The organism is Exiguobacterium aestuarii, from assembly GCF_020171655.1.
Classification (GTDB): domain Bacteria; phylum Bacillota; class Bacilli; order Exiguobacteriales; family Exiguobacteriaceae; genus Exiguobacterium; species Exiguobacterium aestuarii_A.
Genome location: NZ_JAIVAC010000003.1, coordinates 1 through 57671, shown reverse-complemented (window position 1 = coordinate 57671; position 57671 = coordinate 1). Strand labels below are relative to the sequence as shown.

Here is a 57671-nt window from a genome sequence, read left to right as displayed (position 1 = left end):
AAAAAGTTTGAAAATGTATTTCTTTCATTTTAGGAATAAATACGTTATAGTTAATAAAGTTGACTATGAGGAAACATTGAGAAAACGTCTGTAGATCTGTCAAACTGAACTCAGACGTTTTTTGTATGAACAAAGGAGAATATAATTTGACAAAATTCCAAGATTTACAATTAAGTGAAGCGTTAGTAAAAGGTGTACACAAAATGGGCTTCGAGGAAGCTACACCGATCCAAGCTGAGACAATTCCTGTCGCACTCACAGGAGTGGACGTATTAGGACAAGCACAAACAGGTACAGGGAAAACAGCAGCTTTCGGTATTCCGACAATTGAGCGAATCGATTCAAAGGCACGTCAAGTCCAAGCACTCGTTCTTGCACCGACACGTGAACTTGCGATTCAAGTTGCAGAAGAATTAAACAAAATCGGAGAAACAAAGCGCGTATACGCACTTCCTGTTTACGGTGGTCAGCAAATCGACCGTCAAATCCGTGGTTTGAAAAAGAACCCACAAATCGTCGTTGCAACACCAGGACGTCTCATGGACCACATGAAACGTAAAACAATCAAACTTGATGACATTCAAACGGTCATCTTGGATGAAGCAGACGAAATGCTCAACATGGGCTTCGTTGAAGATATCGAAACGATTTTGGCAGGTCTTCCTGAAGAGCGCCAAACGCTTCTTTTCTCAGCGACGATGCCACCACAAATCAAAAAGATTGCAGAGCGTTTCATGAAGTCGCCGACAATCATCAAAGTCAAAGCGAAAGAAATGACAGTTGAGAACATCAACCAACAGTTCATCGAATTGCGCGAAGGTCAAAAATTCGATACGCTTTGCCGTTTGATCGACATCGACTCACCAGAACTCAGCATCATCTTCGCTCGTACGAAGAAACGTGTTGATGAAGTGACAGAAGCACTTATCAAGCGCGGATATACAGCAGATGGTCTTCACGGAGACTTGACGCAATCAAAACGTGACCAAGTGATTCGTCGTTTCAAAAACGGAACGATCGATATCTTAGTAGCGACTGACGTTGCTGCACGTGGACTTGATATTTCAGGTGTCACGCACGTTTACAACTTCGATGTACCACAAGACCCAGAGAGCTACGTACACCGTATTGGTCGTACAGGTCGCGCTGGTAAAACAGGTACTGCCCTCACATTCATCACACCACGTGAGTTTGGACAAGTAAAAGCAATCGAACGTGTAACGAACAAACGCATGAACCGTCGTCACGTACCGACAATCGCGGAAGTACTTGAAGGAAACCAAAAGCAAGCAGCTGAAGAGTTGATTGAACGCGTTCAAGCGGGCGACTTCAAAGCGTACACGCAACTTGCGACTGAACTTCTTGAAGAGTATGAAGCAGTTGAAATTCTCGCTGCAGCCCTTCGTGGATTGACGAAAGAGCCAGATTCAACACCTGTTGAAATCTCGTACGCTGAACCAGTTCGTGTCAAACGTCAAGGTGGCCGTGGTGGCGATCGCGGTGGATACCGTGGTCGTAACGACCGTCGTGGCGGTGGCGGTGGCCGTGGTGGCGATCGTCGTGGTGGACGCGGTGGCGAACGTCGTGATGGACGCAGTGGAGATCGTAAAGGATCATACCGTGGTGACGATCGTCGTCGCTCGGATGACCGTGGCCCACGCCGTCCGCGTGACTAATCATCGTGAAATGCTGCATTTCCTTAAGTGGATTTGCGGCTTTTTTTATTGTGTCGTGCTACACTAGTTGAGTAGAGATAGAAGGATGAGGTGTCAACGGATGGTGGAATTAAGTTTCGGTCTCCTTGTGCTATTTGGTTGTGTGCTCGCACTCAAACCAATCGTGTCAAAGACAGACCGTCCTAACTTTCGTTATATCCCCGTGGCGACATTGTTATTTGGAGCGATGATTTTTTTAGTGTTAGCCATTGGAGTAGGCGGAAAGATGGGCATTGCATATGGCGTAATGAGTATCGCCTATTTTATTGCTTGTTTCGGTGCCTATATGTATGTACACACGCGAACGAGCTGATTGTAGCTCGTTTTCGCATTTAACGAAGAGGTGATGAGTTATGGATGCGGTAGAAGTGATGGTCCATCCTGAAGAAGTGATGGTGACGTATGAACCAATCCTTGGAGCGGCGACGTTTCAAGTGGAAGGCTATATGGTACATGGGCGATTCCGAGGCGAATCGTTGACACCATTTTTTTATGATGATGACGTTCCGCTCGAGTATCAGTTAGACATCGCCCAACGGATGGAGCAATTGGCAGCAGCACAACTTCGAGACGCCAAGCCATTCGTCACGTTCAGATGTCGGTCGGAATGGATTCTTGAAGAAGGAGGAGAAGCTTTTTTAGCTCCGCTTCGCGAATTGAATTTCCCGTTACATCGTATTTATGTGACGCTTCAGGGGACGGATCTGGTTGATGTTCCTCGCCTATCGCGTGTCATTCAATACTACCGTTCATATGGACTAAAAATTGCCCTAGACTTCGCAGAGTCGACGAGTATCGAGGACATTATGACACTCGCGCCAGAATTGTTGCTTGTCGATCTCGGTACGATGGTAGAGAAAAAGACGTTGTCGGTCACCTATCCGAATATGCTTCAAACGATGGAATATATCGCTTCGAAGCTCGGTGCACCGCTACTGTACAAATCCATCAACCATATCGGACAGCTTCGTTATGCTTGGCAACACGGCGGTCGCTATTATATGGGTGGTTTGCTTGGTCTAGAAGACGAGCTTCCACAACGAGAAATCAAAGGAATGGGTGTCTTGGCGCAAGAAGTGCCTTCTTTCTTTTTACATGATCAGAAACGATTAAATCGTTTATACGAACTTGAGTTTGAGTTACATCGTCGAATCGGAGAACTCGTTCAATCTGGCAAATGGTCGAAAGATAAGAAAGACGAGTGGATTCAATACATCGCACCGAAGCTCGAGGAAGTGTTTGTCCGTTACTATTTGACGGATAAGACAGGTTTTCAGACGAGTGCAAACGTCTACTGTGTGAACGGAGAATGGCGTGTCGATAATACGTATCGGGGTTACAACTGGAGTTTCCGACCATATTTCATTCAAACGATGGCGGCCATGGACGTTCGGGGACGTGGCTATTTATCTGGAGACTATCGTGATTTCAGTTCAAACGAAGTGACTCGTACGTTCAGTTATCCGTTACCCGACGGCATGTTCTTATTCGCCGACATATCCGAAGAATATCTGTACCAGAATCGATTATTAGACTGAAAGGAAGAGTTATAATGTTAGATTATGATTACGATGCGTTACGTGAAATCGGTCGAATCGTCGCACTTGCACGAGATGAGATGGCGAAAGCCGTCAAACCGGGCATGACGACAAAAGAATTGGATGCGATTGGGCAACGTATTTTAGAAGAAGAGGGTGCGGCTTCTGCACCGATTACGATGTATGAGTTCCCAGGATACACATGTATCTCACTCAATGACGTCGCCGCCCATGGTATTCCTGGGGAAGAGGTCATTCAAGAAGGCGATATCGTCAACGTTGACGTCTCGGCTGTGAAGGATGGCTATTATGCCGATACAGGTCGTACGGTCATTGCAGGGGAAGCAAAATCACCTCAACATGAACGATTGGTCGAAGTGTCGTTGACGTCGCTCGAAGCGGGTCTTAGCAAAGTCAAAGCGGGCGTGAAAGTCAATCAGATCGGGAAAGCGATTTATGCCGACGCGAGAAAGAATGGATTCACGGTCATCCGTAACTTAGCCGGACACGGTCTCGGTCGAACGTTGCACGGGGAGCCGGAGACGATTTCGAACTACTACAGTCGCGAAGAGAATCAGCTCTTAAAGGCTGGGCAAGTGATTGCGGTCGAAACATTCATCTCGACGAAAGACGAAATCGTCTATCAGTCGGAAGAAGACGGATGGACACTCTTCACACCGAACAAGAGCCTCGTCTCACAGTTCGAGCATACGGTCATCGTCACAGAAGATGGATATGAAGTGTTAACGGGATCGTTCCGTTAATGTAAAGAAGGTGTGGTTCAGATGAACCGCACCTTCTTTATGTTTGCAAGAAAATCACTTCTTCGCGTAGCTGTTCAATTACATCCCAGTCTGGCTGTACCGAATCCGGTAGCGTCAACTTCCCGTTCTCCACCTCAAGCGGTGTATCGAGCAAATCTTGTTCGAAGTAAGCGCTCGTCCCCGACATATCCGCCGGAAAGCTCGCGCCGCTGAGCGAAGCGAATAAAAGCGTGTGATACCTTCCAATTCCGGATTCATACATCCCACCGACCCAGTACGGTGTTCCGTGTTTCCGAATGTGCAACGCCTCACTGAAACCACCGACACGTGCAGGCTTAATATTGACGATTTTACCCGCGCCGAGTTTCGTCATCGTCTCCACATCGTCGTAAGACGTAATCGACTCATCGAGGCAGATTGGTGTCTTGAGTTTTTGTTGAAGAGTCGCCGATTTAACGAACTGTCGGCTCGGATACGGTTGTTCAATCATCAATAACCGATGGGCGTCGATTTGTTCGAACCATTCTATCGGTTGATCGGACGCGCTTCCGTTTAAGTCAATCATGAGTGGGGCATCTGGGAAGACGGTTCGGATTTCGCGTAGTGCCGGGAGTAATTCATTAGGGGAGGCTTTTAATTTGATTCGCTCGAAACCATCAGCTAGCGCTGCTTCAATCGAGTTCATCGTCTGATGGAGTAGCCCAATCCCAATCGTTCTACCGCAGGAGACGGTATCCCCGGCCTTCATATACGACTTAAGTGACATGTTCGCGCGTGCTGCTTCAATCTCCCATAATGCACTTTCCCACATCGCTTTCGCCATTCGTTGACCGATAACCGATGAGACGAGGGTCGGAAACACGTCCGTCGTGACTGTCATGCCCTTTAATAGATGAAGAATCAATTTTGATGTATCAATCATGGACTGGGTCGTTTCTTCCGTGTACCAAGGTGTCTCAAAGGCGACACCTTCGCCATATCCGACGACACCATCTACGGTTTCAAGTCGAAGGATGAGTGTTCGTCTCACCGACAAAACGGCGTGCGCCGTTACGATGGGGTGTTTAAATGTTAAAGGGACAATCGAAAGGTCAGCACGTTTGATCATGGCAATAGCTCCTTTAAGCGATGACGCATTAATTTTCCGTTCGCGTTTCGGGGTAGGTCCTCTACGTAATGAATCGCAAGCGGATGTTTATACTTGGCTAACTGGGAATCGAGGATTTCCTGCATCTCCGTCGGGTCATATGATCCGACGACGAAGGCGAGCGGGACTTCTCCCCAGGTCGGGTGTGCTTGTTTCGTAACCCCAACGTCTCGGACACCGGCACATCGTAACATCGCAGCCTCGATTTCAGCAGGATACACGTTTTCGCCACCAGAAATAATGAGGTCGCTTCGGCGATCGTGTACATATAAATACCCGTCTTTCATCGTTCCGAGATCACCTGTTTTCCAGTAACCGTCTTGTGTCCAAGCATCTGATTCAGGTTGCTCGAAGTACCCACTTGTCACGGTCGGTCCTTTTACCTCAATCTCCCCGTCCTGACTGATCCGGATCACGGTCGGTGCGATGGCTCGACCACTCGAACCGATATGTGAGAGCGCTTCGCTTGGAAGTAGCGTGGCGACTTGAGAACACGTTTCGGTCATACCGTATGTTTGAGCGACCGGTAACTGTCGTCGCTCTGCTTCTTCTAGTAACGGGCGAGGCACCGGCCCACCTCCGACGAGCAACGTGCGAAGACAGTGTTTTTCTAGCCCGGCATCAAGCAGTCGCTGTAGCATGATGGAGACGAGTGACAACTGGGTAATGCCTTCAGTTTCAATTAAATGAAGAGTTCGGTCGACATCAAAGCGTGGCTCGACATAAAGTGTCGAACCGATGATTGCACTCCGATACACTTGAGAAAGTCCGCTCATGTGAAAGAGTGGCGTCACCGTAAGCATGCGGTCGGATGGGTGATAGTCTAGATGCGCTTCGGCAGCACGTGCGCTTGCGAGATGATTCCCATACGTCTGTTGTACAGCCTTGGCCCGCCCCGTCGTACCGGACGTAAACATGAGAGACATGGTGTCATTTTCTTTCCACTCATGTGTCGCAGTGAAACATGAAAGCGCCCGACGTGTCACTAAAAGTTGTGTGACCGGCAAATCGCCCTCGTCATCGACGAGAAGCAAATCGACTCTTGCTGTGTTTAACTGAGTGCGCACTTCCTCTTCGGTCAATCGTGTGTTGATTGGAACGAGTACTTTGCCGAGCAGGTGCACCGCATGGATGGCGATGATATAGTCTTTGCTGTTTTTAGCGAATATGCCAATCTTTTCGGCAGTTGCTGCCTGTTCATGGATGTATTGGGCAAGTTGCAGGCTCTCGGTACGTAACGCTTCCCACGTCAGTCTTTCGTCACGTGTCACGAGTGCAATCTGTGATGCCGGATGTTGATCAATCCATTCATACATGTCTGTAACCTCCAAAAAAAGAGTAGCGGAATCGCTACTCTCTCAACAAAATTAAGGGAAACGTGGGAATTGACCGAAGTCAGGGTCACGTTTTTCTTTGAACGCATCTCGTCCTTCTTTCGCTTCATCGGTTGTGTAGTAGAGAAGCGTTGCATCTCCAGCGAGTTGCTGAAGTCCGGCAAGACCGTCTGTGTCCGCGTTCATTGCTGCTTTCAAGAAGCGAAGTGCAGTTGGTGAGTGTTGTAAGATTTCTTGGCACCACTTGACTGTTTCTGCTTCGAGTTGATCGAGAGGGACGACTGTGTTGACGAGTCCCATTTCGAGTGCTTCTTGTGCATCATACTGGCGGCAAAGGTACCAGATTTCACGAGCTTTCTTATGACCGATGATGCGTGCTAAGTAACCAGAGCCGTATCCTGCATCGAACGAACCGACTTTAGGACCCGTTTGTCCGAAGCGAGCGTTGTCCGCTGCGATTGTTAAGTCACATACGACATGAAGGACATGTCCTCCGCCGATTGCAAAACCTGCGACCATGGCAATGACCGGTTTTGGAATGACTCGAATGAGGCGTTGAAGGTCGAGGACGTTCAAGCGTGGGATTTCATCTTCCCCGACGTATCCGCCATGCCCACGAACTTTTTGGTCTCCACCTGAACAGAATGCCTTTTCGCCTTCACCCGTCAAGATGATGACGCCGACTTCTTTATCGTCGCGTGCGCGTGCGAATGCATCAATCAATTCATTGACCGTCAATGGACGGAACGCGTTGCGTACCTCTGGACGGTTGATGGTGATTTTAGCAATCCCATTCCATGTTTCATATTTAATGTCTTCATACGTACGGACCGATGTCCAGTTCGCTACTGATTCCATTTTAAATACCCCCTAAAATCAATTTCTTTATTATTGTACCAAACTCTGGTGCATTCTCGATATGAGGAGCATGCCCCGCATCTGAAATTTCGTAGATTTTAATATCAGACCGTTCTTTCTGCATGTCTCGTGCAATCGCTTTGAACTTAGAATCTTCTGCCCCGACAATCAGGTCGGTGCGAGGGAGGTGCTGGAGTGCATCCCACAGCGACGGCATGTGACCTGTACCGATGGCCCGCAAACTGTTCGCAAGAGCGATGGGATGTTGTGCGAGTCGGTCCTTCCTGAGTGATTGTTTCATCTCTTCAGTTTGTCGCCAAAGCGGAAGGTTCTCCCATCGCTTGACGAAAGCGGCGAGTCCTTCGGTTTCGATGAATCGGGCAAGCTCTTCGTCTTGACGTCGACGAGCTGTCCGCTCTCTAGAAGAGCGGAGCCCGGGTGTTGTGCTGATTCCGATGACATGTTCGACGCGCTGATCGCACGCGGCGAGTGTCAGCCCGATTCGACCACCTAGTGAATAACCGACGACTGTCCAAGGATGGTCGTCTAGATCGAGTAGGCGTGATAGGTCCTTCACTTGTTGACTCATCGTCGAACGATTGACGGGAGGGTGTTCCGTTGTGCCGTGTTGCAACAATGAAGGCGACACGAGTCGAACGGGTAAGGTGGGGAACGAATCAACCCAATGAGCATTTCCCGTGAACCCGTGTAAGAATAATACCGGTTTTCCTTCCCCTCTAATGCGTACTTCATAGTCCACATCTCTCAAACAGATGGTCATGCCTCGTTCTCCGTGATGAGACGAGCGCAGACAGACTGCGTCCATCCTCGGTGAGTTGTTACATTCTGCTCACGATCCGATGGGAACTCAATCAAATGGATGCCGTCTTCAATCGCTTCTTGAATCTCCTGTGGCTGCTCAATCAGACGATAGGATAATCCGTAAGTCTCGGCAAATCCACGAATATTCAAATCAAGCGGTGTCCCAAACAAATCTTCAAAAAGCTGGGCATCGACAGACGCTTGCGGTAAAAAGGAGAAGATTCCTCCACCATTATTATTCGAAATCACCACTGAAAACTTCCCGGGATGTCGCTTCAACAGTTGTAAAGCGTTACTGTCATGATAGAATGCCAAATCACCGATTAACAAAGCAGCATGCGACGTGTCAAAACAGCTCCCGAGTGCGCTCGAAAGAACTCCGTCAATTCCGTTGGCGCCCCTGTTGGCGAAAACTTGCACGCTCTTTCCGGCTGATAATGTCGTATCGACATCACGGATCGGCATACTGTTACTGACGAAAAGACGTTCGATTGACGTATCGAGTAATCGTTTCGTCAATTCGGCTTCTCCCTGGAGTGAAGGCTTCGCCGTTTCCGTGACATCCTCGAAGAAACGTAGGCGTTCAACGTAACGTGGATCATTCGTTGATTCAATGAGTGGTAAAAAGTCGAGTGAGTCTCCGTAACAGATGGTCGCACGGCTACTTGGGTCACGATAAGAGCCCGGCTCTTCAATCACAACTAGTTCCGTCGCAGTCATCCACTGATTGAGCCGTTTTGAAACGGGCGCGGCACCGAATCGAATGAACACATCCGGTAACCAGTCGGCTTTATGTTCACTTGCGAGCCATGTGTCGTAGTTCGTCAAGACACCGTCGAAACGACGCATGCCGCTTAGTGGATCGGCAAAAATCGGGATGTGATGCTCGATCGCCGATTTGTAAATGGCTTTTTGCCATAACATTGGTGTGTAAGGGCCGACAACGAATGCGAGTTGCTTTTGACTCGTACGTTCCAAAAAGATTTCCCGGTCGGTATTTGTCGGGCGAACGCTCTGTCTTTCCGGTATAGCAGGTTCACCTCTCAGCATCAGCTTCAACTCTTCAAGGTCTGGTAGCAACGGTTCCCGGAATGGGACATTCAAGTGAACGGGTCCCATGGGTGACTGCATGGCGAGGTTCGTGAACCGGGTGACTGTCTGCTGCATGAACGACAGCGTTGCTTCTTCAGGTACGGGTAAGTCGAGACTCGTCTTTACTTGTTCACCGTATAATCGAACTTGATTGATTGCTTGTGGTGCCCCGACGTTCCGTAGTTCATGTGGTCGATCGGTAGTCAAGACGATGAGCGGCAATTGCGAAATAAACGCCTCTGTCACTGCCGAGTAGTAATTTGTCGCAGCCGTCCCGCTCGTACAGATGAGTGCGACAGGACGAATGGTGTCCGTCGAGCGAGTCAGTCCGAGGGCATAAAATGCGGCGGAGCGCTCGTCGACGATGATGTGATGGCGGATTTGCGGATGCAAATAAGCCGCCATCGCGAGTGGGGTCGAACGAGAACCTGGACTAATGACCACGTCGGTCACGCCGGATTCAACAAGTCGATTCACCATGGATGCTACCCAGTCGGTCAACATCTTATTCATGTAGGGTGCCTCCTTAATCGTGCGAATCAAACTGTAAAGCTTGTTTGATTGGACTCATTTTCATTTCGGTTTCTTCAAGCTCTTGCTCGAGAACCGAGTCTTTGACAATCCCGCCTCCTGCGTAAAGTGCGACGAACTGTTGCTGGACGAGTGCTGAGCGGATGGCAACGACAAACTCACCATCCCCTTCGTTGTCGACCCAGCCAAATGGTGAACCGTACCATCCGCGGTCGAACCGCTCGATTTCACGAAGCAATCGGACCGATGTCCGCTTCGGTGAGCCTCCGAGGGCTGGGGTTGGATGGAGTGCTTCCGCTAACGACAACAAGGAAGCGTTTGTTTCGAGTGTCGCTTGGATCGGAGTGTGCAGGTGGAACACCGATCGATTCGCAAGAATTTGCGGTATCTCACTCGTGTGAATCGGTGCGGTGTAAGGTGCCAAAGCTTGCTTAATATCTTTCACGACGATTTGATGTTCTTCACGATTTTTCGCATCGTGTAACAATTGTTCCTTCGCGAGGTCGCTTTCAATTTCAGTCTGAGGGCGCTTGATTGTTCCGGCGATAGCAGCTGTATTCAGTCGCATCCCTTCTTTTTGAATCAAGCGTTCAGGTGTCGCTCCGAAGAAGCCGATGTCACGTTTAGGTTGGTATAAGTAGATGTAACTCGACTCTTGATGGTCCGCCAAATGCTTCAAACTCTTAGCGAAAGGGAAAGCGTCATCGGAACGTTGATAAATTTCTTCTCGCGCGATGACGATTTTTTCGACTCGCTCTTCCTCGATCAACTGCTTGGCTTGCTGAAAACTTGATTTGTAATGTTCCACACCGTCTTTTACTTTCGAATAGGACGGTGTTGATTCTTCGGCCGGGCGTAGTGAGCTGAATTGCGCCAATTGATCGGCTAATTGAATTAAATACTGTTCGACCGATTGTTTCGAAGAGACAAGGGTCGCGACTGTCAATGTGTGTCGGTCTTTATAACGGCGGTATAAAAATTTTGGAACGACGAGCGATGCCTCCCCGAAGGCATCCCACATACTCTTTTGTGGACGCATGAACGTATCGAACGAAAAGCCAGCAAACGCATGAACGGTCGCATCGACATCTCGCCGATGAAGACTCCAATCGTACTGGAGTCGCTGAAATCGTTCGGGTCCAGAGGCACTCAAGACGAGCGCGTCTCCGCAACCGAGCATTTCAAGTGTGCGGTCCGGTGTCATGAAGTAATAGTGGGACGTATCCGTGTTCTGGATGATTTGAAACGCATCGAACGCCGAAATTTCCCATGTGTAGGATGCGAGCACAGGTCGTTGCCAAGCTCGTGCCCGTTTGTGGGCTTGCTCGATTCGTTGTTTTATATGTGTTTGAGTATCTGGCATGAAAGAAAAGCCTCCTCAATCCGATAGAATTCTCACTCTTTAGTGTATCATGAGTTCGCAATCCACTTGCCTATGAAATGCTTGAGAAATTGTAAGGAACGTGAGAGAGATGGCTAGCGTTGACAGATTTTTTCATCGAGACGTAAACTAACGAAGGGAGGGAACGAAATGAAACAGAAATCAAAAGGGGCATATTGGCGAATGATTCGCCCACATACCCTGACAGCAAGCTTTATTCCGGTCTTGCTCGGGACGTTCATCGTCCTCGATCAAACCGAACTGAAGTGGGGACTCTTTCTTGCGATGTTAGTCGCGTCAGTCCTCATTCAAATCGCAACGAACTTATTTAACGAGTATTATGACTATAAGCGAGGGTTAGACCATGAAGGATCGATCGGGATTGGTGGGTCCATCGTGCGCGACGGGTTTACGCCAAATCAAATCCTATCAATCGCCCTTGGCATGTATGCTGTCTCGGCGATACTCGGACTTTATATCGCAGCGTCAACGAGTTGGCACCTGCTTTGGGTCGGTGCGTTATCCATGCTCGTTGGATACTTGTACACGGGAGGCCCGTTACCGATTGCGTATACGCCGTTCGGTGAGATTGTTGCCGGTCTCTTCATGGGATATGTCATCATTGGAATCGCTGGCTATATTCAAATCAATACGGTGACGACGGAATTGTTGCTCGTGTCGTTCCCGATGGCCTTGTTGATTGGGGCAATCTTACTTGCGAACAATATTCGAGACTTAGATAACGATAAAGAGAACGGGCGAAAAACAATCGCGTGTCTAGTCGGTCATCGACGTGCCGTATATGTGCTCGCGGCATTCTTTATCGCCGCATTAGTCGGCATCATCGTTGCCGTCGTGTATTATGGAGTCACACCATGGGTCTTGCTATCACTATTCACCGTGCCGGTCATGGTTCGAGCGATTCAACGCTTTTGGCAAAAGGCTGAACCGGCCGAATTGATGCCTGCGATGGCGATGACGGCGAAGGTGAATACGTTGTTCGGGGCATGGATGGTCGTCGGACTCATTGTTTCAAGATTTGTGATGTGAGAAAAGGGGAGGCGTTAACGTGTCAGTCGTAAAAGAAATGCTTGAATTTAACAAACGTTTCGTAGAGGAAAAACAGTACGAGCCGTTCGTATCTGATAAATTTCCGGATAAGAAAATTGTGATTTTGACGTGTATGGATACACGTCTGACGGAATTGTTACCTCAAGCGCTAGGACTTAAGAACGGAGACGCTAAAATCATCAAAAATGCGGGGGCTGTCTTGTCGCATCCATTTGGTTCAGCCATGCGTTCGATTTTAGTCGCGCTTTATGCGCTAGGCGCGGAGGAAGTTGTCGTGGTCGGTCATTACGATTGTGGAATGGCAGCAATCGAGCCGTCTGTCGTGATTGAAGAGATGGAACGTCGAGGAATCGATCCTCAGACGTTGAAGACGTTGAAATCGTCAGGGATGGATTTGGAGCAATGGCTACATGGATTTGATTCGGTCGAAGAGAATGTCGTTCATTCAATCAACTTAATCAACAATCATCCATTATTACCACCAGGCACGAATGTCCACGGGTTCGTGATTGACCCGGCGACAGGACGTCTTGACCCAGTAGAGGCATAAGGAAGGAGCGCGTTCAACTCGAACGTGCTCCTTTTTGTATTAGCCATACGTATTCGTCGGGATGTCTTCGTAGTCATCCTCTTCTTGTTTTTGTTTCGCTTTCTTTTTGTTCTTCTTGAAGTCACGTTCATATTCTTGTTCACTTGGCGTTTTAAAGAAACGCATCCACGTCGCGTTAATTTCAGACCCGATGAGGATAATCATTCCCGTCAATTGTAACCAAAGCAACGTGACGATGATTCCACCGAGCGAGCCATAGGTGGAGTCGTAACTTCCGAAGTTTGAGACGTACAAACTGAACCCGAAAGATACAAGCTGCCAACCGATGACACCGAATATGGCTCCTGGAATCGTACTTTTCCAGAATACATGTTGCTGCGGTGAAACTTTATAAAAAATCGAAAGCGTCAAAATCAAGACGACCGTCGTTAAGACGTAGCGGAACACATTAATCATCATCTCTTCTGCCCCGGTAATGTTGACGGGTAAATATTCGGTGACGAACGAGATGATTTGCGATCCGAACACGTTCGAAAGAATGAGGAGCAACATCCCGATTCCGAGTAAAATCGTCAGACCAAGCGCTAATCCTTTTTTGACGAAGAAATTCCGTTCGTTGTCCTCGCCATACGCATGCAGTGAAGTCGTGATGAGTCGATCGACACCTTTTGCGGCAGACCAAATGGCTAAAATCGCACCGAGTGATAAGAGACCGCCTCGAGGCTCCCCGATTGCGTCAAAGATACCCGTCAAGAATCCGGAAGCAGCGGATCCTGGAGCCAAATCGTTCAATTGATTTTGGAATGAATCTTGTGAGACATCAAAAAATGATAAGAGTGCCAAAATGAAGATGATGCCGGGGAAAATCGATAAAAACCAAAAGAATGCGAGCGTGGCCCCGTAATCTTGTACATCATGCTCTTTAAAACGACGGAATAACTCTTTGCCAAACCCGAACCAATTCTTTTTTTCCTTTACTTCTGTCATTGCCATCATAAAACCCTCCTGACTCGGTCAATATAAAAATGTTTCCCGAATTCAGTCGAGGATACACATGATTAATCCTCAGATAACGTCAAATCGTAAAAACGTGACTCATGCGAGGCGAGCTTTTCAGCGAGCGATGGAGGACGGACCGGAAGATGGGGTAACGCCGATCGCTTAATCCACATCGGGGTATAGGATCCGTTTGTCTGTTCTTCCTGGAACTCTTCACCCGTCCCGGTACCGAATTCGCCACCCGTCATCTTCGCCCAATAGTAAGGGTTTAGCTCGTTATTAAAGGCAACATAGGCGGCAACCCCTTCTAATTCGACGTGAACGCCGAGTTCTTCAAACGCTTCACGAACGGCTGTTTCTTCAGTCGTATGCCCATATTCTACTCCGCCTCCAGGGAATACATAATACAAGACGTTCTCTTTTTCGCGGCGAATCAAAGCCACTTCATCTTGGTCATTCATGAGAATGATTGCACTTCTTAATTTCGTTCGAACCACTGAAATCGTTCCTTTCATTCCTATAATTTTGCACAAAACGCATCGACGATTCGCCGATGCGTTCAACTCATTTTTGCGTAGGTTGTTCTAATGAATCATACATGTCTTGCGTCAATCCGTTCTCGTGTGACGCGATGACTTTTCCTGCGACACGCATCCCGAGACGAAGCGCATCTTCGATTGGATGCTGTTTCATCAGTTCTGAGATGACAGCGGAGAAGAATGAGTCACCGGCCCCAGTAGAGTCGGCCACTTTTACTTTCGTTGTCGGGACGTGACCTTGTTCATTCGTACGAAGGTCGACATAAACAGCCCCGAGCTCACTCATCGTAACGATTGTGAGGGGTGCACCTTTCATGGCGAGTACTTCGGCGACGCGTAGTGCGTCATCCACCGTGACGATTGACATATCGGACAAGATTTCCGCTTCTTCGCGGCTACAGATGAATCCAGTGAAGCCTTGAAGTAAATGGCGGTTCCGTTCAATGACAGAAAGGTGGCCACACACACCGTATAGTGGCAAGTCCATCTCACGGCAAAGTTCAATCGTTTCGTTTAAGACGTTAACAGACAAGTCTAAGTCGATTGCGACCGCATCGCTCTCTTTAAAGACTGTGTCGATTCGACGTAAAATCGCTTCTTCCATCCGTGCTTCGTCAGGTTGTTTCGAAATCGATGTTTGGAGGTCGCCATTGTTATCCATGACGGCGAGCCACATTCCCATTCCGTTATCGTCGAGCATATCGACACCATCGACATTGACCTGTAAACCACGTAACTCCTCGAGGACGCCGACCCCGATTTGGTCGTTCGTGACAGTTGAGACGAAGCGAACGTCATTACCGAGTACACCTAAGTTTTGAGCAACGTTCCGACCTGTTCCGCCATTAGAGAAAGTGATGTCGCCGACATTTTTCGCATCTTTATGAAGCGGTGCGAAAGATGTTCCTTTAATATCGACAAACACTTTGCCGATGACTGCAATCGTATTCATATCATGTACCACCTTTAGCCAATCTTTCGATCTGTTTCAGTCTATTTAGACACATTGTTTCAATTATAACGAAATCGACATATCGTTTCAATCATCGATTCGATTTTGTCGAATCGGTTACTCCCATGAAGAGGTGAGAAGACGAAGTCCATTCAAGATGACCAGAATAGTAGAACCCTCGTGTCCGACGACCGCGAACGGCATGATGAGCAGTTCGAAAATGTTTGTGGCAATAAGGACGAGAATGACACCGAGCGCAAAGACGACGTTTTGTAGGACGATTCGGTTCAGCTTGCGTGATTGGCGAATGGCGTCGCTCAAACGCATGAGGTCATTTTTCATCAAGACGACATCGGCTGTTTCAAGAGCAGCATCGGTTCCTTCACCCATCGCGATTCCGACATCAGCGGTCGCAAGGGCAGGTGCGTCATTGATGCCGTCGCCTATCATTCCAATTGAACCGTACTCTTCACGTAACGCTTTGATTTGTGAAACTTTTTCTTCTGGTAAACATTCGGCAATATAACGTGTCAATCCAGCTTCATTTGCGATGGCACGAGCAGTCGCTTCATTATCTCCCGTAATCATGATTGTCGCGATTCCGAGGTCATTCAGACGCTTGATTGCTACTTTAGCCTCGGACCGCAATGTGTCTCGTAGGGCATAGGCGCCGATTGTACGGGAGTCATCACTAATAAACACGAGTGTGTGACCGGCTTCTTTCAGTCGTTCCACATCTTCTTTGAAGAAGTCACCACTTCGGTCAGCGAACTTCTGTTTACCGACGCGATATGTCGTCCCGTCAATTGTCGCCTCGATTCCAGAACCGGTGATGTCTTTAAAGTGCGTCATCTCGCCGGTATGTTTTCCGGTATAAGAGACAAGTGCCTCTGCGAGCGGATGCATCGAATGCTCTTCAATCAAACTAACGATTCGGTTGACCTCGATTTCCTGTAAATCAGGTGAGGTAAGCGCTTCTTGGACGACTGGTTTCCCGATCGTGAGCGTTCCGGTTTTATCAAATGCGATCGCTTTCAACCGTCCCATGTTCTCGATATGAGCACCACCTTTGAACAGGATCCCGTGTTTCGCGGATGAGGCGATGGCTGCTAGGGCAGCAGGCGTGATGGCGGCAACAAGGGCACAAGGGGAAGCGACGACAAGTAAAATCATTCCGCGATAAATGCTCGTTTCGAGAGACCATGACGTGAAGAAGGGGCCGAGCAGGATGATGGCTGCGACGGATAGAAGAACAACTTGTACATATCGCCCTTCGTAGCGGTCGATGAACTGCGCAGAAGGTGACTTTTCTTCCTGCGCTTGCTGGACCATTTGAATGATTTTTTGGAACAACGTCTCGGTCGCAAGCTTAGTCACTTCAATCGTCAAGACACCGTTTAAGTTGACGCTTGAGCCGAACACGTCATCTCCGACTTGTCGGTCAACCGGGACAGACTCTCCTGTGATGGCGGCTTCTTCGACAGATGCGCTTCCTTTCATGATTCGCCCGTCAACAGGGATGCGTTCGCCTGGACGGACATAAATCTGGTCTCCAACTTTCAAATCATCAATATGGACAACTTCAAGTGCGTCAGAATCGGTTAAACGAGTTGCTTGTTCAGGTTGTAGCTCCATCAACGATTCAAGTGCGCGTTCATTTTTATTCATTGTGTAAGTTTCGAGGGCACCTGATAGAGCAAAAATAAAGATTAAAATCGCACCTTCCATCCAATAGCCGATGGATGCGGCGCCGATGGCAGCGATAATCATGAGTAGTTCCACGTTCAAAGACTTTGTTTCAATCGTGTCCGTGATTCCCTCTTTCGCTTTTGCATATCCTCCGATGAAAAAGGCAGATAAGTAAAGCGTGACATGAATCCAAGGAGCTCCTTCTTGTGTTTCGGCGATATAAGCGAGTACAATCAATACACCGCTAATGAGCGCCATAATCAATTCGATATGTTCGTACCAGCTAGCCCGTTTGAAAACGTGGCTTTTTTCGTGTGTAACCGATTGGACGTTCATAGAATCCCTTCTTTCTAATTGAGAATAAATCTCGATTAAATGATAATGATTGATGATGATTATCATCTTCAATTGGCTTAATATAAGGTTTTAGTCTTTAATTGACTCAATCCCTTTATTTATAATAATTATTATTTAGGTTCATTCTAACACGCTCATCAGTGACTCACAAATAAAAAGATTAAGGAGTTTTTGTGTCATGCAAAATATATTTCAACGCCCATGGACAGTGGCGTTTTTGGCGATTTTTAATACGTTGTTATGGGGGAGTGCGTTCCCGTTCATCAAACTGAGCTATGAGAAGTTGGATATTCAGTCGAACGAATATGGTCAACAGTTGTTGTTCGCAGGCGAGCGCTTCTTACTCGCCGGGGTTCTTCTGCTCATCATCAGTCAGACGGTATTGAAACGTTCGATTCGATTGACGCCTAAGAAGTTTAGAGCGTATGCGCATCTCGGTTCTTTTTTAACGTTTCTTCAATATTTGTTCTTTTATATCGGACTCTCAATTTCGACTGGAGTACAAGGGTCAATCATTGCCGGGTCGACATCGTTCTTCCAAATGGCACTCGCTCATATCCGCTATGATGATGACAAATTGAATCGTTTGAAAGGACTTGCTTTGACGTTTGGCTTTTCTGGAATCGTGATCGCGAACTGGCCGGCAACTGGTACGGAGGTCGGTTTTGGGTTAGGCGAAGTTTTGTTGATTTTGGCGATGGTAAGTGGTGCGTTCGGGAATTTGATTGCGAAGGATTATTCGAAAGAATATGATGTTGCCCCGATGACAGCTTGGGCGATGGTGATTGGTTCGATTGGATTGCTCATCATCGGCTACTTGTTAGACCCAAGTTGGATCTCGATGCCATACACCGGACAGACGATTGCGTTCCTCTTCTATTTAGCGATGTTGTCAGCGATTGGCTTTACACTCTGGAATACGTTGATGAAACATAATCCAGTCAGTCGGATTTCACTTTATATCTTCCTAGTTCCCTTATTTGGTGTCATGTTGTCAGGTATTTTACTCGGTGAGACGATTCCGTGGAACGCGATTGTCGGACTCATTTTCGTTATCGTAGGGATTTATTTGTCTACTTATTTTCAAGGGAAGCGCGTGAAAAAACGAAGCGTGAGTCATTGAAAAAAGAGACGGAGTTGACGGAATTAAAATCCCATGACAAAATAAATTAAAAATTCTGAATTTTAAGCTCGGAAATCGGTCTTCGTTTGTAAAGACTTGCGTACGCAATCATTCAAAGGAAGGAGGAAAAACAATGACTAGAAATCGAATCGTCCGTAATATCCTCATCTCGCGTCAACCGAAAGATGAGTACGTCAAGTACGTGATGAAGTGCGTGAGTCAGAGTTTAAAAGAACGTCACGGTCCTGTGGCGACCCGCGCGACGAGACAAGGGGATGACATTCAGACGAGATGGCAGTTCGAAGACCGTGTCGTAGAGGTGACGTTGAAATCGGAAGTCCTCGCCTCGCTGGACACGGAGCCGTTCGCACTAGATGAAGTGTTCATCCAGGCGTTGCAGTTAAACGATGAAGAGATGGATCGAGTTGTAGAATGAAAGAGGCAGATGGTTCATGGGAACCATCTGCCTCTTTTTATATATTGATTGGTTTGGATGTTGACGTGAAGAGTCGCAATGCGAGAATGCCTAAAATCAGCGTATACATGAAGAAGTAAACCTCTTTCGGAAGCGACAACCAATAGGCGCCGATCATCGGTCCTGAAATCGAGCCGATACTGAATGAGATGCTATACAGCATGTTGCCAGTCGGGAGGAGGGAGCGAGGGAGCACCTCTGTCATGTGTGCTAGACCAAGTGAATACGTCGACCCTAACCCTGCGCCGGCAAGAGCGAACAGCACGAGTAGACCGACATAGTGATCGACGACAAGATTCGCTAAAGCGAAGACGAGTGTACCGAACGCCAGAACGATTTGCAAAATTCGTTTCTTCCCATACAAGTCAGCGAGTCGACCGAGAGGGAGTTGGACGACGATCGACATGACGATGAACGTCGTAATCAGTGTACTCGTCTCTGTCAGGCTCATCCCGTTACGCGACGTAAAGATTGGGAAGTTGGCATTCAAGCTCGCTTCCAGGAATCCGTATGTAAACGCAGGGAGAAGCGTGTATCCCGCACCGACTAGAATCAACCGGATGCGTCCCTTCGAATCCGTCTTCACTTTCTCGATTTCAGGGAACTCATTCTCGACTTTAAAGACGAGCATCAATGAGGCAAGACAGAAAAAGACGATAATCAAAAACGGTAACCAAAACCATAGATCGACAAGTGGTGCAAGTAAAGGTCCGACGGCGAAACCTAGACTGAACGACATCCCATAATACGCCATCGCGCGACCGAGACTGCGCTTATCCGTAGAAGATGTCACCCACACTTGTGAACCATAGTGGAGGGCAGAGTCACCGAATCCGATGAAGAAGCGCATCATCGCCCACACGAGTAAAGACGGCCAGATGGGCAAAGCGAAAGTCGCGAATGCGGTTAACACAATGCCTAAGACGATTGTTGGACGAAATCCGTACTTTCGGACGAAGCGCTCAAGGAGCGGTGCAGAAACGATTACCCCGACATAGAGCATCGTTGCATTCAATCCGTTCACCCAAGCAGGTGCTCCGTCACGTTCAATCAACGTGGACAGAAGGGGAATGAGCGCACCTTGAATCAAGCCGGATATAAAGACAATCAATAGTAAAATCATAAAACGAAAGCGGAGCATGGATTCACCTCATGAAGTCAAAGTAAAAAGCCGAGAAAGTTCTCAGCTTTTCGTGTCGTCAATCGGTTGTGGAGAGTGATTCAAGTGAAGCAATTCATCATCCCAACTGCCTTGACTAAACATTTCATCATGCTCTACTTTGTCTGAAACGAATGCGGCTGTCAATAAGATGCTGAGCACACCACCAAAAATAATAATGGCCATTACAGTGATCATGAATACATAAATCGCTGTCATCTATATACACCTCGATTCAGTTAATATACAGAACATTTCCCGAATCGAAATAATTAAAACGAAGTAGCTTTACGAGATTGGAAATCGACCTTCGGATAATAAGCTTGCTTGACGAGTGCGTTTGGTCCAAGGCATTTCACAGCGGGACAATGACAAGAAAGCGTAGCGTTCAATTGACTGTTCGTCCATGTATCGTACGCTTCTTGGAAGGACGTGTCGTATACCGTACCGAGTGTACCGAGCTCGTCACCAAAATCCGTCACAATAATCTGACCATCAAAGATGTTCGTGTTAAGGCGTGAACGGCCGTCCGGATCGTTTCGGACCGTCACGTTTTTCGATTCATGAAGTCGTTTCAATAAAGCGCGATCTTCCGGCAAATCAGAACATGCGTAGAATGGTAACGTGCCGAACAACATCCAGACGTTCTCGTCACGGACATCGAGCAAGTCGTGAATGGCTTGTCGTGTATCCGCGAGCGATGCCGATTCGAGGGCGCTAGCCCAGTCTGCGGGGTACATTGGGTGAACCTCATGCCTTTGGCAACCGAGCGATACAATTTCTTCATGGATTTCTTTCAAATGAGGAATCGTTCGTTTGTTAATCATCGTTTCTGCCGACACAATGACGCCTTCGGCCGTGAGCGCGCGTGCGTTATCTTTCATCGTTTGGAGCATTTTTAACCGGGCCTCTTCACTCGGTTTCCGGTCCATCATCGCGAATCCACCTTCAAGGAAATCGGCATCGGTGCCCCAGTTATGCGAAATGTGCAAAACGTCCAAGTAAGGGGTAATAAGATGATAGCGAGATAACGGTAACGTCAAGTTCGAGTTGATTTGCGTACGTGCTCCACGTTCTTTTGCATAACGTAACAGCGGGACGACATAGTTGCGAACCGATTTCATCGATAACATCGGCTCGCCACCTGTGATGGAGAAAGCGCGTAAATGTTCGATTTCATCTAACCGTTGAATCAACAGCTCGAGCGGCACTTCCGGTTCTTCCGTTTGGTCGAGCATATAACCGACCGCACAGTGCTCGCAGCGCATGTTACACAATTTTGTTGTGGTTACTTCGACGTTGGATAAGACGAGTCGACCATGTTCGACTTGGTCGAGATAGGCTTCCCAAGGGTCGAAGGTTGGGGAGATGTTTTGCATGTGGATTCCACCTTTTCATCAAGTTACACGAAATAGTATGCTATAATAGCAACTCTTTGTCACGAACCAAAGGAGCGATTACAAGATGGGTAAATCACGTACAGATACCGCCGGAAAGATGAACGTCCTAAAATCGAGAACGGAATTGCTATGTCTATCGGTCAATACGCTAGATGAGCATACGACACCTGAAGATTTACATCGCCTGTTAGCCGACATTGATTCGTTGCGCGCCAAAGTTGTGCGTTACGCCAAAGACCTAGAACAATCGTCTCGAAAGGATGAATCAGATTGAAATTAATTACAGGAGATTTTAAAGATGTCACAGTCGAACGACTTGGCATCAATGGAGAAGGCATTGCGACAATCAATCGCATGGTTATCTTCATTCCGAACTTATTGCCGGGAGAACGAGCAAAAGTTGAAATCACGCGTGTCGAAAAAAACTACGCGGAGGCACGTGTCGTCAAACGCGATAATGACTCAAAAGATCGCGTTAAAGCACCTTGTCCGATTTACGATGAGTGTGGTGGATGTCAAATCCAACATATGAGTTCACGTCTGCAGATGGAGTATAAGGAAGAAATCGTTCGAAATGCTTTCCGTCAAAAGACAAAACTCAACGTGGACAAATCGGATATCCGTCCGACAATCGGTATGGATGATCCGTGGTATTACCGCAATAAATCACAGTTCCCGCTCGGTACACGCCGTGGGGAAATCGTGTCCGGTCTTTACAAGCCGAATTCGAACCATCTCGTACCAATCGAGCACTGTATGGTTCAACAACGTGACACGACAAACATCAACAATGCGATTGTCCGTATTTTAAACGAACTCGACATTCCCGTCTACGATGCACGTCGTGACACAGGTTATGCTCGGACGGTCGTCGTTCGCTCAGGTTACAAAACGAATGATGTACAAGTCGTTTTGGTCGTCGGACATGAAGATGTTCCGGATTTAGATGAATTAAGTGACCGAATCATGGAATTGCCAAACGTCGTCTCATTCCATATCAACATCAACGCGAATCGTTCAGGTGTGATTTTTGGTTATCGGACGGTTCATATCGCAGGACAAGAGAAGATGGATGAACAACTTGATGATGTGCATTATCATCTATCACCACGTGCATTCTTCCAATTGAATCCGGCACAAACTGAAAAAATGTATCGTGAAGTCGTTGAAGCGGCAGGGCTAACAGGTGAAGAACGTGTCATCGATGCCTATGCAGGTGTCGGTTCAATCGGTCTTTGGTTGGCACCTTATGCAAAAGAAATTCGCGGGATGGAAGTCGTACCGGAAGCGGTCGAAGATGCGAATGATCATATGCGTGAAAATGGCTATAACCATGTCACGTATGTCGAAGGACGTGCCGAGCACTGGATCCCACGTTGGGTGAAAGATGGCTGGATTCCAGATGTCGTGGTCGTCGATCCGCCACGAACAGGGATGGATCATCAATTAATCAACTCGATTATTTCATCGAAGACGAAACGAATCGTTTACGTATCATGTAACCCGCAAACGCTCGCGCGAGATGCCGATCAGTTGATGAAAGCGGGATACAAGGTCAATTACGTGCAACCGTATGATATGTTCCCGCAGACGTCTCACGTTGAATCGGTCGTCGTGTTCGAGAAAAAGAAAAAGAAAAAATATTGACGAGTCCGTGAAAACACTTGATGAGTAAGCGTTTTCACGTTATAGTTCAGATGTCAGACTTCTTCTCAAATTTAGAAGTGGAGGAACATCCAATGATTTCACAAGAACGCGTACAAGAACTCGTGCATAAAGCCATTGAAGCGCGCAAACGCGCCTATACACCGTATTCAAAATTTAACGTCGGAGCCGTCGTCATCGATGCATCTGGTAAAGAGATTACGGGATGTAACGTAGAGAACGCTTCGTACGGACTTTCGATGTGTGCCGAACGGACAGCCATCTTTAAAGCTGTCTCGGAAGGTAGTGACTCGATTGAGACGGTCGTTGTTGTCGGCGATACAGAAGGTCCGATTTCACCGTGTGGAGCGTGCCGTCAAGTCATCGCCGAATTCGCAGGAGAGGATTTTACCTTAATCCTTGCGAACTTGAACGGTGACACAAAAGTGATGACAAAAGAAGAAATGTTGCCTTACGGATTTTCACCGAAGGACTTAACGTAACAAGCTGCGGACGATTGTCCGCAGCTTGTTTATTCGTCTTTATATTTCTTTTCACTCGCCGATTCATTTTTGGAGTGACGTTTGTTCTTCTCATCCTTCACCCGTTCATTCAATTCCTCGACGGGAATCGGGTCGACGGTTTGCATGCCGTCCTCGTCAAAAATACTCTCTTTGTCCGTATCGACAGCGTCCGGGTTATCAAACGGACGTTTCGACGTAGGTCGTTTCTTTTCCATCCAATCGCCTCCTTCTCACTACAGATTCCACTCCTTGAAAAGTTGTAAACGTTTTCGGTTTGGGTTTTAAGATGATCAAATGGTGGAATGAAGATTTCATAGTGAAGGAGGGGACAGGATGGATCGTAAAGTATTGATGGGGATTGTACTCGGTGTCGCAGGCGCAGCACTCGTTGCACCTAAAGTGGCGGCACTGCTTTCGCAACGTGAGGAAGAAGACACGTGGCAGAAGATGGACGAGCGGGAGAGCGTCGATGCGGATCAGGATGAAGCGGAGCAAGGTCTCACGCAACTTGATTCGAGTCACCGTGCCGAATGGCAAGCGAACGGATACCCGCAGACGCATGCAGAGCGAGAGCGACTCGAACAAGAGTCGGTCGATCAATATAAAGGGAAAGACATTTAAAAGGCAGCCGCGAGGCTGCCTTTTTACATATCGAACGCTTCTTCTGGTAAGAGAGGTAAGCCGACCGTAACCGTCGTCCCTTGCCCAACTTCTGAGCTGAAGTGAAGCGATCCTTCATGTCGTTCGATAATATGCTTCGCGATGGCGAGCCCGAGACCGGTGCCGCCATCTTTTCGTGTCCGTGATTTATTGACACGATAGAAACGCTCCGTCAATTTATCCAGATCTTCTTTCGGGATACCTCGACCTTCATCGCGTATTTCTGTGATCGCATAGTTTGTCTCGGCGAATGTCTTCACATAAATCGTTTTGCCCGCCTCGGTGTAGCGGAGTGCATTATCGAGAAGGTTACCGATGACTTGTTCGAGTCGGTCATGGTCGCCAAGAATGATCAAGTCGAAGTCTAAATCGGATTCGATTGTCACTCCTTTTGCCCGGGCAATCGGTTCGAGTCGATAAAGGACATCTTCAAGCACTTGCGAATACACGACGGGTTCTTTTGTCATCGGATACGAATCGCGCTCTAGCTGTGCGAGGTCGAGTAAGTCCGTGACGAGACGTTGAAGACGATTCGTCTCGTTTTCGATGATGTCGTAATATTGCGCCCGTGTTTTTTCATCCAACGTGTCATCTTGAAGCATCTCCGTGTACCCACGAATGTAGGAAAGTGGGGTACGGAGTTCGTGACTGACGTTCGCGAGAAACTCTTTTCGCTGTTCTTCGACGAGTCCGAGTGACTCCGCCATCGAGTTGAGGGTATCCGCCAACTCGCCGATCTCATCATCATACACGATTGGGATGCGGTGTGAGAAATCGCCTTGCGCATACACTTGTGAGGCACGCTTCATCTGGATGAGCGGCTGAATGATCGTATCGATGATCTGTTTACCGAATAGGAGCAAGTTCACAATCATGAGGACGAGTAAGAACGTGATCATGAGCCGAATCGGTTGGAACGGTTCGCTGATTTTACTGAGTTCCATATAGAGGATGAGCGCATTATCGAGTTCCCCGTCACGTATGAGCGGGAAAGCGGTCATTAATATATCGACGTCCTCGGTCGGATGCTTTCGCGTAACAGAAATGGCATACCCGTCTTGGAGACGTTCGAGGTCTTGTTGCCGTAGGAACGTCTTACCGGAGCCGAGTGTATCTTCTCGAACAGAGGAAAGGAACACTTTCGTTTCGGTCAGTTCGTTCGTATACGTCATACTGTCAGCGAACGCGTCAGAGAAACCGTCGGCCTTATAGATTGTGACGAGTTTCTCTCCGCGGTTGATGAGCAGTTCTTCTTGCGTTTGGATATAGAATTTGTCGTACAAATAGAACGTCATGATCAGAAACACGAACGCTGAGAAGAGGCTGGCTGTCCAGATGGTAATCCAAATCCGCTTCCGGATCGTGTATCGCTTCATCCGTTTGCCTCAAATTTATATCCGATGCCCCAAACAGTTTGAATGTAACCGCCAGCCTCCCCGAGTTTCAGACGTAGCGTCTTAATGTGCGTGTCGACCGTGCGAAGGTTACCGTGATATTCGGTTCCCCAAATTTGATCGAGCAACTGTTCACGAGAGAACACTTTTTCGTCGTTCGTGATGAACAGGTAGAGTAAGTCAAACTCTTTTCGTGTCAGGTTGACGGTTTTCCCTTTCACGCTGACGGCGCGACCTTCGATATCGATGGAGAGAATGCCGACATCAAACGTCGCTTCTTGTTCTTTTGAAAAACTGTGTGTGCGACGGAGTGTCGCTTCGATACGAGCAAGTAACTCGCGCGGGCTAAACGGCTTCGTGATGTAGTCGTCAGCCCCGATTTTTAGACCGTGTATGCGGTCGAGTTCTTCAGAGCGTGCCGTCAACAGAATGATTGGAACGTTCGAGAACTCACGGATACGCATGCAAGCCGTCAATCCATCGAGTTCCGGCATCATCACGTCGAGTAAGACGAGATGGAACGTTTCTTCTTTTAAGCGTTCAATCGCTTCAAGACCGTTTGAGGCGGTGACCGTCTCATACCCTTCTTTTTCTAAATTTGATACAAGTAAATCTCGCATTTGTTCTTCGTCATCAGTTACGAGGATACGAAACATTGATTCTGACATATGCCATTCTCCTTTACGAAACGGTTAACGAGAGTTGTGATGAATCCCTCATACCTTTATCATACCTATCTCTTCGAATTAGAACAGATTTATTCGGCTCCGACAAGTTACCTCCATCAAATCCACACAAAAACGCCACAAAAAAGCCAATTCTTTGACAGAATTGGCTCATGCTTCGAGTTGTGCCTCGTAAGGGACTTCGTATTCCGGGATGTGAAGAGCGTGCAAGTAAAGTTGGAAGCTCGACTTGGATACTTCGTATAATACATATTCCACATCACCTTGGTTGATCTCAGCGAGCAGTTCAGAACGAAGCTCATTCGCGCAAAATGCGTACGGGAGTTTCTCTGCTGCAGCAATCGATCGTTCATTCGACTTACGAATCTTTAAGAACACACTTTCAATATCAAGCTCGAAGAACAGTTCTGAGAAGAACGCCTCTTTCGCAACTTGATTATAACCTTTGCCGTGATACGGCTTGCCAAGCCACGTGCCGAGGAATCCATAGCCGGATTCGACATCGAACAAGCTGATCGTCCCAATCGGGGTGCCATACTCGTTCGTGATGGTACGTGAGATGATATTTCCTTGCTCCTCTAGCTCGATGATTTGCTTCGTGCTAAATAAAAACTCGTCAAAGTGGACCGTCTTTTGACGGACATACGGAAAGACATCTGGGTGTTGCATCAGTTCGAACAACTCCGCGCAGTCGGTGAGCTCACGAAATTTGAGCACCTTTACATTCCTCCTCCTATTTCAGACCGCTGAAGAATAGTCGTAACGAAAGCATACTTCTGGCTTCGCTGTTCGAACCGCCTTGGCTGCTTTATGAAGTTACAAGATAATTTTATATAGTATTTTTAAAAAAGCAAGTAAATTATGCGTAAAATGCTTATGAAAAATAATGAAAATTATTCGACCTCATGATGCGTTTCCGCACGGTCTGTTTTATAGACAACTTCACCATTAACAATCGTCATAATCGGCTTCGCTAAATAGTCGAGCGGGAAGTGATTCCAAAGCACGAGATCGGCGTCTTTTCCGACTTCTAGTGAGCCGATGCGGTCGTCAACACCGAGTGATTCAGCAGGGTTGATGGTGATCCCTCGTAGCGCAATATCGACAGGTAACCCTTCACGTGCAGCAAGACCAGCACATAAATTTAAATACTGCACCGGCGTGTACGGATGATCGGTCGTGATGGAAACAATCATGTCATGCTCATGGAGTATGCGATACGTTTCCCACGTCTTATTTTGAAGTTCGATTTTCGACTTTCGCGTAAAGGTCGGTCCGACGGTGACATGTTTCACACCGAGCTCTTGTAACTTTTCTGCGACGAGGTGACCTTCCGTACAATGTTCGATGCGGTAGTCGAGGTCGAACTCTTTTGCAAAACGGACGACCGAAAGAATATCGTCTGCACGGTGCGCATGCACGCGAATCGGCATGTCGCGGTCTAGGGCGAGTTGGATCATCTGACTCCCGAACGTGCCGATCGTCTTCGTTGAACCGACCGTACGAAATGCTTCACGGAGCAAGCCCATGATTCCCATCCGCGTCAGGTCGCCCGTTTTCCCCATACTATGAATTCGTTTCGGGTTTTCGCCGAGTGCCATCTTCAACCCCGCATGACGGCGGACAATCATATCATCAATATAGCGGCCGTGCGTTTTGATGACACTTGTCACACCACCGATGACGTTCATACTCCCGGGCATAACCTGGACAGCGGTCACGCCAGCCATCAATGCTTCCTGGAACCCTTCATCGAGTGGGTAGACACCGTCGATGGCACGAGCATGAGGCGTCATCGCTTCGACCGTTTCGTTGGCGTCGTTCCCAACAGAGCCTGTCCCCTCGTCATATAAACCAAGGTGAGTATGCGCATCGATAAAACCAGGGAATAAAAAGTTTCCTTCTGCTTCGATGACATTCTCGCCATCCATCGGTTCGAGCAATTCGGCCATTTCGACAATCTTTCCATCACGGACACGGACGTCTCCGTAAAAATGGGGGGCGGTAATCGGATAAATATGGGCGTTTCGAATAAGTAAGTGACTCACGATTCATTCTCCTTAAGCATCTTGTAATAGGTTTTTTAATGCGGGTTCTAATGTGTCATATCGGAAATCAAAGCCATGTTGGAGCGCTTTGGTCGGTACGACTTTTGCTCCTTCTAAAACGATGACACTCTTTTCACCGAGTGCGAGTTTCATCATTGGGGCGGGTGCCGGGATCCAGTGAGGACGATGCATCACCTTCGCGATCGTCTTCCCGAACTCATTCATCGTCACCGGTGAAGGGGCGGTTCCGTTTACAGGACCTTCGATTGTATCCGTTTCGATGATATGCACGAACAACCGCACGAGATCATCTAAATGAATCCATGGAACCCACTGCTTTCCGGATCCGATTTTACCACCGACTCCGAATTGATAGGGGAGTTTCATTAATGGGAACGCACCGCCATCATTGGATAAGACGACGCCTGTACGCATTGTCACGAGACGAACGCCCAAATCGCGAATCGGTTCAGCTTCTTGTTCCCAGAGGACACAAACATTCCCGAGGAAATTGGTTCGTGTCGGTAATGGGGTTTCTTCTGAATACGTGATGGAACGGTCTTCCCCGTATATGCCGATTGCCGAGCCGCTGATGACGACTTGAGGTTTATGTTTTAACTGTTGAATGATCCGGACGACTTCCTTTGTCCCTTCGATTCGACTTTGGAGGATGGCTTGCTTCTGTTTATGGGTCCAGCGTCCGTCGTTGATGGACGCGCCTGCCAAATGGATGAATGCGTCTGTTCCTTCGAGTTCTTCTTCTGGCTTGCTAGTTGGCGTTAGCCATTCGATGAACGACACCCCGCGATGGCGGGGACGTGGATGTCTTGTCAAGACGACGACTTGGTGACCGGCGTCAGCCAGTGCGCGGACGAGCGGTTGACCGATCAACCCGGTTCCACCGGTGATTGCGATTTTCATGAAATTCCCTCCGATATCATGTGTTGTTTCTAAAATGGGTATAAGTCAGTATATCCAGATGAATACCCTTTCTTCTAACTTATCAAAAATCCTTTCCGATTCCTGAACGTGATATGTTAGAAACATGAAATGGAGGGGAGTCGTTGTGAAAATTGCGAAGTTCACGACCCAACAAAAGAATAAAGATCGATTGAACGTCTTCATCGAACGCGAAGGGAAAGAAGAGTTCGCATTCGCCATCGATGTTGACGTGTTCATCAAGTACGGGCTCACAAAAGGGATGGAGCTCGAAGACGACTTTGTGCAGGATGTGCTCGAGGCGGAAGAGGCACAGAAAGCCTATAAACTAGCCGTCAATTATTTATCGTACCGAATGCGTGCGATTTCAGAGGTGCAGGACTATCTCATGAAGAAGGAGTTAAGCGAAACTGCCATCAAACATGCCATCACGCGACTGAAAGAGCAGCGTTACTTGAATGATGCGGAATTTGCGAAAGCTTATGTCCAAACCAAATTCAATACGAGTCCAAGTGGACCGATCAAAATCAAACGTGAGCTCGAACAGCTCCGCATTCCACCGGACGTTGTTGAATCCGTATTAGCATCAATCACACACGAAGAACTCGTCGAAAAGGCTGGAAAGTTCGTAAAAAGGAAACAAATGGAAACAAATCGTCGTTCTGCCACAGAAGTGCAACAAAGAATTCAACAAACCCTGATGCAAAGGGGGTTTACCTTTGATATTATTTCAGAGGCGATTCAAACTTTTTGGGAAGAAGAGGACGAAGATGTCGAGATTGCGGCATGTCTGAAGCAGGCTGAAAAGTTGAATCGGAAATTCAGCGGGTATGATGCGTTCGAGCGCAAGCAGCGCATGAAGATGCAGCTTCGGCGCAAAGGATTTCCGTATGATGTGATTGAGCGTACGTTAGAGAGACTCGTTGAAGAAGAATCGTGATGGGACATCTGTTTACGGTAGGGGAAAACACGAAAAGGTGGGTCTACATTGACGATTTTAGAATGGATTACAGCACTGACGCCGATTGTGGCCGTGCTCATCTTATTGGTAATTATGCGTTTACCTGCATCAGTAGCCATGCCCTTGTCACTCGTGACGACGGCGATTTTAGCGTTCTTCGTCTGGCAATTGGATGCGACTCGGATTATGGCGGCGACACTGCAAGGTCTCGTTATTGCCGTGACGACTGTATGGATTGTCTATGGTGCCATTGGGATGATGAATACGATGAAAGAAGGGGGCGGAATGAATGCGATTCGCTCTGGATTCGTCAACATCACACCCGATCCGCGTATTCAAGTCCTGATTGTCGGTTGGTTGTTCGTTTCATTCATTGAAGGGGCTTCAGGGTTTGGTACACCGGCGACGGTTGCGGCACCGCTTTTAATCGCCCTCGGTTTTCCGCCGATTGCTGCTGTCGTGATCGCACTGTCTGCGGACGTATCAGCTGTCACGTTTGGAGCGGTCGGGACACCAGCGCTCATCGGGATCGGGAATGGTCTTTCGCTAGACGTGAACCAACCGGAGTCAATTGCCTTTTTGACGGAAGTCGTCTTGCAAACCGTATTGATTGATATGGTCGTCGGTCTATTCATCCCATTCATTTTAATTTTGATGCTGACACGCTTCTTCAGTAAGGAGAAGTCAATCAAACCAGCCCTCGAAGTATTTCCGATTGCAATCGTGGCCGCGCTGTTATATAGCGTACCAGCTTACATTTGGACGCTCGTCCTCGGATTTGAATTTGGAGGAATGCTCGGTGGACTAACGGGTCTCGTCATTCTCGTAGCCATGGCGCGTAAAGGAATTCTCATGCCGAAACGCGTATGGACATTCGATGGATATATGGACGAATTGGAACCATCCACTGAAAAAGTAACGTTAACATCGAACAAGCGTGAACTACCGCAGTGGAAAGCGTGGGCGCCTTATCTCATCTTGACGATATTCTTAGTCCTCACCCGTACGGTTCCGTTTTTGAATGAACTATCTCGGAGCGTTCGGATCAACCTGCCGAACATTTTGGGCGTAGAAGGAATCTCGACGTCTTGGGAGCCGTTCTACTCACCGGGCTTCATGTTCATCTTGACGATGATTGCAACATTCTTCCTGCACAACATGAGCTGGTCACAAGTGACGTCGGTCTTTAAAGCGACGACGTTTGGGATCGTCGGGACAGTCATCACGTTAGCGGCCTCTGTTCCGATGGTCCGTATTTTCATCCACTCTGAAAATGGGGGAGCTGGACTTGCATCGATGCCGGTCGAACTTGCGACGGCAGCTGCTGACACGTTCGGTGGGGTATGGCCGCTCGTCGCACCGTGGATTGGGGCCCTCGGTGCCTTTGTCTCGGGGTCGGCGACCTTCTCGAATATGATGTTTTCAAGTTTGACAACGAACGTAGCCGAATCGGTCGGACTCGATAATACGCTCGCCTTATCGATGCAGATGGCAGGGGCGAACGCGGGGAACATGATCTGTGTGTTGAACGTCGTAGCGGTTGCTTCTGTTGCGGGACTGCTCGGTAAAGAAGGGACTATCATTCGATACACGCTCATGCCGATGATTTATTACGTCACGGCAACAGGGGTCATTGGTCTCATTTTGGGCATGTTTTTCTTAAACTAAATCAAGTTACAATTTTTTTACAAAATAATATTGACAATTTTCAGAACAGTCTGCTAAGGTTTGAGTAGATTTTAAAACTACGAAACGAGAGGAGCCAGAATGATGAACAACATTGCACTCACAAACACACTCAAAACATCATATGGCTACTCGTATTTAACTGCGTGACTTTGGCAGCTGGATAGGGGTAGTGTCCTTTCCCTGACCATGCAAAAGATTGAAGACTACTTCAAGCGCGCTTCATTTGATTGGTTGCACAATCAGGTGGAGTGCGCTTTTTTGCGTGCTTAGGTGGATTGGACGGAAGGGGGAAATCAGTCATGAAGCTGATTAAACAATTAGATTGGTTTATTAAAAGACAGAAACGGACGTATTTGATTGCCATCATCTTACTCATCATCACGGGAGTTGTAGATATGTTGCCACCGTGGATTATTGGACAGGCAATCGATGCGATTCGTGAAGGAAGTTTGACGACAGAACGATTGATCCTCATTGTGTCATCACTTTTAGGCATCATGGTGTTGTCTTATGTGATGTCGTACTTGTGGATCGCCCGACTATTCGGGACAGCCTTTTTACTTGAAAAGAAATTGAGAGGTCGTTTTTTCGGTCACCTCCTCAAACAAACGCCACGCTTTTATCAACAACATCGTACGGGGGACTTGATGGCACTCGCGACAAATGACTTGAAAGCGGTTGAGCGAACAGCGGGATTTGGGGTCATGACATTAGTCGATTCGTTCAACATGACGCTCATCGCGTTGACGATCATGGGTGTATTCATCGATTGGAAGTTGACACTTGCTGCACTTTTGCCGATGCCGATTCTCGCCTGGTCGATGAATAAACTCGGAAGTCAAATTCATACACGCTTCACGGCAGCCCAGGATTCATTTGGAGTAATGAACGACCAAGTTGTCGAGTCAATTTCAGGTCTCCGGGTCGTCCGTTCATTCGTTCAAGAAGAGGCGGACACGAAAAAGTTTGATGACATCACAGATGATGTCATGGCGAAAAACATGCACGTCGCAAAAATCGATGTATTGTTTGAACCGGTCATCAAACTTCTTGTCGGTCTTAGTTATTTGATTGGGCTCTCGTTCGGGACGTATCTCGTCTTTACGAACGACATCACGCTCGGTCAACTCGTCTCGTTCAACATTTATTTAGGAATGCTCATTTGGCCGATGTATGCGTTCGGTGAACTGATCAACGTCGTACAACGGGGAACGGCGAGTCTCGAACGAATTGAATCGACGATGAACGAAGCTCCGGACGTTGCCTCTACGGGGACGGTCCAGATCGACGTTCCGGAGAAAATCACATTTAAATCGCTCTCATTCCGTTATCCGAATGCGAATCGTGATTCGTTAGAGGACATCGTCCTGCACGTTTCGCGTGGTGAGACGATTGGGGTCGTCGGACCGACTGGAGCTGGGAAGACGACGTTACTCCGTCAGTTACTTCGGGAGTATCCGATTGATGATTCACTTCTCGTGAATGGCGTGCCGATTTCGGACATCAAACTCGAAACCGTTCGTGGCTGGAGTGGTTATGTGTCACAAGAACATCTTCTCTTCTCGAAAACGGTTCGCGATAACATTCGTTTCGGAGTGGATGATGTCTCGGATGAGGCGCTAGAGACGGCGATTCGTCTCGCGGCGTTTGATACAGATATTGAACATTTAGAGAATGGTTTAGATACGGTAGTCGGAGAACAGGGTGTCATGCTGTCAGGCGGACAGAAACAACGTCTGTCGATTGCACGAGCGTTGTTGAAGAATCCTGAGATTCTACTCCTTGACGATTCGCTCTCAGCGGTCGATGCGAAGACAGAATCACGCATCATCGATTCCGTTCGTACGAGCCGCGAAGCGAAAACGACATTCATCGTCGCACACCGTCTTTCTGCGGTGGCGCACGCTGATCAAATCCTCGTCCTTCAAGACGGGCGTGTCACTGAACGTGGCACACATGACCAACTGATGGAACGCCACGGTTGGTACTATGAACAATTTATTCGACAAGGAGAGTCGGAGTAATCCGAGAAAGGGGGAATCTCTCATGATCGATCAATATGAATTAGATCCAGTCCGTCGGAAGAAAACGATCCGTTCACTCGTTGGGTACGCCAAACAAGTGAAACGCTCGATCTTCCTCGGATTGACATTACTCTTTTTAGCGGTCGGTGCAGAACTTGCCGGACCGTATATCGCCAAAATCATTATCGATGAGCATATCGTCGCCATCGAACGTGATTGGGTTCAAGTCGAGTCTGGCGGTAGCGTTTCCTTTGATGGAAACTCGTACGAGAAAGAAACGAGGCTTGACGGGCAAGACGTGGTTCAGCCCGTCTCCATCGTGCAAACGACGGACGGATACTATCTCGTCCCTGATGCAGTGATGAGCGGTGGGATCCGAGACGTCGAAGGAGACGTGCTGACGATTACACGAGGAGATGAGACGGCGACGTATGAAAATATCGTCTCGCTCTCATCGACCGACGTGTTCCAGTTTTATCAGACAGATTTACGAGCGGTGCTCATGTTATCTGGTCTCTATGTCGTCCTATTGCTACTCGCAGCCGGATTGAACTGGGGACAACAGATGCTCTTGCAACGTTCGGCGCACAGTATCGTGAAAACGATGCGTCTCGACGTGATGAAGCATCTACAAACGATCCCGGTACGATATTTTGATCAGACGCCGATCGGGAAAATTGTCAGTCGTGTCACGAACGACACGGAGACGATTCGAGACCTGTATTTAGGGGTGCTTGCCCGCGTCTTCCAAAGCGTCGTCATGATGATTGGGGTACTGATTGCGATGTTCTTCCTAGACGTACGTCTAGGCTTCGTCTCACTCATCATCATCCCGGTCGTCATCGTCTGGATCAAATTGTTCCAGCGTTTCTCGACGAAAAATAACTTCCGCGTCCGTGCGCTCGTCGCAGACATGAATGCACAGTTGAATGAAAGCATTCAGACGATGCCGATCATTCAATCGTACGTCCGCGAAGATCTCGTCTATGACGAGTTTAATGAGAAGAACAGTGACAACTTCCAAACGAGACGGAAATTGTTGAAATTGGATGCGTTAATGAGTCATAACTTGGTCAACTTTTTCCGAAACATGGCGCTCGCCTTACTCATCTGGTTCGTCGGGGCGCAAACACTCGGTGGGGGAAGCATCCTGACACTCGGGATCTTGTATGCCTATATCGATTACGTCTCGCGTATTTTTGAGCCGGTGACACAAATCATGAACCAGTTATCACCGCTTCAACAAGCGCTCGTATCGGCCGACCGGATGTTCCAGTTGCTCGATGAAAAAGGAGAGCCGGTCTCATCGGAACGCATTCCACGATTTAAAGGGGAAGTTGTCTTTGATGACGTGACATTCAGTTATGAAGCTGGGAAACCAGTGTTACAACAGATTGAACTACACGCGGCTCCGGGTGAGACGATTGCCCTTGTCGGACATACAGGCAGTGGGAAGAGTTCGATCATGAACTTGCTCATGCGCTTTTATGACCCCTCAAAAGGTGTTCTCCGCATCGATGGAATGGATGTGACGAAACTGCCGACTCAGGCGGTACGAGACCATCTCGGAATTGTCTTGCAAGACCCGTTTCTCTTCACTGGGACGATTCGTACAAACATCACACTTGGAGATGAATCCATTACAGATGACCAAGTATGGAAAGCACTGACAGCCGTAGGGGCGGATCGTTTTGTGAAGCAGTTGCCAAAAGGAATCGATGAACCGGTGATTGAACGTGGTGCTTCCCTTTCAAGTGGGGAACGACAGTTGATTAGTTTCGCTCGCGCCCTCGTCTTTGACCCGGCCATCCTCGTCCTCGATGAGGCGACAGCGAGTGTCGACTCGGAGACCGAGGCACTGATTCAAGAAGCACTCAAAACACTCACGTTCGGTCGAACGACGTTTGTCATCGCCCACCGACTCTCGACGATTCGGGAAGCGGATCAAATTCTCGTTCTCGACCATGGTCGAATCATCGAACGTGGGAATCATCAGTCGCTCATCGAATTCGGTGGCGTCTATGCCCGAATGCACGAATTACAAAGTAAGCAACAAGCGATCAGTTAAGGAGGTCACATGGAAATCACGGGGAAATATAACCGCGCCAAAGTATTCAATGAACGTATCGATGACATGACGCGGAATCAGATTCAAACCCTTCTCGACCAACCGTTCACAGAAGGAGCATCGATTCGTATCATGCCAGATATGCACGCTGGGAAAGGGTCGGTCGTTGGCACGACGATGACGATTCACGATAAAGTCGTACCAAACTTGGTCGGTGTCGATTTAGGATGTGGGATGCTTTGTACTGAAATCAAAGCCAAACGAATCGACTTTCAGCGACTCGATGACGTGATCCGTGAACTTGTACCGAGCGGGATGAACATTCGCGAGACGGTTCATCCGTACGCGTCTGAACTTCCGCTTGAAGCGGTTCGAGCGCCGTATAAACTCGACCGCGCCTTGCGCTCGGTCGGGTCGCTCGGCTCGGGGAACCATTTCATTGAAGTGAACCGGGATGACCAGGGACGTACGTTTCTCGTCATTCATTCGGGTTCGCGCCATCTCGGGGTACAGATTGCCGACCATTATCAAGAGCGCGCGATTCAACACATGATGGAAACGAACGATGTAAAAGAAGCAATCGAGCGTTTGAAGACCGCTGGACGGCAGCAAGACATCTCGACGTATCTGGAAGCGGAACGTGAAGCGCGGAAACCATTCCGTGACCTGGCTTATGTCGAAGGGGAGGATATGGACGATTACATGCATGACGTGCGAATCGCCCAACAATACGCAGCAGCGAACCGTCGAGCGATGACAGATGTGATCGTGGAAGCAATGAAGTGGAACGTCGTCAATCAATTCGACACCGTTCACAACTATATCGACCATGACGCAATGATTCTGCGTAAAGGAGCCATCTCCGCGCAAGAAGGAGAGCGTGTCATCATTCCGATGAATATGCGAGACGGTTCGCTCATCTGTACGGGGAAAGGGAACCCGGACTGGAACTTCTCTGGTCCTCACGGAGCAGGTCGGATCATGTCCCGTTCAGCCGCGCGCAAACGCGTCGACTTCAAAGAATTCAAACGTACGATGGAAGGCGTATGGTCGACATCGGTTCGACCGTCGACCGTGGATGAGTCACCATTCGTCTACAAATCGATGAAAGAGATTATCCGTTACATCGAACCGGCGGTCAGCATCGATCAAGTCATCAAACCGTTGTACAACTTCAAGGCGAACTGAGTGAATTTCACTCAGTCTCGCCTTTTTCTTTTTTTCGCAAAATCTGATACGCTTACATCGAGGTGAACGAAATGGAAAAGCGGTTAAGTGATTTATCGAAATATGAGTTAGAGCAAGAGATTCAAGCCTTGCATGAGAGAAAGCGGAAGGCTGAACAAATGGGCATGGTCAGCGAAATCGAAGTTGTCCTTCGACGGATTGCGATTGCCGAAAGCTATTTGGTCGACCCGACATCGTTTCGTCCCGGTGAAACATATGTCGTCAACTACAACGACCAACCGTTCCGCTTAAAATTCGTCAACGGTGTCATGGGTTGGGGTACGTTTGAAGGGGACATGACAGAACGCGCCATCCCACTCTCTGAACTGTCGGAGGTGAAACGATGAACCGAAACGAACAATACGAGCGACTCGCGGCCATTCTAAAAGAGAAGAATGACGTGCTAAACGATTCGGAAGCCATCACATGGGTCGAAGTGCTATGGGAAGACTTTGAGACGTCGCTCGCCAAGGCAGGCGAACCGTATCCAGGAGAAGCGAAAGCGTTTCAATACGTCATTCAACAGATTGATGCATACGGCGCACAGCTCCATTTGTTCCAAACGAAGAACGAGAAGTTTAAGCACTTGATGTCAAAACGAAATTTACATTGAATCACGTCCGTTGCGGCGTGATTTTTTATTTGCAATTCTCATTCAGTTCGTTATAATGAAGGTCGCTAATAGTTTGCTTGTAAGTATAGTATAGATAAACTTTCTTTAGTTGAACTCATGTTTCACTAAACTAGAAGGAGGCGTTCAGTCGTTGGAAGTAGGTCAAAACATTAAGCGACTCCGGATAAAAAAAGGATTGACCCAAGAGGAGTTAGCGGAGCGTACGGATTTGAGTAAAGGATACATCTCTCAAATCGAACGTGATTTAAGCTCTCCTTCATTAGAGACGTTATTTGATTTGTTGAGCGTCCTTGGAAGTTCACCAAAAGAGTTCTTCGATGAAGATTTGAATCAAAAGGTCGTATACACCGTCGATGACCGCACCACATATACGGATGAGGAACGAAAATATCGGACGGAGTGGCTCATTCCAGAATCAAATGAAAAAGAGATGGAGCCGATTCTCGTCACATTTTTCAAAAACGGAGAATTTAAGCAATATGAACCTTCCCGTTCAGAGACATTGGTATACGTCTTGTCCGGCAAAGTGGCGCTGAAGTTAGGTCATCACACTTATTTCGCTAAAGCAGGGGAAACAATGTATTATGTCGCCTCGGATTCACACCAACTCGTCAACGATCACGATGGCGAAAGTGAATGTCTCATCGTAGCGACCCATTCTTATTTATAAGTCAATAGAGGAGGAAACAGCATGAATGCAGAGACAATTATTCGTTTTGACCACGTGTCAAAGCGTTACGACGACACTGTCGTCCTAGAAGATATCAGTTTTGAGATTGAGCGTGGGAAGTTTTATACGCTTCTCGGTCCATCGGGATGTGGGAAGACGACAATCCTACGTCTCATCGCCGGATTTACCGACGCGACTGAAGGTGATATTCAGTTCAGTGGGAAGCGAATCAACGATGTACCCGCCAACAAACGACAAGTGAACACCGTGTTTCAAGATTATGCGCTGTTTCCTCATTTGAACGTATTTGAAAATGTCGCGTTTGGTCTCCGCATTAAAAAGTTGAAAGAAGCAGACATTAAAGCGAAAGTGGAGCAAGCTCTCAAGTTTGTTAACTTAGAAGGATACGGCTCGCGCGAAATCGATGAGATGTCAGGTGGACAACGTCAACGTGTCGCCATCGCCCGTGCAATCGTGAACGAGCCAGAGGTCATCCTCCTCGATGAACCGTTGTCTGCCTTAGATTTGAAACTTCGTACAGAAATGCAATATGAATTACGTGAGTTGCAACAACGTCTCGGCATCACCTTCATCTTCGTCACACACGACCAGGAAGAGGCGCTCGCGATGTCCGATGAGATTTTCGTCATGAACAACGGGAAAATTGTTCAGAGTGGGACGCCGACTGATATTTACGACGAACCGATTAACCGCTTCGTCGCAGACTTCATCGGAGAATCGAATATCGTACCGGGTGTCATGCCAGAAGACAATGTCGTCACGTTCGCTGGCAAAACGTTCGATTGCGTCGACCAAGGGTTTGACCGTAACGAAAAAGTAGAGGTTATCATTCGTCCGGAAGACTTGGAGATGACATCCATCGATTCTGCGAAATTGATTGTCGATGTTGATTCACAACTGTTCCGCGGCGTTCACTATGAGATTTGCTGTTACGACCAAGAAGGGAACGAGTGGCTCGTTCACTCGACGAAGAAGTCGACCGTCGGATCAAAAATCGGATTGACGTTTGATGAGGAAGCGATTCACGTCATGCGATTAGGAGAGACAGAAGAAGAGTTCGACCGTCGTCTCGAATCCTATGAGGAGGTCCCTCATGAATCAAACTAACCAGACCGCAAAGACGGTATATTTGACGACATATTGGATTTGGATTGCCTTATTCGTCGTCGCGCCACTCGTCCTCGTCGTCTATTACTCGTTTTTTGATATCGACGGGAACTTGAGTTTAGAAAACTATCAGACGTTCTTCTCTTCGACGTACTTGTCGATGACGTTATCATCATTTTGGTACGCGTTCCTGATTACGTTCTTTTCGCTACTCGTCGGGTACCCGACGGCGTATTTGTTGACGAAGACGAAGCATAAACAGCTGTGGCTCTTGCTCATCTTGCTTCCGTCATGGATTAACTTGTTATTAAAAGCGTACGCGTTCCTCGGGATTTTTGGAACGTACGGCATCACGAATCAGTTTTTAGAGGCGATTGGGATTGGGACGAAGCAGATTCTCTTCACGGACTTCAGTTTCGTCTTCGTCTCGGTATACATTTTCATTCCGTTCATGATTTTGCCGATCTACAACGCGATTGAAAAATTACCACCATCTCTCGTCTATGCATCACGCGACTTAGGTGCATCGAACTGGACGACGTTCCGACGTGTCATCTTCCCGTTGACGCTTGACGGCGTCAAGTCAGGGATTCAAATTGTCTTTATTCCGGCGTTGTCACTCTTCATGATCACACGCCTGATCGCAGGAAACCGTGTCATCACGCTCGGTACGGCGATTGAACAACAATTCCTCGTTACGCAAAACTGGGGGATGGGATCTACGATTGCCGTCTTCTTGATTTTGGCGATGGTTCTCGTCATGGTCATCACGCGTGACTGGGGTGCGAAAGGAGCGGTCCGTCGATGAAACGTAAACGATTCAAACTATCAAACCTATATTTGGCGGCCGTGTTCTTCATTTTATACGCGCCAATCTTATATCTCGTCTTCTACTCGTTCAACAGCGGCGGGACGATGAGTAACTTCGAAGGATTCACCCTTGAGTGGTACAAGTCACTCTTCACGGACACGCGACTTCTTGTCATCGTCTTGAACACAATCGTCATCGCCCTATTATCGGCGACAATTTCGACCGTGCTCGGTGTCATCGGGGCGCTCGCCATCTATACGGCGAAACAAAAGTATACGAAGACATCCCTGTTGTCTTTGAACAACGTCTTGATTGTCAGTCCGGACGTTATCATCGGGGCATCGTTCTTGATTCTCTTCACGATGCTCGGGATTCAGTTAGGCTTCTATTCGGTTCTCTTGTCGCACATCGCGTTCTCGGTTCCGATTGTCGTCATCTTGGTGTTGCCGAAACTTCAAGAGATGAGCCCGACGCTGATCGATGCGTCGCGTGATTTAGGGGCAAGTACATGGGATGTGTTGACGAAAGTCATTCTCCCGTATATCACACCAGGTGTGTTCGCCGGATTCTTCACAGCACTCACGTATTCGTTAGATGACTTTGCAGTCACGTTCTTCGTGACAGGGAACGGGTTCACGACACTTGCGGTAGAAGTCTACTCACGGGCTCGTCAAGGAATCTCGCTTGAAATCAACGCGTTATCTGCGATTTTGTTCGTCTTCACCCTCATCCTTGTCATTGGATATTATGTGTTGGCGCAACGAGGAGCAAAGGAGGTTAGACGATGAAAAAATTAATCATCATGCTGGCTGTTCCGTTGATTGTCAGCTTCGGTCTCCTTCTTTGGATTCAGCAATTGAACGCTGCGCAAGGGTTTGGTGGCGACAATACGCTTGTCGTCTATAACTGGGGAGACTATATCGATGAGGATTTGATTGGGGAGTTCGAAGAACAGAGTGGACTAAAAGTTGTCTATCAGACGTTCGATTCGAACGAAGCGATGCTCACGAAAATTGAGCAAGGGGGTACAGCGTTCGATGTAGCTGTCCCTTCAGACTATGCGATTAGTAAGATGATTGAAGAGGACTTGTTGCTTCCAATCGACTACGAGAAGCTTGAGAATTTCGATAACATCGATCCACGCTTTCTCGACAAATCGTTCGACCCAGGTAACAAGTACTCGGTTCCTTACTTCTGGGGAACGGTCGGGATTGTCTATAATCCCGAAATGGTCGATGGTGAAATCACATCGTGGAACGACTTGTGGGAGATGCCGCTTGAAAATGACATCCTTCTTGCAGACGGAACACGAGAAGTGATGGGCTTCGGCTTGAACTCGCTCGGCTATTCTCTCAATACAACGAACAAAGATGAGTTGATTGAAGCGGAACAAAAGCTAGAGACGCTTTGGCCAAACATCAAAGCAATCGTCGGGGATGAAATTAAAATGTTGATGGCAAACCGTGAAGCGGCAGCGGCTGTCGTGTGGTCTGGAGATGCGTCGGAAATCATGTACGAAAATGAAGAACTGACGTATGTCATTCCAGAAGAGGGGACGAATCTCTGGTTCGATAACCTCGTCATTCCGAGCACGGCACAAAATGTGGACGGTGCGCATCAATTCATCGATTTCATGCTAGATGCCGAGATTGCAGCCCGTAATACGGACTATGTCGGCTATTCGACACCGAACGAAGCCGCGCTCGAGTTTTTAGATGAAGAAGTCACATCAGATGAGCGATTCTATCCATCTCGTGAAGTGACGCAAGAACTTGAAGTATATGAAAACTTAGGGAAGCGGATGAACGCTTACTATAATGAACTGTATTTACGTTTTAAAATGCAGAGCAAATGATAAGACATCCCTCACTCATTACGAGTGGGGGATGTTTTTTTACCGCTTATAGGCTGATTCGATGTCCTCGACATGTTTCATCATGATAGCTGCGTCGACTTGTGTGAAAGATAATAAGGTCTCATATAGTTGTATTTGTTCATCTTGGTCGAAGACGAAATCTTGGTACGTGGTCAACTGTTTAGCCCATTGTTGACGATTCAAAACGGGAACGTCTGATGACTCAATTTGTTTCAGTGTAGATCGATTGCTGAATACAATCCATGAATGGAGATGTGTTCGGTCGAGTCCGAGAACTTGCTCAATGGCTTTCAGGTGTAATTCATTTTGTTTGATTGGGTTGAAGAAGCGATGTTTTCTACGACGGGGAAGTGTCTGCGTCCAGTATTGGTCACGTGCACGCCCAAAAATCCATCCGCTATAATTTTTGGATTCAATGACGTGGATTCCAGCCTGATTGATGAAGACGACATCAATTTCTGTTGTTCGATCTTTCTTTGAGGGATGAGGCAAATAAAGATTCGTCAATATGAGCGGTTGAGAGAATGTTGACTCGATGTCTGCCACACACAAATATTCACCATAAAGTCCTGTATCTTGAACGACTTTGACATATGAATGCCGTGTCTGTTCATAGTATTGACTTCGTTTGTAGCGTCTAACCTTATAGACGATGATGGATGCGAGTACGAGAAAAATCGGGGTGAAGATCACAAGCAAGGTCACAAATATATTCTCTAATAATTCGGTGAGTAATGTAGTCATCGAATGCCTCCCTTTTTCTCCACTATACATAAGAAATCAATCATATATGTATATTTTTTACAATTGAGGAGAATCGTTTTTTTGAAATGAGAAAGGACCCATCGAAATGGGTCCTTGTGATCATATTTCATGCTTTAGCGCTTCACGCTCTTCTTCTGTAAAGACTCGAGAACGTCCTAAAAATCGTTTTCCTTCGACACCCTCGAGGGAGAACATACCGCCTCGACCATCGACCACATCGATAATGAGTTGTGTATGCTTCCAATAATCATATTGTTTCTCGTGGATATAGAATGGGGTATCTCCAATTTCACCAAGGAGCACATCATGATCGCCCACCATGAACTCGTCGCGTGGAAAGCACATGGGTGAACTTCCATCACAGCATCCTCCCGATTGATGAAATAGAAGTGGACCGTGTTTCGATTTTAGACGTTCGATCAGTTCGAGCGCGGCGGGGGTGGCCTCGACTCGTTTCACCATCTTAGAAGAACCCGAGCTTTTGTTCGCTGTAGCTGACGAGCATGTTTTTCGTCCGTTGATAATGACCAAGCATCATCTTATGGTTCTCGCGACCAATCCCAGACATTTTATACCCACCGAAAGCAGCATGTGCCGGGTATGAATGGTAGCAGTTGATCCAGACGCGACCTGCTTGGATTTCACGACCGAACCGGTAGGCACGGTTCATGTCACGTGTCCACACGCCTGCCCCAAGTCCGTAGAGCGTATCGTTCGCGATGGCGAGTGCTTCCGCATCATCTTTGAACGTCGTCACCGATAAGACCGGTCCGAAAATCTCTTCTTGGAAGATGCGCATTTTGTTATGACCTTTGAAGATGGTCGGTTGAATGTAATATCCATCCGCGAGGTCTCCATCCATCATGTTGCGTTCTCCACCGATGAGACACTCTGCGCCTTCTTCTTTCCCGATTTCAAGGTAAGAGAGGATTTTCTCCATTTGTTCGTTCGATGCTTGTGCACCCATCATAACGTCTGAATCGAGCGGATTGCCAAGTTTAATCGCTTTGACGCGCTCAAGCACGCGTTCCATGAACTTGTCATAGATGGATTCTTGAATTAATGCACGAGACGGACACGTACATACTTCCCCTTGATTCAAGGCGAACATGACGAGACCTTCAATCGCTTTATCGAAGAAATCATCATCGGCTTCCATGATATCTGCGAAGAAGATGTTTGGAGATTTTCCACCGAGCTCGAGTGTGACCGGGATGATGTTTTGTGAAGCGTACTGCATGATTAAGCGTCCCGTCGTCGTTTCTCCTGTGAAGGCGACTTTATCGACACGGTCACTCGATGCGAGCGGTTTACCTGCCTCAAGACCGAAACCGTTTACGATGTTGACGACACCTGGTGGCAATAAGTCTTCAATGAGTTCCATGAGGACCATGATCGAAGAAGGTGTTTGTTCGGCTGGTTTTAAGACGACACAGTTTCCAGCTGCGAGTGCCGGAGCAAGTTTCCATACCGCCATCAAGATTGGGAAGTTCCACGGAATGATTTGAGCGACGACACCGAGCGGTTCATGGAAGTGATAGGCGACTGTATCGTTGTCGAGTTCACTGATTCCGCCTTCCTGTGAACGAATCACACCGGCGAAGTAACGGAAGTGATCAATCGCGAGCGGAAGGTCGGCATTGAGCGTTTCCCGAACTGCTTTACCATTCTCCCATGTTTCTGCATATGCGAGCATCTCGAGATTCTCTTCCATGCGATCAGCAATTTTATTCAAGATGACAGAACGTTCCGCGACGGACGTTTTGCCCCAATCCTCTTTTGCTGCATGTGCAGCATCCAATGCGAGTTCAATATCCTCTTTCGTTGAGCGGGCGACTTCACATAATACTTTCCCATTTACAGGAGATGTGTTTTCAAAGTATTCTCCACCAGCCGGTGCGGTCCACTTTCCGTTAATAAAGTTCTCGTAACGGTCCTTAAACTGTACTTTCGTTCCTGCTGAGTTCGGTACTTCATAAATCATGTTCGTTCCTCCCTTTTCATACGAGATAGAGGAGTTATGTATGCGCTTACATTTTTAAGTAAGCGAACGACTCCCTTTTTTCATCGTAACGGTTTGTTGTGATAAAAGTCAAAATTTTTTGACAATAATTTGTCGATCTTTTGAAAAAACGTTTTGAAGTCAAGATTTGTGGTAATCAGTACATTGTGTACATCATTCAATTACCTATAAGGAGTGAACTAACATGGCGAAGACATATCAAGTTGACCCGGCGCACAGTTCCATCACCTTTACCGTTAAACATATGATGATTTCAAAGGTAAAAGGCGAATTTAAAGAGTTTGATATCGAAGCGAACGGAGACCCGAACGACTTGGCAAATGCGAGCGTAAAAGTGACGATTCAGGCAGCATCCGTGGATACAAACAATTCGGATCGAGACAATCACCTCCGTTCAGGAGACTTCTTCAATGCAGAAGAATATCCACGTATCGTGTTTCAATCGACATCATTCCGCTCGAAAGGCGGCGGTGAGTTTGAATTGACAGGGGATTTGACGATTCGAGGAACGACACGGGAAGAAACGTTCGAAGTCGAGTATGAGGGAAGTGCAAAAGATCCATGGGGTAACATGAAACACGCTTTCTCAGGGGAAGGTTCTCTCAACCGAGAAGATTATGGATTGACATGGAACCAAGCGCTCGAAGCGGGAGGTGTCCTCGTCGATAAGAAAGTCAAATTTGAGTTTGAGCTGCAGTTCACTGAAGCCGAGGCATAAGAAAAGTCGCTCATCTGAGCGACTTTTTATTGTTCGTATACTAGTTTTTTCTGAAGGCTGTCTTCACTGAATACCCAACCAGTAAAGGAAGATAATACTTCGTTTGACTGTTCGTCTACGATGACGACAGCGACGAACGGATACATATTTTTTGAGAAATAACGTAAGTTCGTGAAACGATATTCAATCATTCCGTTATGGCGTGTCACGGTATACGTGTGAATTTTTGAAAACTCGAGGAACGCTTGTAAATCTGCATTTTTTCGAGCTTCGACGAAATGTAGATCTTCTTCTCCAGGCATCGGTTTGTCGCGGAAGCGACCACACTCGATGACTTTCCCTTTCTTCACTTTCACGGCTCCGAGACCATCGCGGAAACGGACGGCAACGTGCCAATCATCCCAACCGATTCCTGGTGAGATAAATAGTTCATGTGCACCGGCAAAGTGTCGTGCCACGGTAGCGAGCGCACGGTTACGCAATTTAAACTGAATTGCATAGTAACTAATGACAAGCGCAATGAGCAATGCAAAAATAGGGACAGTCGCACCGGTTATCATCCATAATGCATATGCACCGTAATAAGCAGAGAACAAGTACGGATCAAACGTTCCGATGACACCCCAGCCGATCCATTTTTTCGAAAATGGCTGTAGCGCTTGCGTCCCGTAAGCGTTGAACAAGTCGACCGTGACGTGTAACAACACAGCGATTTGTGCCATGACCCATAGGGAGGCGGGATTGACGCCAAGCACCGTACCGATGACGGCACTGACGATAATCGGCCAAGCAAGCAGTGCGGTGATTCCATGTGAACGACCGCGATGTTGGCGTAAATACGTACTATTTCCTTTTAACTTAAAGACGGTGTCGAAGTCTGGGGCATGCGAGCCGACGAGAGCCGTCGCTGTCATGGCCAGAAACATCTGTGCATCACCTGACACTTCCGGGCTGAGCGTCGCGATGGCACTTAAACCAAGTCCCATACCAATGTGTGTCGCAGTATCCAATGTGCTTCAGCACCTCCATCAATATATACAAAATCACGTCATCTGTTCTTAATAATCATACAATATTTTTAAAACGAGGGGAAACACAATGCTTAATCTTGATAAATTGTTCACAAATTATAATATTCATCAATTCAATGAGGGATTGGTCACGTGGTTCAATCGTGAAAAGCGTGATTTACCTTGGCGTCATGCGAAAAATCCATATCGCGTCTGGGTGAGTGAGGTCATGTTACAACAGACGCGGGTCGACACGGTCATCCCATATTACAACCGTTTCATGGAACGCTTCCCGACACTTGAGGCGCTCGCTTCTGCTGAAACAGACGAAGTCGTCAAATATTGGGAAGGGCTCGGTTATTACTCCCGCATTCGAAACTTACACGAGGCGGTCAAAGAAGTCGCTTCTGTTTATGATGGCATCGTACCCGAAGAGAAGGAACGTTTTGAAAAGTTGAAGGGAGTCGGACCCTATACAACGGGAGCGGTGTTGTCGATTGCTTACAATCAACCGGAACCAGCGGTCGATGGGAACGTCATGCGCGTCATGTCCCGACAATTCGGGATTTATGACGATATCGCTGTACCGAAGACGCGTAAACTTTTTGAACAAGTCGTTCGTCGTTTGATGGACCCGACTCATGCGTCCGATTTTAATGAAGGCGTCATGGAATTAGGGGCGACGGTCTGTACACCGAAAAATCCGATGTGCTCGCTCTGTCCGGTCCAAGATACGTGTTATGCGTATGCCCATCACGTACAAGATGAGCTGCCGGTCAAAACGAAAAAAGGAGCGGCACGTGTCGAAATGTATGACGCGCTATGCATCGAAAAAGACGGGAAAGTCGCCTATGAACAACGACCGGACAAAGGACTACTCGCTGGGATGTGGCAATATCCGCTTACAGAACGAGGAACGGGGGAACAGGTAAACGGAACTTATCTCGGGCAAGTGAAACACGTCTTCTCCCATATCGTCTGGTATATCGATTTATATCGAGTCGATACGCTCCCGACCGATGATGTCGTCTGGTTAGACGCCTCAGAGCGCGAGGTGAAGACGGTTTCTGTGGCTCAACAAAAACTAGAACGATTGGCAGGTGGTGAAAGTGAGACGATTTGATGTAGAGTCGACATACGATACGACGATTGATACGCTATGGGATCTATTACAGGATGCTTCGCTTTTGACGAAGCTGACAAAGTTTCCTAAAGTACGTCTAGTGGGGGATGGTGCCTCGGTCGAAGGCAATGAAGTGAAGTTGTTAATAGGGGTCGGTCCAATAGAATTGCCTTGGAATAGTGCCATCACGATTTCAGGAAACCGGGCGTTCTGTGATCAAGGAAAGGCACTGCCGTTTCCGTTCAAGCGGTTCACACATGTGCATCGAGTCGAGTCGCGTGACGGAAAGGCGGTCATGATTGACGAAGTGACGTTCGATAGCTATGTTCCGAACATACTCGTCGAATATTTCGTGCTTCGTCCGATGTTTCAGGAACGGGCACGGGCCTTCCAAAAAACACTAAATTCATGAAAATAAGAGATTTCCTTTTTCATTGGTTCTGAAAGTCGCTATAATTAAATATGAGAATTGTATAGCATCACAGCGGAAAGGAGGAGCTTATGAGCTTATTTCCCAAAGCAGGTAGCAAAATCGAGATACAGAGCTACAAGCACAACGGAACTTTGCATCGCGTTTGGGAAGAAACGCTCGTCCTTCAGTCGTCAAAAACGGATATGATCGGATTCAACGACCGCATCATGGTCAGTGAGTCAGACGGTCGGCAATGGAGAACGCGTGAGCCGGCAATTTGCTACTTTTCATCTGAGTATTGGTTCAATGTCATCTGTATGATTCGCGAAGACGGGATTTACTACTACTGTAATCTAGGTTCGCCGACTACATTTGATGGGGATGAACGTGCCATCAAATATATCGATTACGATTTGGACATCAAGGTGTTCCCGGATATGTCGTATACGATTTTAGATGAAGATGAATATGAGCGGCATCGTCGCGAGATGAATTATCCGAAAGCGATTGATCGAATCTTGAAGCAGAACGTGCAAGAACTGATCAACTGGATTCGAGGACGGAAAGGGCCGTTCAACCCAACATTCGTCGATGAATGGTATCGCGAATACGAAGCACGTTACCGGAGATGATTCCTCATCTCCGCTTTTTTTCTTAATGAAGGAGGAACTATGGGTAGTATTAAACGTTATCTGCAATTTGTTAAGCCATATAAAAAACAAATTGCCCTAACGATTTCCGTCGGGATTTTAAAGTTTTCGATTCCGCTCGGATTACCGTTACTTTATAAATATGTCATTGATAATTATTTAGGTGATGATGCGCCGAGACAGGACTATACGACGCTTGTCTGGTTATTCAGTATCGTCTTCTTCGTCTTTCTCGTTCTCAAGCCGCCGATTGAATACTTGCGTCAATATTTGGCGCAGTGGGCCGCGACCCGTGTCTTGTTCGATGTACGGAACAGACTGTTCGATCACGTCCAGAAGTTGTCGCTTCGCTTTTATTCAAACAATAAGACGGGGCAAATCATTTCGCGGATCATCAACGACGTGGAACAGACGAAAGACTTCGTCATCACCGGCTTGATGAATATTTGGCTCGATATGATTACGATTTTCATCGCTATTGGAATCATGTACACGATTGATCCACAACTCACACTGATCGCCATCTTACCACTTCCGTTCTATGCATTTGCGGTCCGTTATTTTTACGGGCGATTGCGTCGTTTGACGCGTGAACGCTCGGCAGCGCTCGCTGATCTTCAGGGACATTTGACAGAACGTGTGAATGGGATGGCGGTCATTCGGAGTTTTGCGCTAGAGCCATATGAAAACAAGGCGTTCGAACAACAGAACGGCGGGTTCTTGAATGCGGCGCTTAAACATACGAGTTGGAACGCCAAAACGTATGTCGTCGTGTCCACCATCACTGATATCGCGCCAATCCTCATCTTCACAACGGCGTCGTGGCTCGTTATTCAAGAACAGGTGACGCTCGGTACGCTCGTTGCATTCATTGCTTATATTGACCGTCTGTATGCGCCGCTCGGGCGTCTCGTCAACTCGGCGACGACACTCACGCAGTCGGTCGCTTCGATGGACCGTGTTTTTGAATTCTTGGATGAGACATATGATATCGAGGAGAAGCCGAACGGATTCGTCCCACTGTCGACAGCGGGTAAAATCGATCTTGAGCATGTGAGCTTTTCATATGAGCAGGACGGAACACGAGCATTGAACGATGTGAACCTTCAAATTCGTTCTGGGGAACGCGTAGCATTCGTCGGGATGTCCGGTGGCGGAAAGTCCACACTGGTCAGTCTGATTCCACGCTTCTATGACGTGACGGATGGAAGTATCAAAATCGACGGGGTCGATGTACGTGATTTCAAATTGCGTGCGCTTCGTGACCAGATTGGAATGGTTATGCAGGACTCCGTCCTCTTCAGTGAATCGGTCGCAATGAACATCCGCATGGGGAATCCGGATGCGACGGACGAAGAAGTCATCGCAGCGGCGAAGGCGGCTAACGCCCATGAGTTTATCTCGAAACTGCAAGACGGATATGCGACACCGGTCGGGGAGAAAGGTGTCAAGCTCTCCGGGGGACAAAAGCAACGACTTGCAATCGCGCGTGTGTTCTTGAAGAACCCTCCGATTTTGATTTTAGATGAGGCGACGAGTGCGCTCGACTTAGAGAGTGAAGCGATGATTCAAGACTCGCTTGCTCGTCTGACGAAAGGGCGGACGACGTTAATCGTTGCCCATCGCTTGTCGACGATCACCGACGCCGATCAAATCGTCGTTGTCGAGAACGGACAAATCATGGAGACAGGAACGCACGAAGAACTGATGCGTCGTCGTGGTGCCTATTATGATTTGTATATGATTCAAGATTTAGCCGTAGTGGAATAACGAAAAAGTCGAGGCCGTATAGGGCTCGACTTTTTTAGTGGTCTAAAAATCGTTTACGCACATCGGGGGAAGGGAGCGTGCACACTTCCTTCTTCCCGAATAGACGTGTCCGATGTTTGGCGAAGAGATCATATCCGCGATCACGAATCCATTTGGGTACGAATCGGATGAACCGGAGCAGGCGCCAACGGCCATCAAGGTGCTCGGCAATCCGAATCGCTGCGTCTGATTTCAAGTAAGGGACACCTTCTTCAATGTAGACGATACTGTCGACTGATTGTGGGATTCGGTGTCGTGCTCGATACGAATGACCGACCTCGCTTTGGAGCGATGCAAAGTAAATCGAGGCATGTCGGTCGTGACGAATAATGAACTGGACACTGGCATCGCAAAAGTTGCAGTCTCCATCGAATAACACAATCGCAGGCAAGTGCTTCGCCTCCTTCATCGTACTGTTTTACCGTTTTGTCTTCATGTTAAACGTCAAGCCGCGAGTTGGCGAGCGGGTTGCATCTTATATAGCGATACATAATACAAGTAAGCACCGAGGGCACCAAAGATAAAGATATACCCGCTCATGAAGATAGGACCGATGAACGCACCGACGACGATACCGGCTGCCGCGACGAGTTTGGCACCATGGAACGTCAGGCCGCCGAATGCAAGATAAGAAGCGCGTCGCTCAGGGTCGAGCAAATCGACTTGTTTCACTTGTCGAATCGGAGAGTAGAGAAGTTCACCAATCGTAAAGGTGATTGCAAGTGCAGCGAGAACGATGAAGGAATTCATCGATGTGATGGCAGCATAGGCCGTCACGTACAACGATAATCCGACGAAGAAGACGGCTTTCTCTTTAAACCGCTTGACGAATGCGGTGACGGCGAACGTGATGGCGACGACGAGCAACGTGTTTTCAAGTTGCATAAAAGCCATCATGCGTACTCCGTCAAATGGTATTCCGAAAATTTGTCGACTTTCAAATGACTCGGCTAAATGGACACCAATGTAATTCGCCATATGAAACTCGGTCGAAAAGACGAGCATACTTCCGAGGACGAAGGTGATCCAACGACGATCGCGCAACGCGATTTTATAGTTTTCGATAACCCCGTGAATCGGATTTGACGGAGTCGAACGGTTCCCAGTATACGTATCGACCAAATAACGTTGAAGTACAATCGTCGTGATTGTAAGAACGATTGTCATGCCGATGAAGAGAGCGAAGCGATGGTCTCGATAAAAGGCACCTCCAAGCATGACGCCTCCTGCGATGGCCAAATTGACGAGCCAATAGTCATATACATAGATGGCTTTTCGATTCGACTCTTCCATCGAATCGATGACAATCGCCTCGAGTGCCGGATAGTTCAATCCGTTCGACACGGCATGCCCGAAGTAAAGGATGGCGACGACGAGTGCCCAGTTGTTCGATGGGTGAATGGCGACGGTCATACCAAGAAAACAGATGATTTGAATCACCTGACCAATTTGTAAGATAACTTTCCGATTGAACCGATCGGAGAAGTACCCACCGAATAGGCCGGTCAAGTAGCCGACGATCACGAATGACGTCATGATGATTCCGGCGGGCACTTTACCAAGTTCTTCTGAAAAGTAGAGCGCCATGAATGGGAAAATGGCAGAGCCGACGATTCGAATGCAAAATCCACAAACGAGTCGCAAGCGGACGTTTAATGGAAAATTCTTAAATTTCATATTATGAGCACCTCCTTGGTTCTACTGTAATGGGGGACGGTGCTCAATAAAAAGAGACACTTTTGGTAAAGATGTCCCCTTTTAAACAAAGAAAAAAGAGATGCTCACGCATCTCTTTCTCACAATTGTGCAAACGAGCGGTTGACCGCTTCGATTGTTTTGTCGATATCTTGTTCCGTATGTTCTGTTGTGAGGAACCATGCCTCATATTTCGATGGAGCCAAGTTCACGCCGTTTTCAAGCATCAACTTGAAGAAGCGTCCGAACTTTTCACCGTCCGATTTTTCAGCACCCTCATAATCAGTGACGATTTCATCCGTGAAGTATACCGTGAGCGCTCCCTTCAAACGGTTGAGCGTGATGGTCACGCCATGTTTCTCTGCCGCTTCACGGATCCCTGCCTCAAGTCGTGCACCGAGCGTGTCTAACTTCTCATAAACGCCAGGTTGTTCGAGCACTTCCAGACACGCGATTCCCGTCGCCATCGAGGCCGGATTTCCTGCCATTGTGCCGGCTTGATACGCTGGTCCGAGTGGTGCGACCGTCTCCATGATTTCGGCTTTTCCGCCATAAGCACCGATTGGTAGACCACCACCAATAATCTTCCCAAGTGCCGTCATATCCGGTTCGATTCCGTATACTTGTTGGGCACTTCCATATGTGAAGCGGAATGCTGTGATGACTTCATCATAGATGACGAGAGCGCCATGTTCGTGCGTGATGTCATTAACAGCCTGGAGGAAACCTGGCTTCGGTTCTACGATTCCGAAGTTCCCGACAATCGGCTCGACGAGAACACATGCGACCTGGTCACCCCATTCCTTCATCATCTCGCGATACGCTTCGACGTCGTTGAATGGGACGGTGATGACTTCTTTAGCTGTGGCTTTTGTCACACCTGCTGAGTCTGGAGAACCGAGTGTTGCCGGACCACTACCTGCTGCAATCAGCATGAGATCCGAATGTCCGTGGTAGCAACCGCTGAATTTCACAACGAGTTCACGACCGGTATAAGCACGGGCGACTCGAACTGTCGTCATCACGGCTTCTGTTCCAGAGTTGGTGAATCGTACCTTATCCATAGAAGGAATGGCTTGTTTTAGTTTCTTGGCAAACTCGACTTCAAGACGGTGAGGTGTTCCGTATAATAAACCTTTTGAAGAAGCGTTCATAAGCGCTTCATGAATGTGTGGGTGGGCATGGCCCGTAATGATTGGACCGTATGCCGCCAAATAATCGATGTAACGGTTGCCGTCTACATCATAAAAATAGGCACCTTCGCCGCGTTCCATATAAACAGGGGCGCCGCCACCGACCGCTTTAAATGAGCGGGATGGACTGTTGACACCTCCGACGATGTGAGTGAGTGCATCTTGGTATAATGCATCGGATGACTTACGATTTGATGAAGTAGTCATATGTATTGCCTCCTTATTCAAATTCGCACTTATTGTATCATAGCCGTCAACCGCATAAGCTCAGTGTTTGACGAGTAGTTGAGAAATCAGTACACTATTTATAAAGATTACTATGTAAGAAATAAGTTAATGTTCAAAACTATTTCGCATGAATTTTATAGAAGAAATGAGGGATTGACGTGGGAAGCGAAATGCTTGACCATGCTGTTCAGTCGCTCCGAGAACATGGAGTCAGAATGACGCCTCAGCGCCAGGCCATTTTGGAGTACCTCGTCACGGAGCACAGTCACCCGACAGCGGATGACATTTATAAGGCACTTGCCGCACGGTTTCCAAACATGAGTGTGGCCACTGTATATAACAACTTGCGCGTCTTTAAAGAAGTGGGTCTCGTTCAAGAGATGAACTATGGGGACGCCTCAAGTCGCTTTGATTTTGTGACGTCGAAACACTATCACATCATTTGTGACACGTGTGGGAAAGTCGTCGACTTCAACTATCCGGTATTAGATGAAATTGAATCGGTCGCATCTCAATTGACGGGGTTCAAAGTCGATCGTCACCGTCTTGAAGTGTACGGAACGTGCCCGTCCTGCCAATCTGAGCAATCACAAACACATTAAAAACCACATCCGAATATTCGGATGTGGTTTTTTGTATCAGTCCGTTTGTTGCGACTGACGCTTGTTATATTTTTCATCAAACTCTTTACCTTCAAGTGAGCGGTCAATTGTGAGCGGTTCATCACAATGCATACATAAGTCGACGCGCCCGAGCATTTTTGTCTCTTTCTCACAGTTCGGACACGTGACGATGATTGCTTTTGTCGAGGCCATCCCGACGATGAAGTAAAGGGCAGAGCTTGCCAGCACCATGATAAATCCAAGAAGCATAAAAATAATCATGAGCCAAGTAATGGATTTGGCGAGAAGTCCAAGATACATGACACCGATTCCGCCAAAAATCAGGAGTAATGCTATATTACGTGCACGGTTGATTTTGTTCCCCCGTTTTTTCATAAGTGAATCCCTCCAATAGTCTGTCTCTATCATAGCTCATCTTCAAACGAGTGAGAAGTTCCTGCACTTTTTCGGCAGGAGTTTTTTGAAAAGAGGGCGAATCTTGTTCGTATCGAAAATGACAATCGTCATATATAGTCAACTTACGATTGGGAGAGAAGGGGTCCAGATGACGATGGAATATGCGACTCGCACTATTTATTCAGAATATGCTGCATTAAAAACAACACTTGGAATTATTGAAGTGAAGAAAAAACGAGCACGTGATCCGTTGACGGATCAATCGGACCGTCTGCTCATTGTCATTGAAGCGAGACCGGATCCATTTTGGACGGTAAAACATTATCAGGTCGGTCAAGAAAGAATCGTCTTGCACGTCGTTAGTGACTCGATGATGGACAGATGGATCGTCTTAAATGAAAACCGACGCGCGATTCATTGGATTGAAGACGGAATTGTTCTATTTGAACGGAATGAATACATCTTAGAATTGCGACAACGAAATCGTAATTTGACGAATCGAGAACAACGTCTTCAACTGTCGCTTTCGTTTGCGAAACTATTGCGTCGTTTTGAAGATGGTCGCTACTTATTTTTAGAAGGCGAATTCCAAGACGCCTTTACCCAGATTCACCATGCGCTCACACACTTGGCGCGACTTTCGATTCTAGAGGCTGGAATTCATCCTGAAATTGTTTTGTGGGAACAAGTCCGAGCAATCGATCTGGAAATTTATAAGCTGCACGAAGAACTTGTCGGGGGACAAGAGACACTTGAACAACGAATCCATCTTGTCGTGATTGGAATGGAACATTTGATTCAATCAAAAGTGTTGCCCGGCACACTATTGTTACTTCAGACGATGCAAGAGAAAGATGGGGCTTGGACGTTCTCTGAATTGATGGATCATCCAAACTTAAATGAGCTTCGTGTCGACCTCGGAAGTATCATCGGATTTTTAGTGAGAAAAGGATATGTTCGTACGGTCACGAGACCGACAAAGGGAGTTGGAGTAGAGGCGGTACTTTATGAGATTGCCTAATTTCCCTTATGTAAGCATGATGAGGAGACGATATGTCGCATGAAATTTTTGAAGTTTAGCATCGGAACGATTTTCATTCTATTTGTCACGTTTGTGATTTCCGTCGTTGTCGCTCTTTTTACGATGGGGGACCCGATTACACAAGGACGCCCCATTCTTTGGACGATTTGGTATATGGCGGCTCTGTTGATTGTATGTATGGGGCTTTACGATTTTTCTCCTTTAACGAACCATAAAGTGAAACGGGTCCTCGGTTGGGGAGTTTTATCAGGTGTTCTTGTATTCGCTTCTGTCAAAGGGTACTACATGTATCAAGATCATTTAAAAATTGAAGAGCGTGGTGTAGAGTTGGTTGACTATCAGCCGTTTACGAACTCAGATCGATTGGCGAAATTGAATCATCCAACATCCGTTTCATTCGTGAACGGCGTGCCACGATTGGATGGTGCGACAGCCCTTTACCCGATGTATGCTTCATTCGTCGAAGCGGTGTATCCAAACTCCGGAACATATGACCCGTATAATGATCAAGTGAGTAAAGTCGTCTCGACAACAACGCCAGAAGCATACAGTCGATTGATGAACAATCAAACGGACTTGATTTTTGTCGCGGGTCCGTCCGATCGTCAGTTGCAAGTCGCCAAGCAAAAGGACGTATCTCTACATATGACACCTGTTGGTAGAGAAGCATTTGTTTTCTTCGTTCATGAAGATAATCCGGTCGAATCTTTGACGATGGAACAAGTCCGTGGAATTTATGCGGGTGACATTCGCAATTGGAAAGAGGTCGGTGGCGACTCCGAAACCATTCGTGCTTTCCAACGACCAGAGGATAGCGGTAGTCAAACAGCGTTGCAAAAGATGATGGGTGAACGGAAGTTGATGGAAGCACCGGTTGAAGATGTCCCTGAAGGAATGGGTGGAATCATTCAACAAGCCTCATCGTATCGAAATCATAAAAATGCGATTGGATTCTCATTCCGATACTATGCGACAGAAATGGTGAATGATCATAAAATCAAGTTACTTCGTATAGAAGGAATCGAACCAACTGTTAAAACGATTCAAGACGGATCTTATCCGCTGACCTCTGAATTCTACGCAGTCACTACGGAAGAAAAAGCAGAACAATATGATGCTTTTCTAAAATGGTTAGGTAGCGAGGATGGACAGGTGTTGGTCGAAAAGACGGGTTACGTTCGTCTTAAATGAAACAGGTGATCAAGGTTTACTTTTCGTCTTATCAGCGAAGAGTAAATCTTTTTTTTAATTTTATTGTTTTTTGTATTGACGAAGTGGTAAATAGAGATTATAGTTATAAACGTTGTCACGGCAAAAGATTATTTCAGAAAAACAATTTGTGAAAAAAGTTGTTGACGAAAACAATTGAAACGTGATAGATTAATGAAGTCGCCAAGAGCGACAGACGAACTTTGAAAACTGAACGATGAGGCAAAAATAAGTTTTACAATTTTTGAATGAAGCGCAAGCTTCGTCAATTTAAGAGCTATATCAAATTCTTTGGA

59 protein-coding genes are annotated in these 57671 nt (G+C 47.4%); 32 read left to right on the top strand and 27 right to left on the bottom strand.

Annotated elements, in window-relative coordinates; genetic code table 11:
• Positions 1–146: 146 nt before the first annotated feature.
• The 4 genes from LCM29_RS12865 (at position 147) to map (ending at position 4017) form a co-directional block, all read left to right on the top strand.
• Entirely contained in the window at positions 147–1676 is a 1530-nt protein-coding gene (locus LCM29_RS12865) for a DEAD/DEAH box helicase (RefSeq protein ID WP_224863260.1), read from the top strand.
• 100 nt (positions 1677–1776) lie between these two features.
• Complete coding sequence (locus LCM29_RS12860) at positions 1777–2028, top strand: hypothetical protein (protein ID WP_214696381.1); 252 nt, start codon at positions 1777–1779, stop codon at positions 2026–2028.
• 40 nt (positions 2029–2068) lie between these two features.
• A complete protein-coding gene (locus LCM29_RS12855) occupies positions 2069–3253 on the top strand; it encodes an EAL-associated domain-containing protein (RefSeq protein ID WP_224863258.1) in 1185 nt (394 codons plus the stop codon).
• Positions 3254–3267: 14 nt separating this feature from the next.
• A complete protein-coding gene (gene map, locus LCM29_RS12850; protein ID WP_224863256.1) occupies positions 3268–4017 on the top strand; it encodes a type I methionyl aminopeptidase in 750 nt (249 codons plus the stop codon).
• A gap of 37 nt (positions 4018–4054) precedes the next feature.
• Here map and menC read toward each other — a convergent pair whose 3' ends face one another.
• Genes menC through LCM29_RS12820 form a run of 6 tightly spaced genes read right to left on the bottom strand, consistent with a single transcriptional unit; the run spans position 4055 to position 11164 of the window.
• Positions 4055–5125, bottom strand: a complete 1071-nt coding sequence (gene menC / locus LCM29_RS12845) for an o-succinylbenzoate synthase (RefSeq protein WP_214876486.1) — start codon at positions 5123–5125, stop codon at positions 4055–4057.
• Positions 5122–6480 (bottom strand): o-succinylbenzoate--CoA ligase, encoded by a 1359-nt coding sequence (gene menE, locus LCM29_RS12840; protein ID WP_214876484.1) that lies wholly within the window; start codon positions 6478–6480, stop codon positions 5122–5124. The genes menC and menE overlap by 4 nt, the downstream gene beginning before the upstream one ends.
• A gap of 51 nt (positions 6481–6531) precedes the next feature.
• Entirely contained in the window at positions 6532–7356 is an 825-nt protein-coding gene (menB, locus tag LCM29_RS12835; RefSeq protein ID WP_214696369.1) for a 1,4-dihydroxy-2-naphthoyl-CoA synthase, read from the bottom strand.
• A gap of 1 nt (position 7357) precedes the next feature.
• Positions 7358–8137 carry an alpha/beta fold hydrolase gene (locus tag LCM29_RS12830; RefSeq protein WP_224863255.1) on the bottom strand — a complete coding sequence of 260 codons (780 nt, stop codon included), beginning with the start codon at positions 8135–8137 and terminating at the stop codon, positions 7358–7360.
• The gene (gene menD, locus LCM29_RS12825) at positions 8134–9783 is read right to left on the bottom strand and encodes a 2-succinyl-5-enolpyruvyl-6-hydroxy-3-cyclohexene-1-carboxylic-acid synthase (protein ID WP_224863254.1); all 1650 of its coding nucleotides are present in this window, start codon (positions 9781–9783) and stop codon (positions 8134–8136) included. The genes LCM29_RS12830 and menD overlap by 4 nt, the downstream gene beginning before the upstream one ends.
• A gap of 13 nt (positions 9784–9796) precedes the next feature.
• Positions 9797–11164: an isochorismate synthase MenF gene (locus LCM29_RS12820; RefSeq protein WP_214822188.1), complete on the bottom strand. Its 1368-nt coding sequence runs from the start codon at positions 11162–11164 to the stop codon at positions 9797–9799.
• Positions 11165–11332: 168 nt separating this feature from the next.
• Between LCM29_RS12820 and LCM29_RS12815 the strand changes: the two genes are divergently transcribed.
• Both LCM29_RS12815 and LCM29_RS12810 read left to right on the top strand, forming a co-directional pair.
• On the top strand, positions 11333–12232 hold the full coding sequence (locus LCM29_RS12815) for a 1,4-dihydroxy-2-naphthoate polyprenyltransferase (RefSeq protein WP_214696362.1): 900 nt from the start codon (positions 11333–11335) through the stop codon (positions 12230–12232).
• Between the two features lie 37 nt (positions 12233–12269).
• Complete coding sequence (locus LCM29_RS12810) at positions 12270–12803, top strand: beta-class carbonic anhydrase (RefSeq protein WP_074033130.1); 534 nt, start codon at positions 12270–12272, stop codon at positions 12801–12803.
• Between the two features lie 39 nt (positions 12804–12842).
• Here the strand turns inward: LCM29_RS12810 and LCM29_RS12805 are convergent, their stop codons facing one another.
• The 4 genes from LCM29_RS12805 to LCM29_RS12790 all read right to left on the bottom strand — a co-directional run bounded on the left by LCM29_RS12805 (position 12843) and on the right by LCM29_RS12790 (position 17318).
• A complete protein-coding gene (locus tag LCM29_RS12805) occupies positions 12843–13796 on the bottom strand; it encodes a YihY/virulence factor BrkB family protein (RefSeq protein WP_224863253.1) in 954 nt (317 codons plus the stop codon).
• 65 nt (positions 13797–13861) lie between these two features.
• Entirely contained in the window at positions 13862–14299 is a 438-nt protein-coding gene (locus LCM29_RS12800) for an NUDIX domain-containing protein (RefSeq protein WP_214822195.1), read from the bottom strand.
• A 67-nt stretch (positions 14300–14366) separates the two neighbouring features.
• Positions 14367–15293, bottom strand: a complete 927-nt coding sequence (locus tag LCM29_RS12795) for a carbohydrate kinase family protein (protein ID WP_074033083.1) — start codon at positions 15291–15293, stop codon at positions 14367–14369.
• 117 nt (positions 15294–15410) lie between these two features.
• Positions 15411–17318 carry a heavy metal translocating P-type ATPase gene (locus LCM29_RS12790; protein WP_224863252.1) on the bottom strand — a complete coding sequence of 636 codons (1908 nt, stop codon included), beginning with the start codon at positions 17316–17318 and terminating at the stop codon, positions 15411–15413.
• A gap of 199 nt (positions 17319–17517) precedes the next feature.
• On the opposite strand from LCM29_RS12790, the gene LCM29_RS12785 reads away from it, so the two are divergent.
• On the top strand, positions 17518–18462 hold the full coding sequence (locus tag LCM29_RS12785) for a DMT family transporter (protein ID WP_224863251.1): 945 nt from the start codon (positions 17518–17520) through the stop codon (positions 18460–18462).
• A gap of 133 nt (positions 18463–18595) precedes the next feature.
• On the top strand, positions 18596–18898 hold the full coding sequence (locus LCM29_RS12780) for a hypothetical protein (protein ID WP_214696351.1): 303 nt from the start codon (positions 18596–18598) through the stop codon (positions 18896–18898).
• Positions 18899–18935: 37 nt separating this feature from the next.
• On the opposite strand, the gene LCM29_RS12775 is transcribed toward LCM29_RS12780, so the two are convergent.
• The 3 genes from LCM29_RS12775 to yfkAB are packed head-to-tail and all read right to left on the bottom strand — an operon-like array spanning position 18936 to position 21475.
• The gene (locus tag LCM29_RS12775; protein WP_224863250.1) at positions 18936–20078 is read right to left on the bottom strand and encodes an MFS transporter; all 1143 of its coding nucleotides are present in this window, start codon (positions 20076–20078) and stop codon (positions 18936–18938) included.
• Between the two features lie 42 nt (positions 20079–20120).
• The gene (locus LCM29_RS12770; RefSeq protein WP_214785678.1) at positions 20121–20315 is read right to left on the bottom strand and encodes a hypothetical protein; all 195 of its coding nucleotides are present in this window, start codon (positions 20313–20315) and stop codon (positions 20121–20123) included.
• Positions 20316–20368: 53 nt separating this feature from the next.
• Complete coding sequence (yfkAB, locus tag LCM29_RS12765) at positions 20369–21475, bottom strand: radical SAM/CxCxxxxC motif protein YfkAB (protein ID WP_224863248.1); 1107 nt, start codon at positions 21473–21475, stop codon at positions 20369–20371.
• A gap of 85 nt (positions 21476–21560) precedes the next feature.
• Here yfkAB and LCM29_RS12760 point away from each other — a divergent pair, with 85 nt between their 5' ends.
• From LCM29_RS12760 to LCM29_RS12750, 3 genes are read left to right on the top strand one after another with little or no spacing between them, the layout of a single operon-like run.
• The gene (locus LCM29_RS12760; protein WP_015880867.1) at positions 21561–21770 is read left to right on the top strand and encodes a hypothetical protein; all 210 of its coding nucleotides are present in this window, start codon (positions 21561–21563) and stop codon (positions 21768–21770) included.
• Complete coding sequence (rlmD, locus tag LCM29_RS12755; RefSeq protein WP_074033090.1) at positions 21767–23143, top strand: 23S rRNA (uracil(1939)-C(5))-methyltransferase RlmD; 1377 nt, start codon at positions 21767–21769, stop codon at positions 23141–23143. Before LCM29_RS12760 ends, rlmD begins: the two co-directional genes overlap by 4 nt.
• A 50-nt stretch (positions 23144–23193) precedes the next feature.
• Entirely contained in the window at positions 23194–23643 is a 450-nt protein-coding gene (locus LCM29_RS12750) for a cytidine deaminase (RefSeq protein ID WP_214747524.1), read from the top strand.
• Between the two features lie 29 nt (positions 23644–23672).
• On the opposite strand, the gene LCM29_RS12745 is transcribed toward LCM29_RS12750, so the two are convergent.
• On the bottom strand, positions 23673–23879 hold the full coding sequence (locus LCM29_RS12745; RefSeq protein ID WP_214785675.1) for a hypothetical protein: 207 nt from the start codon (positions 23877–23879) through the stop codon (positions 23673–23675).
• Positions 23880–23997: 118 nt separating this feature from the next.
• Between LCM29_RS12745 and LCM29_RS12740 the strand changes: the two genes are divergently transcribed.
• A complete protein-coding gene (locus tag LCM29_RS12740; RefSeq protein WP_214696335.1) occupies positions 23998–24285 on the top strand; it encodes a hypothetical protein in 288 nt (95 codons plus the stop codon).
• Between the two features lie 23 nt (positions 24286–24308).
• Here LCM29_RS12740 and LCM29_RS12735 read toward each other — a convergent pair whose 3' ends face one another.
• The 5 genes from LCM29_RS12735 to LCM29_RS12715 form a co-directional block, all read right to left on the bottom strand.
• Positions 24309–25700, bottom strand: a complete 1392-nt coding sequence (locus LCM29_RS12735) for a sensor histidine kinase (RefSeq protein WP_214747166.1) — start codon at positions 25698–25700, stop codon at positions 24309–24311.
• Positions 25697–26386, bottom strand: a complete 690-nt coding sequence (locus LCM29_RS12730) for a response regulator transcription factor (RefSeq protein ID WP_015880873.1) — start codon at positions 26384–26386, stop codon at positions 25697–25699. The genes LCM29_RS12735 and LCM29_RS12730 overlap by 4 nt, the downstream gene beginning before the upstream one ends.
• A 168-nt stretch (positions 26387–26554) precedes the next feature.
• The gene (locus tag LCM29_RS12725; RefSeq protein ID WP_074033096.1) at positions 26555–27121 is read right to left on the bottom strand and encodes a GNAT family N-acetyltransferase; all 567 of its coding nucleotides are present in this window, start codon (positions 27119–27121) and stop codon (positions 26555–26557) included.
• Between the two features lie 176 nt (positions 27122–27297).
• A complete protein-coding gene (locus LCM29_RS12720) occupies positions 27298–28452 on the bottom strand; it encodes an amidohydrolase (RefSeq protein WP_214785674.1) in 1155 nt (384 codons plus the stop codon).
• 12 nt (positions 28453–28464) lie between these two features.
• Positions 28465–29373 (bottom strand): TIGR01777 family oxidoreductase, encoded by a 909-nt coding sequence (locus LCM29_RS12715; protein ID WP_224863245.1) that lies wholly within the window; start codon positions 29371–29373, stop codon positions 28465–28467.
• A gap of 145 nt (positions 29374–29518) precedes the next feature.
• Between LCM29_RS12715 and recX the strand changes: the two genes are divergently transcribed.
• The 12 genes from recX (at position 29519) to LCM29_RS12655 (ending at position 42458) form a co-directional block, all read left to right on the top strand.
• On the top strand, positions 29519–30331 hold the full coding sequence (gene recX / locus LCM29_RS12710; RefSeq protein ID WP_224863243.1) for a recombination regulator RecX: 813 nt from the start codon (positions 29519–29521) through the stop codon (positions 30329–30331).
• A gap of 48 nt (positions 30332–30379) precedes the next feature.
• Entirely contained in the window at positions 30380–32020 is a 1641-nt protein-coding gene (locus LCM29_RS12705) for an L-lactate permease (RefSeq protein ID WP_224863241.1), read from the top strand.
• Between the two features lie 320 nt (positions 32021–32340).
• Positions 32341–34065: an ABC transporter ATP-binding protein gene (locus LCM29_RS12700; protein ID WP_224863239.1), complete on the top strand. Its 1725-nt coding sequence runs from the start codon at positions 32341–32343 to the stop codon at positions 34063–34065.
• 22 nt (positions 34066–34087) lie between these two features.
• Positions 34088–36133, top strand: coding sequence for an ABC transporter ATP-binding protein (locus LCM29_RS12695; RefSeq protein WP_224863237.1), 2046 nt, complete (start codon positions 34088–34090; stop codon positions 36131–36133).
• 9 nt (positions 36134–36142) lie between these two features.
• Positions 36143–37321, top strand: a complete 1179-nt coding sequence (locus LCM29_RS12690) for an RtcB family protein (RefSeq protein WP_224863235.1) — start codon at positions 36143–36145, stop codon at positions 37319–37321.
• Between the two features lie 71 nt (positions 37322–37392).
• Positions 37393–37707, top strand: a complete 315-nt coding sequence (locus LCM29_RS12685; protein ID WP_074033104.1) for a YfhH family protein — start codon at positions 37393–37395, stop codon at positions 37705–37707.
• Positions 37704–37973 carry a YfhJ family protein gene (locus LCM29_RS12680; RefSeq protein ID WP_074033105.1) on the top strand — a complete coding sequence of 90 codons (270 nt, stop codon included), beginning with the start codon at positions 37704–37706 and terminating at the stop codon, positions 37971–37973. Before LCM29_RS12685 ends, LCM29_RS12680 begins: the two co-directional genes overlap by 4 nt.
• 151 nt (positions 37974–38124) lie before the next feature.
• A complete protein-coding gene (locus LCM29_RS12675) occupies positions 38125–38664 on the top strand; it encodes a helix-turn-helix domain-containing protein (RefSeq protein WP_214747136.1) in 540 nt (179 codons plus the stop codon).
• A gap of 21 nt (positions 38665–38685) precedes the next feature.
• Complete coding sequence (locus LCM29_RS12670) at positions 38686–39792, top strand: ABC transporter ATP-binding protein (RefSeq protein WP_224863233.1); 1107 nt, start codon at positions 38686–38688, stop codon at positions 39790–39792.
• A complete protein-coding gene (locus tag LCM29_RS12665) occupies positions 39779–40600 on the top strand; it encodes an ABC transporter permease (RefSeq protein WP_074033108.1) in 822 nt (273 codons plus the stop codon). Before LCM29_RS12670 ends, LCM29_RS12665 begins: the two co-directional genes overlap by 14 nt.
• Positions 40597–41391 (top strand): ABC transporter permease, encoded by a 795-nt coding sequence (locus LCM29_RS12660; protein ID WP_074033109.1) that lies wholly within the window; start codon positions 40597–40599, stop codon positions 41389–41391. The genes LCM29_RS12665 and LCM29_RS12660 overlap by 4 nt, the downstream gene beginning before the upstream one ends.
• Positions 41388–42458, top strand: coding sequence for an ABC transporter substrate-binding protein (locus tag LCM29_RS12655; RefSeq protein WP_214822244.1), 1071 nt, complete (start codon positions 41388–41390; stop codon positions 42456–42458). The genes LCM29_RS12660 and LCM29_RS12655 overlap by 4 nt, the downstream gene beginning before the upstream one ends.
• Positions 42459–42497: 39 nt before the next feature.
• Here LCM29_RS12655 and LCM29_RS12650 read toward each other — a convergent pair whose 3' ends face one another.
• The 3 genes from LCM29_RS12650 to adh form a co-directional block, all read right to left on the bottom strand.
• Positions 42498–43223: a nuclease-related domain-containing protein gene (locus LCM29_RS12650; RefSeq protein ID WP_224863232.1), complete on the bottom strand. Its 726-nt coding sequence runs from the start codon at positions 43221–43223 to the stop codon at positions 42498–42500.
• 120 nt (positions 43224–43343) lie between these two features.
• Positions 43344–43706, bottom strand: a complete 363-nt coding sequence (locus LCM29_RS12645) for a DUF779 domain-containing protein (protein ID WP_214785663.1) — start codon at positions 43704–43706, stop codon at positions 43344–43346.
• Position 43707: 1 nt separating this feature from the next.
• Positions 43708–45228: an aldehyde dehydrogenase gene (adh, locus tag LCM29_RS12640; protein ID WP_214747121.1), complete on the bottom strand. Its 1521-nt coding sequence runs from the start codon at positions 45226–45228 to the stop codon at positions 43708–43710.
• Positions 45229–45451: 223 nt separating this feature from the next.
• Here adh and LCM29_RS12635 point away from each other — a divergent pair, with 223 nt between their 5' ends.
• A complete protein-coding gene (locus LCM29_RS12635) occupies positions 45452–45985 on the top strand; it encodes a YceI family protein (protein ID WP_224863229.1) in 534 nt (177 codons plus the stop codon).
• Positions 45986–46011: 26 nt separating this feature from the next.
• On the opposite strand, the gene LCM29_RS12630 is transcribed toward LCM29_RS12635, so the two are convergent.
• Positions 46012–46995: a metal-dependent hydrolase gene (locus LCM29_RS12630; RefSeq protein ID WP_026826711.1), complete on the bottom strand. Its 984-nt coding sequence runs from the start codon at positions 46993–46995 to the stop codon at positions 46012–46014.
• A gap of 88 nt (positions 46996–47083) precedes the next feature.
• Between LCM29_RS12630 and mutY the strand changes: the two genes are divergently transcribed.
• From mutY to LCM29_RS12610, 4 genes are all read left to right on the top strand, one after another.
• On the top strand, positions 47084–48118 hold the full coding sequence (mutY, locus tag LCM29_RS12625; RefSeq protein WP_224863227.1) for an A/G-specific adenine glycosylase: 1035 nt from the start codon (positions 47084–47086) through the stop codon (positions 48116–48118).
• The gene (locus tag LCM29_RS12620; RefSeq protein ID WP_214876453.1) at positions 48105–48530 is read left to right on the top strand and encodes a hypothetical protein; all 426 of its coding nucleotides are present in this window, start codon (positions 48105–48107) and stop codon (positions 48528–48530) included. The genes mutY and LCM29_RS12620 overlap by 14 nt, the downstream gene beginning before the upstream one ends.
• Before the next feature lie 89 nt (positions 48531–48619).
• A complete protein-coding gene (locus LCM29_RS12615) occupies positions 48620–49162 on the top strand; it encodes a DUF402 domain-containing protein (protein WP_015880896.1) in 543 nt (180 codons plus the stop codon).
• A 39-nt stretch (positions 49163–49201) separates the two neighbouring features.
• Entirely contained in the window at positions 49202–50950 is a 1749-nt protein-coding gene (locus tag LCM29_RS12610) for an ABC transporter ATP-binding protein (protein WP_224863224.1), read from the top strand.
• Between the two features lie 34 nt (positions 50951–50984).
• Here LCM29_RS12610 and LCM29_RS12605 read toward each other — a convergent pair whose 3' ends face one another.
• The 3 genes from LCM29_RS12605 to LCM29_RS12595 form a co-directional block, all read right to left on the bottom strand.
• The gene (locus LCM29_RS12605; RefSeq protein ID WP_224863222.1) at positions 50985–51380 is read right to left on the bottom strand and encodes a thiol-disulfide oxidoreductase DCC family protein; all 396 of its coding nucleotides are present in this window, start codon (positions 51378–51380) and stop codon (positions 50985–50987) included.
• Between the two features lie 53 nt (positions 51381–51433).
• On the bottom strand, positions 51434–52666 hold the full coding sequence (locus LCM29_RS12600; protein ID WP_224863220.1) for an MFS transporter: 1233 nt from the start codon (positions 52664–52666) through the stop codon (positions 51434–51436).
• 119 nt (positions 52667–52785) lie between these two features.
• A complete protein-coding gene (locus tag LCM29_RS12595; RefSeq protein WP_224863218.1) occupies positions 52786–54084 on the bottom strand; it encodes a glutamate-1-semialdehyde 2,1-aminomutase in 1299 nt (432 codons plus the stop codon).
• Between the two features lie 191 nt (positions 54085–54275).
• Here LCM29_RS12595 and perR point away from each other — a divergent pair, with 191 nt between their 5' ends.
• The gene (gene perR / locus LCM29_RS12590) at positions 54276–54707 is read left to right on the top strand and encodes a peroxide-responsive transcriptional repressor PerR (protein ID WP_031421138.1); all 432 of its coding nucleotides are present in this window, start codon (positions 54276–54278) and stop codon (positions 54705–54707) included.
• 36 nt (positions 54708–54743) lie between these two features.
• Here perR and LCM29_RS12585 read toward each other — a convergent pair whose 3' ends face one another.
• Positions 54744–55103, bottom strand: a complete 360-nt coding sequence (locus tag LCM29_RS12585) for a YgzB family protein (RefSeq protein WP_015880902.1) — start codon at positions 55101–55103, stop codon at positions 54744–54746.
• 103 nt (positions 55104–55206) lie between these two features.
• Between LCM29_RS12585 and LCM29_RS12580 the strand changes: the two genes are divergently transcribed.
• Together LCM29_RS12580 and LCM29_RS12575 are read left to right on the top strand one after the other, a co-directional pair.
• Positions 55207–56145, top strand: a complete 939-nt coding sequence (locus tag LCM29_RS12580) for a nucleotidyltransferase-like protein (protein WP_224863216.1) — start codon at positions 55207–55209, stop codon at positions 56143–56145.
• A 39-nt stretch (positions 56146–56184) separates the two neighbouring features.
• The gene (locus LCM29_RS12575; protein ID WP_224863214.1) at positions 56185–57357 is read left to right on the top strand and encodes a PstS family phosphate ABC transporter substrate-binding protein; all 1173 of its coding nucleotides are present in this window, start codon (positions 56185–56187) and stop codon (positions 57355–57357) included.
• Positions 57358–57671 lie beyond the last annotated feature (314 nt).

What these genes read in the sequence shown, in the direction of transcription:
- LCM29_RS12575 (WP_224863214.1), top strand. Translation starts at nt 56,185, where the DNA reads ATGAAATTTTTGAAGTTTAGCATCGGAACGATTTTCATTCTATTTGTC.
- LCM29_RS12670 (WP_224863233.1), top strand. Translation starts at nt 38,686, where the DNA reads ATGAATGCAGAGACAATTATTCGTTTTGACCACGTGTCAAAGCGTTAC.
- menC (WP_214876486.1), bottom strand. Translation starts at nt 5,125, where the DNA reads ATGATCAAACGTGCTGACCTTTCGATTGTCCCTTTAACATTTAAACAC.
- LCM29_RS12595 (WP_224863218.1), bottom strand. Translation starts at nt 54,084, where the DNA reads ATGACTACTTCATCAAATCGTAAGTCATCCGATGCATTATACCAAGAT.
- mutY (WP_224863227.1), top strand. Translation starts at nt 47,084, where the DNA reads ATGCTTAATCTTGATAAATTGTTCACAAATTATAATATTCATCAATTC.
- LCM29_RS12690 (WP_224863235.1), top strand. Translation starts at nt 36,143, where the DNA reads ATGGAAATCACGGGGAAATATAACCGCGCCAAAGTATTCAATGAACGT.
- yfkAB (WP_224863248.1), bottom strand. Translation starts at nt 21,475, where the DNA reads ATGCAAAACATCTCCCCAACCTTCGACCCTTGGGAAGCCTATCTCGAC.
- LCM29_RS12780 (WP_214696351.1), top strand. Translation starts at nt 18,596, where the DNA reads ATGACTAGAAATCGAATCGTCCGTAATATCCTCATCTCGCGTCAACCG.
- LCM29_RS12740 (WP_214696335.1), top strand. Translation starts at nt 23,998, where the DNA reads ATGGATCGTAAAGTATTGATGGGGATTGTACTCGGTGTCGCAGGCGCA.
- LCM29_RS12660 (WP_074033109.1), top strand. Translation starts at nt 40,597, where the DNA reads ATGAAACGTAAACGATTCAAACTATCAAACCTATATTTGGCGGCCGTG.
- LCM29_RS12700 (WP_224863239.1), top strand. Translation starts at nt 32,341, where the DNA reads ATGAAGCTGATTAAACAATTAGATTGGTTTATTAAAAGACAGAAACGG.
- menB (WP_214696369.1), bottom strand. Translation starts at nt 7,356, where the DNA reads ATGGAATCAGTAGCGAACTGGACATCGGTCCGTACGTATGAAGACATT.
- map (WP_224863256.1), top strand. Translation starts at nt 3,268, where the DNA reads ATGTTAGATTATGATTACGATGCGTTACGTGAAATCGGTCGAATCGTC.
- LCM29_RS12615 (WP_015880896.1), top strand. Translation starts at nt 48,620, where the DNA reads ATGAGCTTATTTCCCAAAGCAGGTAGCAAAATCGAGATACAGAGCTAC.
- LCM29_RS12695 (WP_224863237.1), top strand. Translation starts at nt 34,088, where the DNA reads ATGATCGATCAATATGAATTAGATCCAGTCCGTCGGAAGAAAACGATC.
- LCM29_RS12815 (WP_214696362.1), top strand. Translation starts at nt 11,333, where the DNA reads ATGAAACAGAAATCAAAAGGGGCATATTGGCGAATGATTCGCCCACAT.
- LCM29_RS12665 (WP_074033108.1), top strand. Translation starts at nt 39,779, where the DNA reads ATGAATCAAACTAACCAGACCGCAAAGACGGTATATTTGACGACATAT.
- LCM29_RS12650 (WP_224863232.1), bottom strand. Translation starts at nt 43,223, where the DNA reads ATGACTACATTACTCACCGAATTATTAGAGAATATATTTGTGACCTTG.
- LCM29_RS12730 (WP_015880873.1), bottom strand. Translation starts at nt 26,386, where the DNA reads ATGTCAGAATCAATGTTTCGTATCCTCGTAACTGATGACGAAGAACAA.
- menD (WP_224863254.1), bottom strand. Translation starts at nt 9,783, where the DNA reads ATGAATAAGATGTTGACCGACTGGGTAGCATCCATGGTGAATCGACTT.
- LCM29_RS12855 (WP_224863258.1), top strand. Translation starts at nt 2,069, where the DNA reads ATGGATGCGGTAGAAGTGATGGTCCATCCTGAAGAAGTGATGGTGACG.
- LCM29_RS12860 (WP_214696381.1), top strand. Translation starts at nt 1,777, where the DNA reads ATGGTGGAATTAAGTTTCGGTCTCCTTGTGCTATTTGGTTGTGTGCTC.
- LCM29_RS12785 (WP_224863251.1), top strand. Translation starts at nt 17,518, where the DNA reads ATGCAAAATATATTTCAACGCCCATGGACAGTGGCGTTTTTGGCGATT.
- LCM29_RS12735 (WP_214747166.1), bottom strand. Translation starts at nt 25,700, where the DNA reads ATGAAGCGATACACGATCCGGAAGCGGATTTGGATTACCATCTGGACA.
- LCM29_RS12715 (WP_224863245.1), bottom strand. Translation starts at nt 29,373, where the DNA reads ATGAAAATCGCAATCACCGGTGGAACCGGGTTGATCGGTCAACCGCTC.
- adh (WP_214747121.1), bottom strand. Translation starts at nt 45,228, where the DNA reads ATGATTTATGAAGTACCGAACTCAGCAGGAACGAAAGTACAGTTTAAG.
- LCM29_RS12770 (WP_214785678.1), bottom strand. Translation starts at nt 20,315, where the DNA reads ATGACAGCGATTTATGTATTCATGATCACTGTAATGGCCATTATTATT.
- LCM29_RS12805 (WP_224863253.1), bottom strand. Translation starts at nt 13,796, where the DNA reads ATGGCAATGACAGAAGTAAAGGAAAAAAAGAATTGGTTCGGGTTTGGC.
- LCM29_RS12745 (WP_214785675.1), bottom strand. Translation starts at nt 23,879, where the DNA reads ATGGAAAAGAAACGACCTACGTCGAAACGTCCGTTTGATAACCCGGAC.
- LCM29_RS12585 (WP_015880902.1), bottom strand. Translation starts at nt 55,103, where the DNA reads ATGAAAAAACGGGGGAACAAAATCAACCGTGCACGTAATATAGCATTA.
- LCM29_RS12610 (WP_224863224.1), top strand. Translation starts at nt 49,202, where the DNA reads ATGGGTAGTATTAAACGTTATCTGCAATTTGTTAAGCCATATAAAAAA.
- LCM29_RS12795 (WP_074033083.1), bottom strand. Translation starts at nt 15,293, where the DNA reads ATGAATACGATTGCAGTCATCGGCAAAGTGTTTGTCGATATTAAAGGA.
- LCM29_RS12830 (WP_224863255.1), bottom strand. Translation starts at nt 8,137, where the DNA reads ATGACCATCTGTTTGAGAGATGTGGACTATGAAGTACGCATTAGAGGG.
- LCM29_RS12750 (WP_214747524.1), top strand. Translation starts at nt 23,194, where the DNA reads ATGTCAGACTTCTTCTCAAATTTAGAAGTGGAGGAACATCCAATGATT.
- LCM29_RS12790 (WP_224863252.1), bottom strand. Translation starts at nt 17,318, where the DNA reads ATGAACGTCCAATCGGTTACACACGAAAAAAGCCACGTTTTCAAACGG.
- LCM29_RS12680 (WP_074033105.1), top strand. Translation starts at nt 37,704, where the DNA reads ATGAACCGAAACGAACAATACGAGCGACTCGCGGCCATTCTAAAAGAG.
- LCM29_RS12775 (WP_224863250.1), bottom strand. Translation starts at nt 20,078, where the DNA reads ATGCTCCGCTTTCGTTTTATGATTTTACTATTGATTGTCTTTATATCC.
- LCM29_RS12655 (WP_214822244.1), top strand. Translation starts at nt 41,388, where the DNA reads ATGAAAAAATTAATCATCATGCTGGCTGTTCCGTTGATTGTCAGCTTC.
- LCM29_RS12645 (WP_214785663.1), bottom strand. Translation starts at nt 43,706, where the DNA reads ATGGTGAAACGAGTCGAGGCCACCCCCGCCGCGCTCGAACTGATCGAA.
- perR (WP_031421138.1), top strand. Translation starts at nt 54,276, where the DNA reads ATGCTTGACCATGCTGTTCAGTCGCTCCGAGAACATGGAGTCAGAATG.
- LCM29_RS12635 (WP_224863229.1), top strand. Translation starts at nt 45,452, where the DNA reads ATGGCGAAGACATATCAAGTTGACCCGGCGCACAGTTCCATCACCTTT.
- LCM29_RS12820 (WP_214822188.1), bottom strand. Translation starts at nt 11,164, where the DNA reads ATGCCAGATACTCAAACACATATAAAACAACGAATCGAGCAAGCCCAC.
- LCM29_RS12760 (WP_015880867.1), top strand. Translation starts at nt 21,561, where the DNA reads ATGGGTAAATCACGTACAGATACCGCCGGAAAGATGAACGTCCTAAAA.
- LCM29_RS12685 (WP_074033104.1), top strand. Translation starts at nt 37,393, where the DNA reads ATGGAAAAGCGGTTAAGTGATTTATCGAAATATGAGTTAGAGCAAGAG.
- LCM29_RS12600 (WP_224863220.1), bottom strand. Translation starts at nt 52,666, where the DNA reads ATGAAATTTAAGAATTTTCCATTAAACGTCCGCTTGCGACTCGTTTGT.
- menE (WP_214876484.1), bottom strand. Translation starts at nt 6,480, where the DNA reads ATGTATGAATGGATTGATCAACATCCGGCATCACAGATTGCACTCGTG.
- LCM29_RS12810 (WP_074033130.1), top strand. Translation starts at nt 12,270, where the DNA reads ATGCTTGAATTTAACAAACGTTTCGTAGAGGAAAAACAGTACGAGCCG.